A 55,914-nucleotide genomic window follows, 5' to 3' on the forward strand; every position below is an offset into this window, starting at 1 on the left:
GCGGACTGCCGCGACATTGGGCGCATAATCCATCTGGCCGGTGAAGACGATCAGGGGATCACCCGCGTCGACGGGAACGAAATCGGCGTCAGGATCGAATTTGACGGTGTCGATGCCGTTTTCGACCACGCGAATGTCGCCTGTGCCGCCGATCGAGCGGAACAGCGCGGCCTCTGCATCGCTCACGAACAGGCTGGCGTCGACCCGGGCGGCGACGGCGCGGTCGAAGCGGGCGAGCAGGCGTTCCTCGCGCGCGAACAGCCAGCGCTGGGGGAAGCCCGCGCCGCGCGCATATTCGCCGAACTTGACCGAATCGACGTCGCAGAAATCCATGATCGTCCGCGCCGGCAGGTGCGTCGGCAGATATTGCGCCATCGCGCTGGAGAAGACGTAGATCGCATCGATCGGATGCGTGGCGAGAAGCTGATCCACCGCCGCCCGGAACTGCTCGTCGGCGAAGGCGGCTTCGGACACCGATCGGCCGGACAGCAAAGCTTCGATCGCCGCGCGCGGTTTCGATTTGACGCGCGGCACGATGTGCTGGCTCGCGCACAGGTCCGGCGTGTCGAGATCGCGCGGATCGTCGGCGAACGCCACCAGATGCACGTTCGCGCGCGCGTTCAGATACCGCAGCACATTGTAGGCGCGAATCTTGTCGCCGCGATCGGGTGGAAACGGCACGCGATGGGCGAGAAAGAGGATGTCCATCAGCCGAGCCCGCGCGATAGCCAGGGGCCGACCAGGTTCGCGATCGGCAGCGGCAGCGTCTTCCACAGGGCGATCTTGCGCGCGTATTTCGGATCGAGCGGGTTGACGCTGCGCGGCGCGGCATCATCGGCGGTGCGAACGTGATAGGCGAGCGGTTGCCCCTCGAAGCCCCAGTTGCGCTTGAATGCGGCAGCGCCGGTGCCGACTTTCGACCGGCCGAAGTCGAATCGCGTACAGCCGCGCCGGCGGGCATGGTTCATCAGCGCGAAGTACATCGCGTCGTTCGCGCGCAGCCCCCGCGCCGCTTCGGTGCCGCCGCCCCAATAGGGATAGACCGTCCCGCGCCAATAGAGGCTCAGTACGCTGGCGACGGGAACGCCCTGATGACGCACCGTCAGGATGTCGGCCGCGTCGCCGAACGCATCGAGCACCGCGGCAAACAGGGTTTTGGGGAAAACCGGCGTGCCGAGGTTGCGAACCGATTCGGCATAGACGCGGTAATGCGCGGCGCGATCGTCATCGACGGAGATCGTCAGCCCCTTGTCGAACGACTTGCGGACCTCGGCGCGCTGTTTGCGCGGGATCGCAAGCAATTGCGCGTCGTCGTCGGTCGCGAGATCGCGGACGAAGCCGAGATAGCTATCGGTGTTGGTGTGAAATCCGGTCGGCGCCGGCCCGCCCCGCAGTTCGAGCGAGGTCGCGCCCTGGGCCACCGCGATGCGCCAGGCGTCGTCGGCCAGCGCCTGCGCAGTCGCGGCGTCGTCGGCCAGCACCCCGCCATCGACACCGAAGCCGGCGGAGACGAGCGCCGTGCCGAACAGGCGCGACGTCACGAGCGTCAGCGGCAGGACCCCGGCGATGGCGCCGTCCGCCCCCTCGGCGACCAGATAGCGGTCCTGCTGCCCACATCCCCTGGCGACCGCGGCGCTCCACTCGGCGAGATGGAAGGGCGTGCCCTCCGGGTGGGCGGCGACATAGGCGGCGATGCGCGGTGCGTCGTGAGTGTCCGCCGGGCGGATGGCAACGGGCCTGGCAAGCAAGGGCATCGTCACTGCAACCGCTCCGCTTCCCGCGCGACGACATGGTCGACGCGGCCCCAATCATGGCGGCGGATCAGATGACGCAGCTTGCCCGCCATCGCGCCCAGGCGGGTGTAATGCCGCAGCCTGGACTTGAGAGGTGCACCCGCAACCCGGGGCTGATCGGGATCGACCTCCCATGGGTGAAAATAGAAGACGCCGGGGCGGCCGGCGCGCGCGTTCACCTGCCGCACGGCCTGATCGGTCAGTACGCTCGGCAACAGGCGGAAAAAGCCGCCCCCCGTGGTCATGCTGCGTCCGGCGATGCGGATCATCGTGACCGGCAGTTCGATGAAATCGCTGCCCGCGACCGGGCGATGCGCGGCGATCGGCGCATCCGCCCAGCCGTAATGGTCGTGGCGGATGGGGGCGACGCTGGAGGAATAGGCATAGCCCTCCTCGGCGAGGATCGGATGCGCCCACGGCGTGCGCGGATCGATCGAGAAGCTCGGCGCGCGATAGCCGGTGATGGCGACGCCGCCGGCATCCTCCAGCGCGGCGCGAGAGCGGCGAAGGTCGGCACGAAACCGGTCGGGCGTGAAGGTGAAGACCCGCGCGTGGTCGTAACCGTGGCTGGCGAGCTCATGCCCTTCATCCACGATGCGGCGCATCAGCGCGCCGTGACGCTCGGCCACCCAGCCGAGCGTGAAGAAGGTCGCCTTGACGCCGCTTTCCCCGAACAGGTCGAGCACGCGGGTCGTGTTGTCGGCGACGCGGGACTGCAGCCCGTCCCAATCGGCGCGCGCGATCGTATTCTCGAAGGCGCCGACCTGGAACCATTCCTCGACATCGACGGACAGGGCATTCTGCATGGGGTCGGAGCCTATCGGTGATGTCTTACAAAGTCGTCAGTGACCGCACGCGAGTCCGTCATTCCCGCGCAGGCGGGATGACGACGGTTTGGGCGGCGCTCAGCCCAGCTTGCCTCGCAACTCGCCGGCGTCGCCGCGGCCGGTTTCCATCCAGTCGACCATCAGCGTTAGGATGCGACGCATGGCTTCGTCCTGTTCGTCCATGCGCTTGTCGATCACGGCAAGACGCCGGGCGAGGTCGAGATCGGCGACGGGAGCGGGCGCCGCTACCGGCGTCGGTTCCGGGTCCGGCTGGCGCTCGGGCTGGCGAAGCGGCCATTCCATGACGGTCGGTTCGGGTTCAGGCGGAGCTGCAGCGACGACCGGTTCGGGCTCCGGCACGGGGTCGGGCTCGACATGCGGTGCGGGTTCGATCGGTCCCTCCGGTGCGGCATCGACCGGAGCGAGGATCGACCGGCGCCCACGAAGCTTGACCGGATCGAACAGACGCGGGGTCGTGCTGATCTCGACCGGGCGCATGGCGATCGGCTCGGGATCGGCGGCGACGGGGGCCGGCGTTTCGACGGGCATGTCCAACGGGGCTTCGACAGGCGTTTCGACGGCGATCGGTCGCGGTGTATCGACCACCGGTGCTTCGGCCTGGATCGGCAGCGGTGCCGGGGTGGGTTCGTCTGCGACGTCCGGTTCGGTCACGGGAGCAGCCGTTGCTTCATCCGCTACCGGAGCAGACTTGACCGGCGCGGCCCCCCGCATGCCATCGCCCGCCAGATCGTCGGCGACCGCATGGACGTGCGCGGCGGTGAAGGTCTCGACCCCCTCCATCGCGCCGTACAGCAGCACCCGGCTGACCAGGTTGTTGATCCGCCGCGGGATGCCGCCGGACCAGGCGTAGATCGTCGCGAGCGCCTGCGTGTTGAACCGCGGCGTGCCGGTCCAGCCGCAAATGCTCAGGCGATGGACGAGATACGCCTCCAGCTCGTCGGCCTCCATCGGCCCCAGATGGTGCATGGCGATGACGCGCTGGCGCAGTTGCTCCAGCCCGTCGGCGGCGAGCTTGTCGCGGAATTCGGGCTGGCCGAGCAGAAAGATCTGCAGCATCGCATGGCCGCCGGCCTGGAAGTTGGAGAGCATGCGCAGCTCCTCCAGGCTGTCGACCGGCAGCGCCTGCGCCTCGTCGACGATCAGGAGCGTGCGGCGACCGCCGCGTGCGACGGCGTGCAGCCCGCGCTCGATGCTGGCCAGCATCGCGGCCTTCGTCATGCCGTCGGCATCGACGCCGAGACCGGCGCACACCGTGCGCAGCAGGTCGTCGGCGACGATCTGGGTCGACACGATCTTGATGACGTTGAGGCGATCGGCATCGACCGTGTCGGTCAGATGGCCCACGAGCGTCGTCTTGCCGGCGCCGATGTCGCCGGTGATGACGATGAAGCCCTCACCCTGCGAGAGGCCGTAGCCGAGGTACGCCATCGCCTTCTTGTGCGTGGCGGTGTCGAACCAGAACCGCGGGTCCGGCGTCAGCTGGAATGGGCGACCGGTCAGCCCGTAATGCTCTTCGTACATCGTCGTTGCCTTTCTTCAGGCGCAAATCGCAAGTCAACGGAGGGAGTAGCGCAGGCCGAGCAGCGCCTGACCGGACACGTCGGAGGCGACGTTGTTCTGGTCGAACGCGTAGACGCCCAGCGACGCGATCGCGCCCAGCCGGCCGAAGGTGTAGGAATAGCTGGTATTGCCCCCCACCCCGAGGACGTTGGGCGCACCGCCCAGCCCGCTGTCGAAATAGGTGACATACGCATCGGCCGTCAGCGACGAGCGCGCATCGAAGGCGCGACCCAGCGTGACTTGGCCGAAATACATGTCGTCGCGGATGCCGCGCAGCACCGCAGCGGGACCGCTGTTCGGAACCAGGAAGCTGCGGTTGGCATAGCCCGCGCCGACGCCCAGCGACCACGGCCCCGACACCGTCGAAACGACGCCGACGATGCCGCGCGAGCGGAAGCTGGCGGTGGTCAGCGCGCCAAGCAGCGGCGTCAGACAGCCGCCGGAGGCCTGCACGCCGGTAAAGCCGCCCGCGCTCTGGCCGTCGCCGAACACGCAGCCGCTGAACTGGTCGCCGAACGGATCGGGCTGGGTGACGAAGCTGGTCGGCAGCGCCGCGAGCGTGTCGCTCAGGCCCCGGCCGATGCTGTCGATGCTGTCGTAGACGCCGATATTCACCCCGGTGCGGTTCGACACCGCCCAGCTGAACGAGCCCGTATAGCTCGTCGTGTCGTAGCGGCGCCCGACGCGGCCCTGCAGCGTGGTGCGCTCGCTCGGCCGCCAGATGACGCCGGCATCCCAGAACAGTCCGTCGGTCTCATAGGCCAATCGCCGGGGCGAGGCGGCGTCGGTGACGAACCGGCCGTTGTTGTCGAGAACGGGCGCACCCGTGACCGGATCGACCACCGCATCGCGCGCGCTGAGGCGGATGTTCTCATAGCCTGCGCCCGCGGTCAGCGCGACCGTCGGCGACAGCGGCAGGACCGCATCGATCCGGGCGTATTTGCCGTCGTAGCGCTGGTCGAGCTGGCTGATATCCTCCCGCTCCCACGCGCCGCTGAGCGTCAGGCCGATCGGCAGATAGGTGCCCGCCCGCGTCCCGATCGACGCCATCGCCATGTGGTTGGTCGATGCGTCGTAATTGTCGAGTACCGGCTGACCGGGGATACCGAAGTCGAAGCTCGGTGCCTCGACCTTGGTATAGCCGAACCGATAGGCGGCGTTGATCGTCGTCTGATCGAGATGCGTGACGAGCGTCGGCCCGGCGTAGGCCGAATAGAGCTGGCTGATGTTGCGCGAATTCCCGGCGAGCCCCGGTGCGGCACCGCGGATGTCGTCGCGGGCACGGGCGGCGAGCGCCCCGCCTTCGAAACTCAAGGCCGGCGTCAGCTGGATCGACGCCTGCGCCAGGCCCGAATGGACGCTGCCCTGCGCCACCGGGTCCTGCCAGTCGATGCGGTGATCGTAGCGGTAGCTGACCTGCACCGACACGCGCTGGTTCTGGACCGACGCGTCGATGCCGGCCGAGAGCTGGGTATAGGTCAGCACGTCGTTGGGGCCATCGAGGTCGGCGGTCAGAACCTGAGCGGCCTCGATGTAGGGCGTGACCTGCCGCGTCGTGCGCTGGGCGGCGGCAGGTGTGGCGAAGACGGTGGTCGCGGCGGCCACGCTGCCAAGCAATATCGTACGCAGCCGGGTCATTCCGCGCCCTCCTGCCCATAATAGCCGAAGCGCCGTCCCCCAGGCTGGAAAACGACGGAATTGAGCACCAGCCCGATGTGATCGCAGGCACCCAACAGCGTCACCGCCTCGCGCAGGTCGCTTTCGCTGGTCGAATCGGCGCGGACGACCAGCATCGTCTGGCCGACATGCTGTGCGAGCACCGCCGCTGGAGATGCGGCGAGCGCCGGCGGCGAATCGAACACGACGATTCGATTTCGATTGGCCGTCGTCAGACGGCACAGCACCTCTGCCGCCCGCGCGCTGGCGAGCAGTTCCGTGTCGTCGTTCGACCGCTTGCCGGCGCCGAGCACGGACAGATGCGGCACGTCGGTATCGATGATGCCGTCCTCCACGTCGATCGCGGGGTCGGCGATGGCGTCGAGGACGCCGGGCGCCTCACTTGTCACGCCCAGCGTCTCGAACACGTCGGGCTTGGCGAAATCGGCGTCGACCAGCAGCACTTCGACATCGCGCTCGGCGGCCAGCGACAGCGCAAGGTTGATCGCGCAGAAGGTCTTGCCCTCGTCCGGCTGGGCCGAGCAGATCAGGATGGCCCGTGCTTTGGCCGCGTCCGCGATCTCGCGTGCCGTGGTCAGCAGGTTGCGCTTCACCAGACGGAATTCCTCGGCCAGCGCGGTGACCGCAGTGCCAGGGACGATCAGCCCATGCTGGCGAAGGCCGGCACGGTCGATCGTCGCGACCGGGTGCCGGCTCCGCCGCGGCCGCGCGACGGGCGCCGCCGCCGGTGCGGTGACCGGGCCGAATGGCGTCGTCGGGGCCGGGGCCTCGGGCTCGACCGGACGGACGGGCCGCGGCGGCTGATACGCCAGCGGCGGCGGCGCCAGATCCCATTTCAGGGCGGCGCGTTCGACCAGGCTTCCGGTCAGGCGATTGGGGGTGGCGTCGTTCATCGGGACCTGCCTCAGGCGACCATGCCGCGCTGGAAGAATTCTAGACCGAGCAGCAAGGCCCAGGCGGCGGCGAGCGCCCCCGCCCCGCCGGCAAACAGGCGCAGGCGGCGACGGCGCAGCGCGACCTGCGCGGCCGATACGGTTTCCCCGATCGAGCCGAGGACCGGCATGCCGCTCGCCTTTTCCAGCCGGCCGGCGGTGGCGAAGGTCGTCCGCATCTGCGACATCGCCCACGCCGCCCCGATGCCGCCGCACAGGCCGACGATCAGCACGCCGGTCAGGAACAGCGGGCGGTTGGGCGCCGTGGGCGCGCGCGGGGCCGTCGGCGGATCGACGACATTGAACTTCACTGCGTCCGTCTGGGTCTGGACCTGGTTGCGCAGCTGGGTCTGTTCGCGATCGGCAAGCAGCTGATCATACTGACTTTTCAGCACCTGATAGTCGCGATCGATCGCCGCCTGCTGTGCGGCGGCGCCCGGCGACTGCGCAACCTTCGCATCGAAGGCGTTCAGGTCGCGGCTGATCTGGTTGCGGCGTTCCTGCAGCGCGGCAACCTGCGCTGCCTTGTCCGCCTGCATCGACTTCAGCGAGAGGTAGAGCGGGTTGGGGCTGCCGCCCTCGCCCCCGCCTGCCGGTTCGCCGCGCGCCGCAGCGGTCGCGGCCGCAAGCTGGTTGCGCAGCGCGATCATGTCGGGGTGGTTATCGGTCCAGCCACGGCCGCGGCCTTCGGCGATCTGGCCCTGGATGGCCTGAAGCCGCGCGCGCGCGGGCCCCGCACCACCGGCCGCCCCGCCCCCGGCGATGGTCGGCGCCGTGCCGGCCATCTGGCCATTGACCGCGGCCAGGCTCGACTGCGCCGCGGCGAGATCGCTGTCGATCTGCGCGAGCTGTGTGCGCGCCTGCGACATGCGGTCGTCGAGCGTTCCGGTGCCGGGCAGCGAGCCGAGGAACTTTGCCTGGAATTCGGCGCGCTTGGCCTCCGCATCCTGCAACTGACGCTGGCGTGCGGCGAGCTGGTTGTCGAGGAAGGCGAGCGACTGCGACGTTTCGTCGCGGTTGTTCGACAGATTGTCCTCGACGAAGATGTCGATCAGCTTTTGCACGATCTGGCGGGCGAGCTTCGCATTGGCTGCATCCGATGCGCCGGCATTGGCGATCGTCGCGGAGATTTCGAACAGATTGTCCTGCGTGGAGGTGATCTTGATCGCCTTCTGCAGACCGGCGATGCGATCGGCGACGTCGCGATCGCTCGACACCGTCTGCGCGATGTCGGTGCCGCGGACGACCTTCTCGAGATTGACCGCCGAGGTCAGCGTCTGGCGGATGCGATCCACCGCCTTGGTCTGGTCGGCCTGGGTCGCCCCGTTCTGGGTCGGCAGGATGTTGCGCAGCTGGACGAAGACGCGGGCGTGCGATTCATACTGGTTGGGGATCTGCGAGACCACCAGCCAGCCGATCAGGCAGATCGCCCAAGCGACGCCCAAAGCGATCCAGCGGCGCGTCCACACCGCATGCAGCGCGAGGCGCAGTTCGTCGAACAGGCCGCTGCCCATCAGAACATGCTCTGCGGGATGATGATGACATCGCCCGGCTCCAGCCGGACGTTGGCGCGCGAATCGCCGTTCTTCAGCAGGCTGCCGAGCTTCACGGCATATTCGCGCTGCTTGCCGGTGGTCTTGTCGAACCGGACCAGTCGCGCGCGGTTACCGGCGGCGAACTGGTTGAGGCCGCCGACGGCGATCATCGCGTCGAGCAACGTCATGTTGGCACGGTAGGGGATCGACGCAGGCTTTTCGGTCGCGCCGACGATGCGAACCTGCTGGCTGAAGGTCCCCGCGAAATTCTTGACGATGACGCTGACGATCGGATCCTTGATATATTCGCCGAGCGCCAGCTTCAGGTCGTCGGCCAGCATCGTCGGCGTCTTGCCGACCGCGGGCATGTCGGTGACCAAGGGCACGGTGATGCGGCCATCGGGGCGCACCTGGACGTCGGCGGTCAGTTCCGGATTGCGCCAGACGAAGATCTGCAACTGGTCGAGCGGGCCGATGACATATTCCTCGCCCGGCCCCTCCTTCGATGCGACGAAGGCAGCGGGTGGCAGTTCGGGACGACCACCCGATCCGCCGCATGCGGTGAGCAACAGCGACGCCGCGCCTGCTCCCAGAACCACCTTCATCGAACCACGCGAACGCATCTGACCCATCTCCGTCTGCGCGCGGATTCGATTGTGCGAATCCACGCAGGACAGGGCAGCTATGGGCACGAGAGGTAAAATTTGGGTTAGGGACACCGCGTGGCGGCCTTCAGACCCAAATCTAAAATTATGATCTTGCTAGTGATTTGTAAGGAAAACTCGGCCGGAGACCGGCCTGCGGTGGGTTAGGACACCGGCATGTCGCGTGAATCGATCGCTTATGTCCTGATGGCCGTCCTGATCCTGGGTATCGGCGCCGCTATCCTATGGGGTCGCCGCAAGGCCAACGCGCGACGCTATCACCGTTCGTCGCGTCGACGGATCATCGTGCGTGAAGATAAGCGGAAGCCATAATATTGGCTAGGCCCCGGCCTTTTCGCCGGGGGTGACGCGTTAGTCGACACCGCCCACCAGGAGTTCGGTGGCTGCGGGATGCCCCAAAAAGCGCGCGGGGCTGGCAGTCGGACCATAGGCACCGGCCAGGAAGATCGCGACGACGTCGCCGACATGGGCCGGCGGAAAGGCGATACGGTCGGCCAGCCGGTCGAGCGGCGTGCACAGCGGGCCGACGATGGATACCGTTTCGGTCGGCTCGCCGCTCCGTGCGTGGCGGACCGGGTAGTTGCGGCGGACGACGGTTCCGAAATTGCCCGTAGCCGCCAGCTGGTGATGAAGCCCGCCATCGACGACGAGGAAGACCTCCCCGCCGCTCTCCTTACGATCGACGATGCGGGTCAGATAGACGCCGCTTTCCGCAACGAGCCAGCGGCCGAGCTCGATCGCATAGGCCCAACCCGGCTCCAGCACGTCCGTCAGTGCGGCGCCCACCGCGGCGACATCGACGGGCGTGTCCCCGTGGAAATAGGGCACGCCCAGGCCACCGCCCAGATTGACCAGCGGCGGCACGGCGTGCGCGCGGTCGGCCAGATCGCGGGCCAGGCGCACCGTCGCCGCCTGCGTCTCAATGATCGCCGCCGTATCCAGCGCCTGCGACCCGGCGAAGATATGGAACCCGCGCCAGTCCGCGCCCGCCGCGACCAACCGGCGGACGAGCGCGGGCACGCGCTCGGCATCGACTCCGAAGGGGGACGGACGCCCGCCCATCTTCATGCCCGAACCCTTGAGCTCGAAACTGGGGTTCACGCGGACGGCGAGCCTGGGCGTGATGCCGATCCGGTCGGCGATGGCGAGCGCACGCGTCGCTTCGCCATCGCTTTCGAGATTGATCGTCGCCCCGGCGCGGATTGCGGCCTCGACCTCCGCATCACGCTTTCCAGGCCCGGCGAAGCTGATATGTTCGGCAGCCTTCACCGCCAGCGCCGTGTCCAGTTCCCCTGCCGACGCGACGTCGAGCCCGCCGACCAGCGGTGCGATGGCGGCGAGCAGCGGCGGAAAGGGATTGGCCTTGATCGCGTAATGGATTTCGACCGCCGCCGGCATCGCCGCGCGCAACGTGGCTACGCGGTCGGCGACGATCGCGAAGTCATAAAGGAACAGCGGCGTGCCGTGTTCCGCGGCCCAGGCATCGGCGGTACGACCGGCAATGACCAGCGCGCCGTCGCCGGCGAACCACGGCGGTATCGGACCCGTCGGCTTCACTAGGCCTCCCCTTCCCGGACATCCCGCGCGAGAGCCGCACGGTCGAGCTTGCCGTTGGCGTTGCGCGGCAGCTCCGCGCGCCAGTCATAGCGTGCGGGCTGCATGAAGCTCGGCAGGTCCCGGCGCAAGCGGGCACGCAGATCGTCCTCGCGCGCCGGATCGCCGCGCAGGACGACGACGATCGCCTGCCCCAAGCGCGCATCGGGAACGCCGACCGCCACCGCCTCCGCCGCTTCGCCGCCGGAGACGACGGCTTCCTCGATCTCGGTCGGGCTGATGCGATTGCCCGACGACTTGATCATCTCGTCGTCGCGGCCGACGAAGCGCAGGAGCCCGTCGGCATCGGCAACCGCGGTGTCGCCGGACCAGACGGCGGTACCACCATATTGTGACCAGGCGGGTGCGGGGCGGAACCGCGCGGCCGTGCGCTCGGCATCCTGCCAATAGCCTTGCGCGACAAGCGGGCCGGCGTGGACCAGTTCACCGGGTTCGTCGGGCGCGGCCCGGGTCGCGTCGGGACGGACGATCATGATCTCGGCGAACGGGATCGCACGGCCGATCGAGTCCGGGTGCGCATCGACCAAAGCCGGGTCGAGATAGGTCGAGCGAAACGCCTCGGTCAGGCCGTACATCGGGTAGAGGTCGGCGTGGGCGAAACGCTCCCGCAGCGCCCGCACGAGCCGCGGGGTCAGCGCACCGCCCGAATTGGTCAGGCGACGAAGCGTCGCGCCCGCCTCGTCCCATTCGGTCTCCAGCAGCTGGACCCACAGCGGCGGCACGCCGGCGAGCGTCGTCGCGCCATGTCGCGCAACCGCCTTCACCACGTCGCGCGCGGTCAGATAGTCGAGCGGAATGACCCTGGCGCCGGCATACCAGGTCGAAAGCAGCTGGTTCTGGCCATAGTCGAAACTGAGCGGCAGCACGCCGAGCACACGGTCGTCAGAGGACAGGTGCAGATAGTGCGCGACGCTGACCGCGCCCAGCCACAGATTGGCATGGCTGAGCATCACCCCCTTCGGCCGGCCGGTCGAGCCGGAGGTGTAGAGGATCGCGGCGAGCCTGTCCGGATCGGCATTGCTCAGCGGCAGCGGGTCGCCCTGCCCGATCGCGTCCGGAACGATGACGCCCGCCGGCACGTCGCCAGCTTCCAGCGTCGCGATGCGGCTCGGCTGACTGATCAACAGCCCCGCCCCGCTGTCGGCCAGGATATGCGCGACCTGCGCGCGCTTCAGGACGGGATTGATCGGCACATGCACCAGCCCCGCCCGCGGCGCGGCGAGCGGCAACAGGCACGCGTCGCGCGTCTTCGGCAGCCAGCTCGCCACCCGCGCTCCGGGCGACAGGCCGAACCCGGCCAGCCAGCCGGCCAAACGCGCGACGGCGCTCTCCGCCTCGGCGTAGGTCAGTGCGCCGGCGCGGTCCTCCAGCGCGATTGCGTGCCCTGCCCCACGCAGGACATGGTCGATGGGCCGGGGCGTGGGGTCTGGCGCAACCATGACGGCACATGGCGACCCGCGAGCGGACTTGGCAAGGCGTGTCGCCCAAAGTAGGGCGCGCAAAAGATTTTTTCGGGGGAAGTCTGGCCGTGCAACCCGATGGGGCAGCCGAAATCGTCGAAACCGTCCGCGCGGTGCTGCGCGACGTTCTTGGCGTGAGCGAAGAGCGGGCCGCTGCGTTCCGCGAAGACACCCCCTTGTTCGGCGCACTGCCCGAACTCGATTCGATGGCGGTCGCGGGGGTGCTGACCGAGATCGAGGATCGACTGGGCGTCCTGATCGACGACGACGACATCGATGGCGAGACGTTGGAGACCTTCGGCGCGCTGACTGAATTCGCCAAGCGCAAGGCGCTCGGTTGATCGATTGGTACGACTGGCCGGGCGGACGCGAGGCGATGATCCGCCTCGGCCCCGATCATGGCCCGGTCGTCATCGTGGCGCTGCCGCTGTTCGAAGAGGCGAACCGCACCCGTACCTTCGCGGTGACGATGATGCGCGCGCTTGCCGAGTGCGGCGTGGCGAGCGTGCTGCCGGACCTGCCGGGCACGGGCGAAAGCCTGGTGGCGCTGCAAGACGTAACGCTGACCACGATGCGGGAAGCGCACGAGGCGCTGACGCTGTCGTTCGACGCGGCGGGTCGTCGGACCTATGCGGTCGGCATCCGCAGCGGCGCGCTGCTCGATCCGTTCTCGCTCAATTTCGGACGCTGGCATCTGGCGCCTCAGTCGGGCGAGGATGTGCTGCGCGAACTCGTTCGGATCAAGAATGCGGAAGCGGGTGGCACGGCGCGCTATGATCGTCACACCATCATCGGCGCGGACGAAGACCCGATCCGGATCGGGGGCCAGTCGCTCTCATCCGACCTGCTCGCCGACCTGCCCGGCGCGCTGATCTTTGCTGGTGCGGGCGTAGCGCAACGCACGGTGCGCCTGGACAGCGACCCCGCACCTGCCGATCGCAAGGTTGCGGGCGCACCGCTGTGGCGTCGGGCCGAGCCCGGCAACGATATCGCGCTTGCCGAGGCACTGGCCGAGGACATCGCGCAATGGGTGCGGACATGCGCCGGCTGATCGAAATCCCCTGCGCCGGCCAGACGCTGGTCGCGACGCTCGATGAAGCGGCGGGGAAGACGGGATTGCTGATCGTCTCCGGCGGTAACGAGCTTCGCTGCGGGGCGCATCGTGGGATGGCGCTATTGGCGCAGGCGCTGGCCGGGTGCGGCGTGCCGGTGCTGCGCTATGATCGTCGCGGGATCGGCGATTCGAGCGGGATCAACGGCGGGTTCGAGAGCGGCGCGGAGGACATGGCCGCAGCGGCGGAGGCGTTGCGGGCGTGCGGAGTCACGCGGATTGTCGGTTTCGGGAATTGCGATGCGGCTAGCGCGCTGGCGCTGTTCCATGCCCGGGCCGGGATTGACGCGGTGGTGCTGTCGAACCCATGGATCGGCGGCAGCGACGACGCGCTGCCCCAGGCCGCGGCGATCCGCGCGCGCTATGCCGAGCGGCTGCGCGATCCGCGGGAATGGCTGCGGTTGCTGCGCGGTGGCGTCGACCTGCGAAAGCTCGCCGGGGGACTGATGAAGGTCGCTCGGGCGCCGGAAGACAGCGGGCTCCTACCGCGGATGGCGACCGCGCTTCGGGCGTCGGGCGTGCCGGTGACACTATTGCTTGCCGCGCAGGACAATACGGCGGTGGCGTTCGCGGACGCCTGGGCGAAGCTGCCGGACCGGCCGCGCGCGCCGCTCGAGATGCGGGCGTCGGCGAGTCACAGCTATGCGGGGGATGGCGATTTCGCGTGGCTGGTCGAACGCGTCATGTCCGCGGTTCGCGGCTGAAGCCGAAGCAAACGACCTTGCCGGACTTCGCCCCTCCCCTTCAGGGGAAGGGTTGGGGTGGGGCGGTGCCACATGCGACGAGCTCGCGGACAGGTCCCACCCCCGGGCCCTCCCCCGAAGGGTGGGGTGATCAGAGTGAACGCGCGGAGCTAGTTCACTCCATTCGTCGCGAAACGAGCCTGTGGGCGTGAATCGCCTACTCCGCCGCTTCCTTCACCGCCTCGAACTCCGCCTCCGCCAGGAACCGCTCGGCGTCCAGCGCCGCCATGCAGCCGGTGCCGGCCGCGGTAACCGCCTGGCGGTAGACCTTGTCCATCACGTCGCCGCACGCGAACACGCCCGGCACGCTGGTGCGGGTCGACCCCGTCTCGACCGCGATATAGCCGTCGTCGTCGAGCGCAAGGTGGCCGCGGAACAGTTCGGTCGCCGGATGGTGGCCGATCGCAACGAAGCCGCCTTCGACGTCCAGCCGCGAGTGTTCGCCGGTCACCGTGTCCTTCAGCTCGATCGCGACCAGGCCCTCAGGGCTCCCCTCGCCGATGAAGCGGACGACTTCCTTGTTCCACAGGACCGAGATCTTCTCGTTCGCGTGAAGCCGTGCCTGCAGGATCTTTTCCGCACGCAGGCTGTCGCGGCGGTGGATCAGCGTCACGTCGTCGCTGTGGTTGGTCAGGTACAAAGCTTCCTCGACCGCGGTATTGCCGCCGCCGATCACCGCGACCTTCTTGCCGCGGTAGAAGAAACCGTCGCACGTCGCGCAGGCGCTGACGCCCTTGCCCTTCAGCAGCTCTTCGCTGTCGAGGCCGAGCCACTTCGCCTGCGCGCCGGTGGCGATTACCAGCACGTCGCCTTCATACACGTCGCCGCCGTCACCGATCAGGCGGAACGGGCGCTGCGTGAGGTCGACCTTCACGATCGTGTCCCACATCATCCGCGTGCCGACATGTTCGGCCTGCGCCTGCATTTCCTGCATCAGCCACGGACCCTGAATCACCTCGCGGAAGCCAGGGTAATTCTCGACATCGGTGGTCGTGGTCAGCTGGCCGCCGGGCTGGATGCCCTGGACGACGATCGGCTCCATGCCGGCGCGCGCGCCGTAGATCGCGGCCGACAGGCCCGCCGGGCCAGAGCCGAGAATCAGCATCTTGGTGGTGTGTGTGGTCATGGGGGGCATTTAGCGCGGGAGGGTGCAAACTCAATCAGCGCGATCACGATCCCCGTCCCGATTGCGTTTGCACCCTCAGCGTCCGCGAAAGTCCGGTTTACGCTTCGATAGAAAAGCCATGCCGCCTTCCATCGAGTCCGCCGTGCCGCGCGCCTGGCGCTGATCCTGCGCCTCGCGTTCCAGTGCCGCGTCCAGCGTCGATTCGAGCGCGTCGGCGACCCCTCGGCGGATCAGACGCAGCGCCACGGTCGGGCCCGCGGCCAAACGCGTCGCCAGCGCCAGCGCCTCCGCCTCGAGCACATCGTCCGCAACGACGCGGTGAACGAGACCCCAGTCCAGCGCCTGCGCGGCCGGCACCCGCTCGCCGAGCATCATCATCTCGATCGCCCGTGCACGGCCGATCAGGCGCGGCAGCATCCAGCTGGCGCCGCCATCGGGCACCAGGCCGATGTTGACGAACGCCTGGAGGAAATAGGCGCTTTCGCTCGCGACGCAAAAATCGGCCGCGAGCGCCAGGCTGCATCCGATACCGGCGGCGGGGCCGCGGACGGCGCTGACCACCGGCACGCCCAGATCGACGATCGCGCGGATGGTCGGGTTATAGGATCGGGTCAGCGCATCATAGGTGGCGAGGCCGGGGTCGGCGGCGTTCAGCGTCCCGCCACCAACGTCGGCGCCCGAACAGAAGCCCCGCCCCGCCCCGGTCAGCAACACCGCGCGTGCGCCGTCCAGATCGGCAAGCGCGGCCGCGATCCGTTCGAACATCGCCGGCGTCGCCGCGTTCAGCCGATCGGGTCGGTCGATCGTCACGACCAGCACGTCGCCCTGTCGCTCGGCGCGGATCGTTTCGTCTTCGGCCATGCTATCTCTCCAAAAATCTTTGGACGCTTTTGGCGCGAAGGGGCGCCTGCCGACAAGGGCGCACATGAAAAAGGGGCGCCCCGGCGGGACGCCCCTTCATCACGTCAGACCGTGATCGCGCGCTGCGATTACTGCGCGGCGACGGCGGTCGTGCCGGCGACTCCGGTGTCGAGGTACTGGATCCAGAACCCTGCCAGGTCCTTGCGCGGGCCCGGTGCGGTGATTGACTGGAAGGCCGTGCGCGCCTGATCCTTCTGCCCCGCCTGCGCATAGGCAGCGCCCGTGTGCAGCGCGAGTTCCGACGCGTCCACGCCACCCTTCTGGCTGGCGACGGCGTACATTTCGAGCGCCTTGGCAGCGTTGCCCTGGCCGAGATAGGCGTCGCCGGTGGTCAGCGCGAGCTTGCCGTTGGCCGCCGCCTTCGCCTTGGTTTCCAGCGCGGTCATCGATCCTTCGGCCTTCAGCGCCGTACCGATATCGGTCAACAGGCGTGTGGCGCTGGCGTCGGCCGCCGGAATCTTGCCGATCGCCTTACCTTCGTCGATCACCGCCTTCGCCTCGGCCGGATAGCCGCCGATATAGGTCAGGTCGGCATATTCGAGATAGTCGCCGCGGTCGGCGAGCGACTTGGTCGCACGCATCAGGCGGAACAGGTCGATCTGCTGGCCACGGTCGAGCTTCGCACCGCCGTCACGATAGATCAGGATCGCCTCGCGCCAGTTCTTGGCGGTCGGATAGGCCTTCAGCTTGCGCATCGACCACTGGGCGGTCGCGGCCGCATCCTTGCGGTACACGCGACCGAGGGCGTAGTTGTAGAGATCTTCCGACGGCTTCTTGCCGGCTGCGATCTCGTCGTTGATCGTCTTTTCGATCGCAGCCAGACCGCCCGAGGTGTTGCCGGTCTCGATATTGGCGGCGGCGATGCGCAGTTGCAGCGCTTCGTTCTGATAGCCGAGTTCCTGCGCCTTGGTCAGGTACGGCAGGGCTTCGGCATATTTCTTGGTCTGAAACGCCGCTTCGCCGCGCAGGAAGTTGTACTGGCCAAGCTGCGCCGCCGGCGTCTTCGGATTCGCGATCAGCTTGTCGAGCACCGGCGCGAGCTTCTGCAGATCGTTCGACGGCGCGATCGCCTGAAGCTGCATCGCGGCGACGAAATACTTCTCTTCATCGGTGGTCGCCAGCGGTTCCGCGATCGCGGTCTGCGCCAGCGCGGTCGTGTAATCCTTGGCGGTCAGCGCGGTCTGCGCCGCGGCCAGCGGCTTGCGGATGGCGTCCGACAGCTTGGGGCCTTGTGCCGCCTTGTCGTTCTTCTTCTGCGCCGCGGCCGGAAGCGCGATGGCGGTCGATACCACGCCGGTCGACAGCATGGCAGCCAGCGCAAGCTTCGAGATAGACTTCATGATCCGGAATCTCCTGACACGGCCCTTCTGATGGGGGTCGGGCCGCTAGTATCTGCCCCCGCGCGGCGGGGCAAGCCGCGGCGTCGGCTGCCCTATGCGGCACGCCGACTGAACGGGTTTTGAACGGCCTGCGGCGTCCAAGGAACCAACCGTGCCCTGCCACGTACATCCGGGACGCGGGATAGCAGGGATCGGCGCGATGCGGGGACGAGGACTGGACGACATGCTGCGCACCGCGGCCATCGTGGGGATGGGCGTGGCACTCAGTGCCATGGTCGGGGTCGGCACCGCAAAGTGGACGATGGCCGAAACCAGTGCCTTCTATACCTATCCGGTCGATCGCGGCCCGCCGCTCTATGCGCGCCAGCGGGCGGTTGCCGACGATTTCTGGCAGGATCAGGCCGGGAACGTCACGCCGACCTACGCCGCCTATTCGGCCGACGCCGGCTCGACCGCGACCAATGTCGCGCCGACATACCGTTCGGCGTCCGGTTCGTAGAGGCGGCTGACCGTGAAGGCGCGGCCGGTCAGCTTCGGTTCGCCGAGCCCGGTCACCTTGAAGCTGCCCAGTTTTTCCTCGCGCGGCAGCATGCCGTTGCGCGCGACGGTGACGGCATCGACGTAAAGCTCACCGTGTTTGGTATAGGCGACATGCGGCGCCAGCACGACCTTGTCGCGGTTGTAGGTCGCATTCACGCAGAGCTGCTTCACGATGGCGGCGAACAGAGTCGGGACGGGACCGGAGGGTTCTTCGGACATGGTCAATTCGCAGCGGCTGAAAGCATCGTCGGCAGCATATAGGCCGCTTGCTGCAACGCAGCAAGATCGCGGTGGGAGCGCTAACCATCTTTACCGCGCGTCCGGCGTCGCACCGGAACGGGGATGACGGCTGTCCGTTGGACAACACAAATCAACGGAGACTCCCATGCCCTACGTAAAGACGCGCGACGGAACCGATATCTACGTCAAGGACTGGGGTGAAGGCCGGCCGGTGGTGCTGATCCACGGGTGGCCGCTGTCGTCGGACATGTGGGATGCGCAGGCCATGGCGATGGCGGACGCGGGCTTTCGCGTGATCGCCTATGACCGGCGCGGATTCGGCCGGTCGGGGCAGCCCTTGTCGGGATATGATTACGACACGCTGAGCGACGACCTGGCCGACGTGCTGGAAGCGACCGGCGCGACCGAGAATGTCACGCTCGTCGGCTTCTCGATGGGCGGGGGCGAGGTCGCACGCTACATGTCGCGCCATGGTGGCAAGGGCGTGATCGCCACCGCGCTGCTCGGCTCGGTCGTACCCTATATGCTCAAGACCGACGACAACCCGAACGGCGTGCCGGAAGAAACGCTTCAGCAGATCGGTGACGGCATCAAGAAGGATCGTGCCGACTTCTTCCGCAACACCTTCTTCCCGCAGTTCTTCGGCACCGGCACCTTTTCGCACCCGGTCAGCGACGAAGTGCTGCACACCGCAACCCGAATCGCGATGGACGCCAGCCTGAAGGCGACGCTGGCCTGCGCCGAATCCTTCGGCCACACCGATTTCCGCAGAGACCTGGCGTCGTTCGCCGTGCCGACGCTGATCGTCCACGGCACTGCGGACAAGACGGTGCCGATCGACGCCACGGCGCGCGAGGCGGCGAAAGGCATCGCCGGTGCGCAGCTCGTCGAATATGACGGGGAACCGCATGGGTTCACCGAAACCGCGCGCGACCGCATCACCAAAGACCTGCTGACGTTTCTGGGCGACCCGCGACAGACGAGCTTTGTCGCGACCAACAAAAGCTCGGAGCCCCTGACCGCCTGACGTCATTGCGCGGCGTCGGCCAAGCCCCCATAGCGGGGCATGGCCGACGCCGCACCCCACCCCTTCACCATCCATAACTTCCGCGCCTATTGGCTGGCGCGATTCGCGACTACGCTCGCGCAGACGGCGATGGTGATCGTCATCGGTTGGCAGGTGTACGATATCGCCCGCCGGACGATGTCGGTGAAGGAGGCAGCATTTCAGCTGGGCCTGATCGGCGTCGCGCAATTCCTGCCCCTGCTGTTCCTCTCGCTCTTCGCCGGCTGGGTCGCCGACCGAATCGACCGGCGCTGGATCGCGCGCGGCGCGGTGTCGCTGGAGGCATTCTGCGCGCTGTCGCTCTGCTGGCTGACGTGGCACGGGCAGATTTCCCTGCCGTACCTGTTCGGCATCGCATCGCTGCTGGGCGTCGCTCGCGCCTTTGCCGGCCCGGCCCTGTCCGCGCTGTCGCCGAATCTGGTGCCCAAGGCCGTGCTGCCGACCGCGATCGCGCTCAGTTCGATCGCGTGGCAAAGTGCCTCGATCCTGGGGCCGGCGATGGGGGGCTATCTCTACGCCGCCAAGCCCTGGCTGACCTATGCCGTGTCGGGCGGGCTGTTCTCCTTCGCGCTGCTGATGCTGCTCCTGATCGGCGTCGTGCCGCGGTCCAGCGTCAAGTTCGCCGGCAATCCCTGGGTGCAGATGATCGACGGGCTGCATTATGTTCGCCGCAACCGGCTCGTCCTCGGCGCGATCAGCCTCGACCTGTTCGCGGTGCTGCTTGGCGGGGCGACCGCAATGCTGCCGGTCTATGCGCGCGATATCCTGCAGGTCGGGGCCGAAGGGCTCGGCCATCTGCGCGCCGCGCCGTCGATCGGGGCAGTGACGGTCGCGCTTTGGTTCGGCGTCCGACCGCTCAAGACCGGGGTCGGCGTGAAGATGCTGTCGGCGGTCGCGCTGTTCGGACTGGCGACGGTGTTCTTCGGCCTGTCCGCGCCGATGTTCGTGCCGATCTTTGGCCCGGCCGCGATCGGCAGCGATTTCGCACCCGCAGTTCTGTTCGCGCTCGTTTGCCTGTTCATCGTCGGGGCAGCCGACATGGTCTCGGTATATGTCCGCCAGTCGCTGATCCAGCTCTACACCCCCGACGAGATGCGCGGGCGCGTCGGTGCCGTCTCGACCTTGTTCATTTCGGGTTCGAACGAACTCGGTGAGGCCGAATCGGGCTTCCTCGCCGCGCTCGTCGGGCCGATCGTCGCGGTCGTCGGCGGCGGGATCGGGGCGATCATCGTGACCGGCCTGTGGGCGCGCTGGTTCCCCGAATTGCGCAACGCCCGCACATTCGATCCCCCGCCCGAGCCCTTGATCATCGAGCCCGACGTGCCAAATCCCCAGCCACTTCCTGCGAAAGGACAGATGTCATGAAGGCCAATTCCGTTCTCGAGACGATCGGCAACACGCCGCACATCCGCCTCTCTCGTCTGTTTCCCGACAGCGACGTCTGGGTGAAATCCGAACGGTCGAACCCCGGCGGGTCGGTGAAGGACCGCATCGCGCTGGCGATGGTCGAAGCCGCCGAGGCATCGGGCCAGCTTCAGCCCGGCGGGACGATCGTCGAGCCGACCAGCGGCAACACCGGCGTCGGCCTGGCGATGGTCGCCGCGGTCAAGGGGTACAAGCTGATCCTGGTGATGCCGGAGAGCATGTCGCTCGAACGCCGCCGGCTGATGCTCGCGTACGGTGCGACCTTCGACCTGACCCCGCGCGAAAAGGGCATGAAGGGCGCGATCGAGCGCGCGCTCGAAATCGTCGATGCGACCCCCGGCGCCTGGATGCCGCAACAGTTCGAGAACCCGGCGAACATCGACGTTCACGTCCGCACGACCTCCCAGGAAATCCTGAACGACTTCCGGGATTCGCCGATCGACGTCATCATCACGGGCGTCGGCACCGGGGGCCACATCACCGGCGTCGCCGAGACGCTGAAGAAGGAATGGCCGAACCTGAAGGTTTTTGCGGTCGAACCGGCGCTGTCGCCGGTCATTTCGGGCGGGCAACCGGGCCCGCACCCGATCCAGGGCATCGGCGCTGGCTTCGTGCCGGCGAACCTGCACGCCCAGGCGATCGACGGCGTGATCCAGGTCGATGCCAATGTCGCCAAGGACATGGCGCGACGGTCCGCCAAGGAGGAAGGATTGCTGGTCGGCATCTCGTCCGGTGCGACGCTCGCTGCGATCCTGCAGAAGCTGCCCGACCTGCCCGACGGGGTGCGCGTACTGGGCTTCAACTACGACACCGGCGAACGCTATCTGTCGGTCCCGGACTTCCTGCCCGAGGCTTGATTGGAACCGACGATCGCGGCATCACCGCCGCGATCGTTCAGGGTCTGGACGCACTCAGGGCAGGATCGTGACGGAGCCGTCCTGAGTGCGTTCAGACCCTATCCGGGGGGACGAATGCGCAATGCCCTGATCTGTGCCGGCACGATGCTGGCGCTGCTGCTGCTGTGGCCCGTCGTCTTCGGCGGCGGCGCAGCGTCGAGTGCGTCGGCGAGCACGGTCACGATCCCTATTCCACCGCGGGCCTATCCGTCGTCGCTGGCGGCTCTGCCGAAGATCGCACAGGCGACGGAAAGCTGTGCGGCAACGCGCGCGCGGGCGACGAAGGCCTGCACGCCGGGCGATGTCGCATGCGGTCATGCCGTCGCCGATGCATTCGACGTGTGCGAGGCCAAGGGCATGTGGCCGTCGTAAAATCTTTTAACCGTCATCCCCGCGAAGGCGGGGATCAATAGTCGCTGAAGGACGTGAGACTCACGACGTTCAGCGACTATGTATTCCCGCCTGCGCGAGATTGAAGGTGGAAAGGGTGCAACTCGCCCCCCCCCCAAATTTCGCATCCCGGCCGAACCGCGCTATAGGCGCCGGCCAAACAGCCGGACGCCCCACGCCCCCGCATGACCCCCGACATTGCCCATCCCCCCGTTCCGCGCTGGATCGCGGCCGTCCTCGCGCTGCTGGCGATCGTCGCCATCGCCGCGCCGCTGGCGATCGTCCGCACGGCGCCCAGGCTGCCGCCTGCGGTGAAGGCCATCGCCAAGCGCCCGCACCGCGTCGTGCCGCAGACCGAGTTGCCGACCGTCGAGCCTGCCGCCTTCATCAACCTCGCGCCGCAGGATGCGCGGGCGTTCAACGCGACTGTTCCGTTCTCGACCGATCCCAACCCGGCCGCGCGGCCGTTCCGCCTGACCGGCACTCCGGAAAGCCAGGCGCGCGCGATCGACTGCCTTGCCGCCGGCGTGATCTACGAGGCGGGCGACGATGCGAGCGGGGAAAAGGCTGTGGCACAGGTCGTGCTGAACCGCGTCCGCCACCCCGCCTTCCCCAAGACCGTCTGCGGTGTCGTCTTCCAGGGCTCGGAACGGCGCACCGGGTGCCAGTTCACCTTCACCTGCGATGGCGCGATGCTGCGCGCGGTCTATCCGGCCGCCTGGGAGCGCGCGCGCGCCGTCGCGCGAATGGCGCTGAACGGAACGGTCGATGCCCGCGTCGGGCATGCGACGCATTACCATACCGACTGGGTGGTGCCGTACTGGAGCAGCAGCCTCGACAAGATCGTCGCGGTCGACACGCATCTCTTCTTTCGCTGGAGCGGCTGGTGGGGCACGCCGCCGGCCTTCCGCGGCACCTACACCGGCGTCGAACCCGTCATTCCCCAACTCGCCCGCCTGTCGGAAGCGCATCGCACCGCTGCCGAAGCCGCCGGACTGGCGACCGCGCAGCTGGACGCAACGGTGCTCGGCGAGACCGCGACGCCCACCGGCCTCGAGCAGGACACCAACACCTTCCTCGTGACGCTCGATCCCAAGCTGGCGCCCGAGCAGTTTCCGATGCTCGCGCAGCGCGCATGCGGCGATCGGCCATACTGCAAGTTCATGGCCTGGAGCGCCAAGGCGAACACGCCGGCCGCGCTGCCGATCTCGCCGGTCCAGCAACGCGCGATGTCGTTCAGCTATCTTCGCGATCGGGCGTTCGGCTTCGAAAAGTCGCTGTGGAATTGCGGCGAGTACAAGCGCGCGACGCCGAACGAATGCATGAAGGCCCAGGTGTCGATCACCATGGCCCCGCCACCGCCGACCAACTTCACCTATGACGCGACACCGGGCAGCGCACTGCGGGCGATTGCAGGGGCGCCCCCGGGCGCGACGGTGGTGAAGCCGAGCGGGCCGGACCCGCTGACCGGCGTCCGCCGCAAGAGTGAGACCGCCCCGGTGCCGATGTCGGGATCGGCACCGGCTACGCCAACCGCGCCGCCCCCGGTGCGGGCGACGGTGCCGAAGGCGGAAGGGGCGAAGGAGCCCTGAGCACCATTCCCTTCATCGTCATCCCCGCGAAGGCCAGGATGACGATCATGAGGGGGCAGCTTTTCGCCGCCCCCCCTTCCCATCACGCTGCGAACATCTCCGCATCCAGCGCCATCACTGCGTCCGCGCCGCCTTCGATCTTGCGACGCAATGCGCCGGCGTCCGGCAGGATGCGTTCGCCGTAGAAGCGGGCGGTTACCAGCTTGGCTTCCAGGAACTTCGCATCGCCCTCGCCCGCGGCCAGCATACGCGACGCGGCGTCGGCCATGCGCAGCCACATCAGGCCGACCGACACCAAGCCCATCAGCGTCATATAGCTGTAGGCGCCCGCGCCGACCGCGTTCGGGTTCTGCATGCCGTTTGCCATGAACCACATCGTCGCGGCCTGCAGCTCGCCCAACGCCTTTTCCAGACGACCGGCGAAGTCCGCAGTCTTCTCGTTCGACTTGGCGGCGGCGCATTCCTCGGCCACCAGCTTGAAGAACGCCTGCACCGCACGGCCGCCATTCTGCGCCAGCTTGCGGCCGACTAGGTCCATCGCCTGCACGCCATTGGTGCCTTCGTAGATCTGGGCGATGCGGGCGTCGCGGACATACTGCTCCATGCCCCATTCGACGATGTAGCCGTGGCCGCCATAGACCTGCTGCGCGTTGGTCGCGATTTCGTAGCCCCAGTCGGTGCCGACACCCTTGATGACCGGGGTCAGCAGACCGATCAGGTCGGCGGCCATCTGACGCTCGGCGTCGTCCTCGGCTTTGTGCTCCAGGTCGACCTGAAGGCCGCCCCACAGGCATAGCGCGCGCAGCCCCTCGATCTTGGCCTTTGCATCCATCAGGTTGCGGCGGACGTCGGGGTGGACGAACAGCGTGTCGGCCTTCTCGCCCGGCTCTGCGGGCCCGGTCAGCGCGCGGCCCTGGCGGCGATCCTTGGCGTATTGCACCGCGTTCTGGAACGCGACTTCGGCAAGGCCCAGTCCCTGCAGGCCGACGCCTAGACGCGCCGCGTTCATCATGATGAACATGGCGGCGAGACCCTTCATCTCCTCGCCGACCAGCCAGCCCTTCGCGCCGTCATAGTTCATGACGCAGGTCGCGTTGCCGTGGATGCCCATCTTGTGCTCGATCGACCCGCACGAGACGGCGTTGCGCTCGCCGAGTGACCCGTCGTCGTTGACCAGCACCTTGGGCACGACGAAGAGCGAAATGCCCTTCGAGCTGTCCGGCGCGCCCGGCGTCTTGGCCAGCACCAGATGGATGATGTTGTCGGTCAGGTCATGCTCGCCGGCCGAGATGAAGATCTTGGTGCCGGTAATGCTGTAGCTGCCGTCAGCCTGCGGCTCGGCCTTGGTCTTGATGAGGCCGAGGTCGGTCCCGCACTGCGGCTCGGTAAGGTTCATCGTCCCGCCCCATTCGCCCGAGACCATCTTGGGGAGATACTTTTCCTGCTGCTCGGGCGAGCCCTTGGCCACCAGCGCGGCGATCGCGCCATGGGCCAGGCCAGGATACATGGCGAAGGCCATGTTGGCGGAGATCATATATTCCTGGAAGGCGGTCGATACCACGTGCGGCATCCCCTGCCCGCCGAAGGCCTCCGGCGCCGCGAGCGTGCCCCAACCGCTCTCGACGAACTGCGCATAGGCCTGCTTGAAGCCCTCCGGCGTTGTCACCGACCCATCGGAATGCCGCGTGCAGCCCTGCTGGTCGCCCGACAGGTTCAGCGGGAACAGCACTTCGGCCACGAAGCGCCCGCCCTCTTCCAGAACCGCCTCGACCGTATCCGGCGTGGCGGCCGAAAAGCCGGCGGAATTGGTGTAGCGGTCGAGGCCGATGACGGCGTCGAGCACGAATCGGGTGTCGCGGACGGGGGGCGTATACTGGGGCATGAGCGTCCTCTCTACTCTGTGAGCTTGTCAGTCTTTTGGCTTGGAGACGGTTGTTTCGACCTGGTCGATGAAGTCCTGCAACTCGGCGATCGCGGCATCGATGTCGTGCTTCTGCCGCTCCAACACCGCGATACGGTCGCGACAGCGCTCCAGCGTCACCTGGCGCTGCACCTGGCGGCCGTCACCGATGTCGTAGAGGTCGATCATCTCGCGGATTTCGGCGAGCGAAAAACCGACGCGCTTGCCGCGCAGGATCCAGGCGAGCCGTGCGCGGTCGCGCTGCGAATAGATGCGCTGGAGGCCGCGGCGCTCGGGCGCGATCAGCCCTTCGTCCTCATAGAAACGCAGCGCGCGCGCAGTCACATCGAATTCGTCCGACAGGTCGGAAATGGTGAAATGCTGCCGGTCCCGCCTCTCCGGGACGGCCGCAACCGCGATGGCAGGGGCGTCACTCGACATGCCTGCCAAAATAGCTTCCCTTTACGTGAACGTCAACCACCCTCGCAGGGCGTGCTGCCGTTCGCGCCGCGCATTGTTGCAGCCTCTGCAACCGACTCGCTCAGACGTTCGGCGTCGAGCGCTTCCATCGTGGCCCTATTCACGCAGGCACGCGCACAGCCGGCCGGCAGCCGTGCAGGAAAGCTTATGCGATCGCCATCGAACCGCGCATCGAACCGGCAGTCGTCACCCAGTCGGATGCGCAGCATCGCGCCGGAGCGCGTCACGTCCCCGGCCGCACTACAGCCCTGCCCGTCACCATAATCGACCGTCGCGCCAATGCGGTAGCGGCCATCGCGGCGAACGATGCACACGCGGTCGGTGTCGCGCGCATACAGCCCGACGATATCGCGGTCCGCCGGATCGCGGACGAGGCCCCGCAGGATCGCCGCGGTCTCCAGATCGGGCGCCGCCGTAGCGCGGACGCGGGGTTCGCTTCGCGGGCAACTCGCCAAGGCCGCGAGCATCGCGACTCCGACGCCCAGTCGGAGGATCATTCGTCGGCGACCAATCGTCCGCCTTCGATCCGGCGGTAGAAACAGCTGCGCGCGCCGGTGTGGCAGGCAGGGCCCGCAGGGTCGACGCGCAGCCAGACGGCATCCTGGTCGCAATCGATACGCAGCTCGACGACGCGAAGGACGTGACCGGAGGTTTCGCCCTTTCTCCACAGTTTTCCGCGCGAACGCGACCAGAAGGTCGCCTCCCCACTCTCCAGCGTTGCGACCAGCGCTTCGGCGTTCATGTGCGCCAGCATCAGCACCTCGCCCGTCGCGGCGTCGGTTGCGACCGCGGTGATCAGACCGGCGGCGTCATATTTGGGGTTGAGGTCGGGGCCGGCTTCACGCGGATCGGTCATGCGCCCTTCTACGGCGGGCAACCACCCGCACGCAATCAGGCCGCGCGTTTCCCCAGCATCGGAGCGATCAGTGCGAGATTGTGGCGGGCGAGATGGCTCCCGCGCCCGGCCACGCTGCCCTCCAGCAGCGGCTGGTCGCCGATGGCCAGGCACCGTTCCCACGCGCCTTGCGCCAGCGGCAGCCACTCGGCCACCGCCTGTGCCGGGTCGGCGATCGCCCGGTCGAGCATCAGATTGCCAAGGACGAAGAAGAAATCGGGAGAATGGTGCCAATGGGTGAATTCACCGTCGGCGAGCGCCATGGCGTCGTCGAGACGCCCCGCGGCCGCCAGGCTGGAGATCGCCCCCAGCACCAACGCGTGCCGCCAGTTGGCCGTGGGGGGAGTCGTTACGAGGGCGCGCGCATACCAGTCGTTTGCGCCCGCATACTCGCCTGCCACCTCCGCATCGCGGCCGAGCTGAAACAGAAGATAGCCGTCATCGGGCCGCTCGGCGAGCGACGTGAGCAGCAACGGGCGGTTACGTTCGCTCTTTTCCGCCAATCGCTCCGCCAGATACCCGTCATGATCGACGACGATCGGACTGCGCACGCGGGGCAGGCCCGACTCGATCTGCTCATGCACTCGGCCGGCAAATCGCGCGCCGCGCGGGACCAGACGGCTGATCCAGTTGCGGTGAACCGCCCCGTCGCGCCCGTGATTGTCCTGCGCAATGGCGCCGATCCGCGGGACGCCCTGACACCAGGTGCGCAGCTGCTCCCCGCCCGCCACGATCGCCTCATCGGCATCGATGACGAGCGTCCAGTCAGCGTCGGCAAGGTCGAGCGACCGGTTCCGGGCTGCGGCGAAGTCGTCGACCCATATAAAATGCGAAACCGCGGCACCGCACGCGCGTGCGATCGTGACCGTCTCATCGTTCGATCCGGTGTCGACGACGACGATCCGATCGACCCACGGGCTCACACTGTCGAGGCAGCGTTTCAGGCAGCGCGCCTCGTTTCGGACGATCAGGGCGGCGGCAAGGCTGGGAAGCGTCATCCCACCAGACTGCCACGCCAGGTGTCACCGCCGCGTTAACCACGCGGTCGAGCGGTCACTTATGTCCGCGAATCGCCTTCACCAATTCGTCCTTCGACATGTCCGACCGCCCTTCGATCCCGATCTCCTTCGCCTCGTCGTACAGCTCGTCCTTGGTGCGATCTTCCAGGCGGGTGCTGTTGTGATCGAGCGTCCCGCCCGCTTTCGCATTGGCGATCCGCGCGGCCTTCTCCTTCGACATGCCGTCGTCGCGCAGGTCTTCGTAGAGCTTGTCGTCCTTGATCTGCGATCCGTGATCCTTGGCCATCAGTCGTCTCCTTCAGGCCCGCGAAACGCACGGGTGTCGGGCAAGGATGCGTGACAATGGGGCGACAAAGCGAAGACTCGGTCCTATATGCGCCCGCGGACGCTCAGCCGCTTTTGCGAAGGCCCCCATGTTCACGACCCATCCGTTCGATGACGACAAGCTGCGCGAGGAGTGCGGCATCTTCGGCGTATCCGGTGCGGAGGGGGCAGCCGCCCTCGTTGCACTGGGCCTTCACGCGCTGCAGCACCGGGGCCAGGAAGCCGCCGGAATCACCAGCTTCGATGGCCGCGCGTTCCATACGCATCGCGCGATGGGCCATGTCGCGGGCAATTTCGATCGCGACGACGTGATCCGCGCGCTGGCGGGGAACACCGCCTGCGGGCACGTGCGCTATTCGACGACCGGCGAGACCTCGCTGCGCAACGTCCAGCCGCTCTATGCCGAACTGGCGAGCGGCGGCTTCGCGGTCGCGCATAACGGCAATATTTCCAACGCGATGCGTATCCGCCGCGACCTGATACGGTCGGGATCGATCTTCCAGTCGACGTCGGATACCGAAACGATCATCCACCTGGTCGCAACCTCGAGCTACCGCACGCTGATCGACAAGTTCATCGATGCACTGAAGCAGCTCGAAGGCGCCTATTCGCTGATCTGCATGACGCCCGAGGGCATGATCGCCTGCCGCGACCCGCTGGGCATCCGCCCGCTCGTCATGGGCAAGCTCGGCGACAGCGTGATCTTCGCCTCCGAAACGGTCGCCCTCGACGTCGTGGGCGCCGAGTTCATCCGCTCGGTCGAGCCGGGCGAGCTGGTGATCGTCAAGGGCACCGACGTCAGCTCACACCGACCCTTCGCGCCCCAGGCGGCGCGGCCGTGCATCTTCGAATGGGTCTATTTCTCCCGCCCCGATTCGATCGCCGACGACCATTCGGTCTATTCGGTGCGCAAGGCGATCGGCGCGCAGCTGGCGATCGAAGCACCGACCGATGCCGATCTGGTCATTCCCGTCCCCGATTCGGGCGTGCCGGCCGCGATCGGCTATGCCCAGCAGTCGGGCGTGCCGTTCGAGCTCGGCATCATCCGCTCGCACTATGTCGGGCGCACCTTCATCCAGCCGGGCGACAAGGTCCGGCATCTTGGCGTCAAGCTGAAGCACAACGCCAACGGAGCGCTAATCAAGGGCAAGAAGGTGGTGCTGATCGACGATTCGATCGTGCGCGGCACGACGTCGCTAAAGATCGTGCAGATGATGCGCGAGGCTGGCGCGGCCGAGGTGCATATGCGTATCGCCTCGCCGCCGACGCGGCATTCGTGCTTTTACGGCGTCGATACGCCCGAGCGGTCGAAGCTGCTGGCGGCGACCCATGATCTGGAAGCGATGCGGACGTATATCCAGGCCGACAGCCTGGCGTTCGTCACCATCGATGGCCTGTACAAGGCGCTGGGCAGCCCGGACCGCCCGAAGGTCAAGCCCGGCTATTGCGACGCCTGCTTCACCGGCGACTATCCGACGACCCTGACCGACCAGGACGAAAGCGGCACGCCCGTCGACCAGTTCGCCCTGCTCGAAGAGCGGGTCGGCTGAGCAACTTCACACGGATTCTCAATCTTATGACCGACACCAACCTCGCCGGCCGACTGGCGCTCGTCACCGGGGCCAGCCGCGGGATCGGCGCCGCGACCGCGCTCGCACTGGGCAAGGCCGGCGCGCATGTCGTGCTGACCGCGCGAACGCCCGGCGGGCTGGAAGAGGTCGAGGATGCGATCCATGCATCTGGCGGCAGCGCGACGATCGCGCCGCTCGATCTGAGCGAGGGCGATGGGATCCCGCGGCTCGCGGCGGCGATCGGCGAACGCTGGGACGCGCTCGACATCCTGATGCTGAACGCAGCACAGCTGGGCTCGCTGTCGCCGGTGTCGGCGTTCGATCCGAAGGAACTGGCCAAGACGCTGACGCTGAACGTCAGCGCACAGGCGGCGCTGATCGGGTCGTTCGACGCCATGCTCCGCCGCTCGCAGCACGGCCGCGTCATCGGCCTGACGTCGAGCGTCGCGCGGTCCGCACGCGCCTATTGGGGGATGTACGGGGCGTCGAAGGCGGCGTTCGAGAACCTGCTGCTGAGTTATGCCGAAGAAGTGAAGGCGTTGAGCAAGACGCGCGTCGCGATCGTCGATCCGGGCGCCACGCGCACCAAGATGCGCGCGCGGGCCTATCCGGGGGAGGATCCGACCAGCGTGAAGGCGCCGGAAGTGGTGGCAGAACGCATCCTGGCGCTGCTGGGCGAGGAGTATGAGACGGGGACGTTCGTTCGGGTGGACTAAAGCCAACCGCTTGTCATCCTCGCGACGGCGGGGATCAATCGTCGCTGAAGGTCGTGAGACTCACTGCCGTCAGCCAGAATTGATCCCCGCCGTCGCGGGGATGACGATCGTTAGTTGGTCGCAGTCGCCGCCGCGATCAGCTTCGCCTGGAATGCCGCGCGTGGCGCCGACAGGTCCGCCCCCGTCGCCTTTGGCCATGCGCTGACCATCGCGATCACGATGCGCCGCGCCGGATCGACGAAGATCGACTGGCCGAAAATTCCCTGCGCGCCGAACCGCCCCTCCGGGTAGGTCCACCATTGATAGCCGTAACCATAGCCCGGCCGTCCGGTCTGCGCCTTGGCGGCGGTGGCTTCAGCAAACCAGTTCGCCGGCACGATCCCGCGACCGCCCTCCAATGCCAACTGCCCCATCCGGGCATAGTCGCGCAAGGATACCGACAGGCAGCAGCCGCTGACTTCCTTGGCCGTCTGATCGATCATCCAGACCGCGTCGGTTTCCATGCCATAGGGCTTCCAGATCTTCTCGCTCAGATAGTCGGCGAGCGGCTTCTTCGTCGCGTTGCGGACAAGAACGCCGATCAGGTTCGTCTCGCCGGTCTTGTACACCCATTTGGTCCCCGGCGCAGATTCGCGCGGCAGGGTGCGCATATAGGCAACCGTGGGGTCCTGCCCCGCCGGGACGGTCATGGTGAACATCCGCGCGACGTCCGACGTCGGGTCGGTATAATCCTCGTTCCAGCGCACGCCCGAGGTCATGGTCAGCAGCTGCGCGATGGTAACGCCGTCATAGCCGCTCCCGGCGAGCTCGGGGATGTAGCGGGTCACCGGCTCGTCGACCGACTTGATGAACCCGTCGCGGATCGCCGCGCCGACCAGCGTCGAGGTGAAGGATTTGGCGACCGAGAAGCTCGTCCAGCGCCCCTCGCGCGTCAGACCGCGGGCATAGCGTTCCAGCCGGACCTTGCCGTCCTGCACAACGATCAGCCCGGCGACGTTCTGCGCGGCGATGAAGGCGTCGACCTCGGCCGCCGCGATCGGCAGCGGCGTGCCGTCTTGCAGCGGGCGGACGCGACGGCCGGTCTTTACGGTGTGCACCGGGAACACGCGTTCCATGTACGGAAAATTCGCGTCCCGCTGCGCCTGCGACCAGAACAGCACCGCGGCACCGATCTGTTGCAGCTTGGCGACCTCTGTCGCGGGCGGCGCGGCGGACACCGGCCTAGGCGTCGGTTCCTGCGCGCACCCCGCCAACGCCAGCGCACCCGCGATCCACCAAGCCTTCATGCCCCCTCCTTCACCAATGTCACCTGCAGCACATCGATCCCGCCGCCGCGGAAGCCGCCTTCGCAATACATCAGATAATAGCGCCACAAGTCGACGAAATCCTGTCCGAATTCGCGTGGCAAGCGGCCATCGGCATAGGCCGCGTCGAACCGCTCGCGCCACATCTTCAGTGTCTCGGCATAATCGAGTCCGAACGCTCGGGCGTCGCGCCAGACCAAGCCTTCGCGCTCGGCGATCGCGCGGAATTCGCTTTCGCAGATCAGCAGGCCGCCGGGGAAGACATATTGCTGAATGAAATCGACGTTGCCGGCATATGCCTCGAAGATCGCGTCATCGATCGTGATGAGCTGGATCGCTGCGCGCCCGCCGGGCTTCAGCGCGTGGGCGATGACGCGAAGATAGTCGGGCCAATATTCGCGGCCGACCGCCTCAACCATCTCGATGCTGACGATGGCATCGTAGGTGCCGGTCACCGCGCGATAGTCGGTCAGCGTGAAGCGCGCGCCGTGCCCGACCCGGGTAGCGGCATAGTCGCGCTGTTCGGTCGACAGCGTGATACCATGGAGCTGCCGCCCGCCCGCCACCGCGACCTCGGCGAACGACCCCCAGCCGCACCCGATTTCGAGAATCGTATCGCCCGGCTTCGTCCCCGTGCGATCGAGCATCGCGGCGAGTTTGGCCGCCTGCCCCTCCTCCAACGTCATGGCGTCACGCGGAAACAGCGCGCTGGAATAGGTCATGCTGGCATCGAGCCAGGGCGCGTAGAAGTCGTTCCCCAGGTCGTAATGATAGGCGATGTTGCGCCGCGCCTGGGCCGGACCATTGCGTCGGAGCCAGTGGCGCAGGCGTCGCAGCCCCCGCGACCATGCCGCCGCACGCGCCGTCGTGCCGAGCGATGCCCGGTTGCGCATGAACAGGTCGAACAGCGGCACCGGATCCGGGCTTGACCAGTCGCCCGCTGCCCACGCCTCGTACCATCCGGCCGAGCCGCCCGTTGCCAGTCTCCACAGCGCCCGCCAACTGCGGACATGGACGACCGGCTCGGGCCCCGGCGCTCGCCCACCGAGCCGGCGGCGCGTGCCATCGGGCAGCGTCGCATCGATCCCACCCGAGACCAGTCCACGATCGACGCGGTCGAGCACACGGGCGCCCATCGCGGCAAAGATGCGGCCCGTGGTCGTCGTTTCGCCCCTGGCCGCCTTGCGCCCGCGATTGCCGTACCGTGTCCCGTGCATCAGCGCGGCCATAGCGGCCCCCGCGGCGGGGGCAAGCGAGCCGATCAGCGTGCCGCCCGTCCCGCCTCCAGCGCCCGTTCACGCGCCTCGCGATGACCGATGATCGGCTTGGGGTAGGCGGCCGGACGACAGCCGGCGGTTTCCGGGTCGTGGATCGCCGCGTCGGATATCTTGGCGAGTTCGGGTACCCATTCGCGGATATAGTCCGCCGCGTCGAATTTCTCGGATTGCACGAGCGGCGCCATGATGCGGCCCCACATATTCGAATCGATGCCCGTGCCCGCGACCCACTGCCAATTGACCGCATTGTTGCCGAAATCGGCGTCGACCAGACAGTCCCAGAACCAGCGTTCGCCCTCGCGCCAGTCGATTAGCAGGTGCTTAATCAGGAAGCTGGCAGTGATCATCCGGACGCGATTGTGCATCCACCCCGTCGCCCACAGCTGGCGCATGCCGGCATCGACGATGGGATAACCGGTGCGTCCCTGCTGCCAAGCCTTCAGGTCCTTAGGCGCGTGTCGCCACGGCAGCTTGTCGAACTTGGGTCGACCGTTGGCGTCGGCATAGTCGGGCCGGTCGAGGATCACGCCGCTGGTGAAATCGCGCCAAGCAAGCTCCTTGTGGAACGTCAGCGCCGCCTTGCCGCCGCCGACCAGATGCCAGGCATCGCGCGGCGAGATTTCGCCCATGTGCAGGTGCGGCGACAGACGCGAGCTGCCGTCGATCGAGGGCATATTGCGGTCGACGTCATAGGCTGCGACACGGTCGGCAAAATCCCTTGCCGCCTCCCGTGCCGCCGCTTCGCCCGGCGTCCAGACCTCGAAGCCGCCCGACCAGTCGGGCTTGGTCGGGAGCAGATTCCAGTCGGCGAGCGCATCCGACGTCGGCCATGTGGAGGGGGCGGAAATCGCGCGCGGCGCGGGCAAAGGCTCCTCGGGCGGCATGCGTGTCGCGAGCGCCTTCCAGAACGACGAATAGACCTTGAACAGCCCGCCCGATCCCGTCGTGACGTCCTCTATCGGTGCCAGGTGATTGCCGTCATGCAGGCAGAGCCGATCGCCCAGCGCGTCCTCCGCCTTGCGCCACCACGGCTCGTAATGACGAATGGCATGGATGTGACTTGCACCCGTTTCCTCAGAGAGTTTGTGAAGTTCCGTCAGCGCATCGCCCCGGCGCAGGATCAGGCGCGAGCCCTTGTCCTTCAGCGCTTTCCCGAAAGCCTCCAGCGCATGGTGCAGCCACCACCGCTGCGCCGCACCGATCGCCCAGTCGCCCGGCGCCTTGTCGTCGAGAATATAGACCGGGATCACCGCCCCGGCATGCGCGGCCGCGACGAGGGCGGGTTGATCGTGCAGGCGAAGGTCTTGGCGCAGCCAGAGGATCACGGGATCGGACATCGCCGAATTACGCGCATGGCCGCCTACCGTTCCGCCTGCGTTTTGATTTAGCGGTTGGCGTCCGACACCAGCTGCGCCCCGCTCAGCAGGTCGCGGCGAACTTCGTCGAACATTCGACCGCGATCCTTTATCCGCAGTCCGGTTGCCGACGTCGTGGTCCGAATGCCATCGCTTTCGACCAGCCAGACTTGGGTCAGCCCGCGTTCGGTCAAATATTCACCGAAGAACGTTTTCGCCTCAGGTTCGGTCGCCGCACAGCGGATGACAAAGTGTGGGTCAGCGGCTAGGCGGCCGCGATGCGGGCCCTGACCGATCCGAAACTGCGTCTGATAGTCCTGCTATCGGTGGCCATCGCCGCGCGAGCACTGGCGTTGGGAAATCCACTCGTCCATGTCGACGAGGATTTCTACTTCGTCGCGGCCGGCAAGATGCTCGATGGCGCCCTGCCGTTCGTCGACCTGTGGGATCGCAAGCCGCTCGGCCTGTTCCTCGTCTATGCGCCGGCCGCGGCCCTGCCGTTCCCGCTCGGTATCTGGGCCTATCAGGCGATGGCGCTGGCCAGCGTGGTCGCGACGGCGATGATCATCGCCCGCTTCGCGACCCGCGCCGGCTGGGCGACAGGCGGGACCGCGGCGGGCATCGCCTATATCCTATGGCTCGACATGATGGGCGGTGTCGGTGGACAGTCACCGGTCTTCTACAACCTGCTCATGGCGACAGGCGCATGGCTGACGGCGACTGCCGACGGGCCGACGCGTCGCCGCAGGGGTCTTGCCGCGATGGCGGTCGTCGGGCTGGCGATCCAGGTCAAATACAGCGTCGTCTTCGAAGGCATGATGTTCGGTCTGTGGCTGCTCGTCGGCGAATGGCGTGCGCGACGGTCGGCGGCGACGCTTATCGGCTACGGTACGGGGCTGGTCGCACTGGCAGTAGGGCCGACGGCGGCGGTCTTCATCGCCTATGCCGCGGCAGGTCATGCCGACGCGTTCGTCTACGCCAATTTCACCTCGATCACGCTGCGCAAGCCCGATCCCTGGCCCTATCCGCTGACCGCTGCGTTGGAGCTACTTCTCATCCTGTCGCCGCTGATCGCGATGACCGGTGGGTCGAGCCGGCTGCGACCGGCCGACGGCGATCCCCGGATGCGCCGGTTCGTCTATATATGGCTAGCGGCGGCGCTGGCCGCCATCGCCATCTTCGGCGGCTTCTACGAACATTATGGTCTGCCCGCCGCTCTGCCAGGTGCGATCGGCGCGTCCGGATTCCTAGGCGCCGGCCATTGGCGCGGACGCGCGACCGTCGCCATCCTTGGTTTCGCCGCACTGGTCGCGCTGGGCACCGTGACGGTCAATCGCTACCGCCGGGGGGACGGCGCCGACCTCGCCAAGCTGACCGACGCGATCGGTCGGGGGCCCGGGTGCCTGTACATCTATTCCGGCCCCGCAATGCCGTACCGCGTGACCCAGCGCTGCACGCTGACGGCCTATCTTTTCCCCAGCCATATGCAGCATGGACGCGAAACCGGGGCGATCGGCGTGGATCAGGCGACCGAGCTGCGGCGCATCTTCGCCCGCCGGCCGGACGTCGTCGTCAACCAACCGCTGTATCCCGGCGAGCGCGAGGATATCCGATCGCTCTACCATGCTCTGCTCGCGCGGGACTATCGGTTGTCGGCCGTAACCCCGATCGGCGACCATGATATCCAGGTCTGGGTGCGACGGTAGCGCGTCCGGCAAACGCGCCGGGCCGATGTCACATGGCTGTAACAGGATTTGCGCGCTTACGCCGCTTGCGGCATTAGGCGCTATGGCAAGCCTTCCATCCGACGCCCCAAAGCTCACTCGCATCCAGGAAAACTGGCTGGCCGCGCGGGAACGGCGCATTCTCAACTGGTTGTGCGCGCGGATGCCCGCATCGGTGACGCCGGACCGGCTGACGGCGCTCGGGATGTTCGGCGCGGCGATGATCTTCGTCGGGTATTTGGGCAGCAATTTCGGCTCGGCATGGCTGCTGCTGTCGCTGGCCGGCTATGCCATCCAATGGTTCGGGGATTCGATGGACGGCAGCCTGGCGCGGTTCCGGCGGATCGAACGGCCGTCCTACGGCTATTTCCTCGACCACAGCTGCGACGGTCTCGCCAATCTGCTGATCGTCGGCGGGATCGGCCTGTCACCGTTCGTTACGATGGACGTCGCGATGGTCGCGCTGGCAGGCTATTTCCTGATGTCGATCCACGCCTTCCTGTCGGCGCGAGTCATGGGCGAGTTGCGCCTGTCCTATCTCGCTGCCGGCCCGACCGAGCTGCGGCTGTTCCTGATGGCCCTGACCATCGCGATGATGGTTGTCGGTCCCGACCGCGACGTCATCGGCAGCATTTCCGGCTTCGACCTGATTGTCGGCGCGATCGGCGCGATCCTGATCCTGTTGTTCGTTGTCCAGACGCTGTCGGTGTCGCGCCTGCTCCTGGCCCGCGGCGAACAGAAGGACTGAGCGCTCAGTCCGTCCACTGCGCGAGATCGACCGTCTCACCGATCAGCGCGAGGCCGTGGGAAATCGAGGTCAGCTCGTTTCCTGTTTCGATCCGCCCTTCCCCGAATCGCCGCTCGAACAGCGTGCGGATCGCGGGGATCAGCGATGATCCACCGGTCAAAAAGACGCGGTCGATCGCGTCGGCGTCCACGCCCGCTTTGGCCAGCGCCGCATCCATCGCCGCTTCGATCCGGACGAGGTCGGGCGCGATCCAGCGTTCGAAGTCGGCGCGGCTGACGTCTGCCGCTATCTCCACCCCGCCCCCTTCGAAGCGGAATTCGGCATGGGGTTCGCTCGACAGCGCGCGCTTGGCGCGGCCGACGGCGTCGTACAGCGGAAACCCCTGTTCGTGCTCGATCAGCGAAATCAGCCGCCCGATCGGCGCAGGGTCGAGCGCGTCGCGATGCAGCTTGCGCAATTCCTCCAGCGTGCGGCGGTTGCGCATCAGCGCCAGGCGCGACCAGTCTGCGAAGTCGTTGAAATAGCCGCCGGGGATTTCCAGCACTTTACCGAACGATCGATAGGCACCGCCCTTCCCCAGCAGCGGCAGCAACAGATGGCTGACGATCCGCTGGTCGAATCGGTCGCCGGCGATGCCGACGCCGGCAGCGGCAAGCGGTGTGCAGCGCCGGGTGGCGCCCGCCTCCGCCACGGTGACCACCGAAAAGTCGGTCGTACCGCCGCCGAAATCGGCGATCAGGATCGTGGCCGGATCGGTCAGCCGCTGGGCATAGCTGTAGGCGGCGCCAAGCGGTTCGTAGACATAATGAAGCTCGACGCCGAAGTCCTTCAGCATCAGGTCGTAACGTTGGCGGGCGAGCGTGGGGTCGGGCCGCGCACCGGCATATTCGACCGGGCGCCCGACGACGACCCGACGCGGACGGTCATCGAGCCGTCCGCCGGCGTGGCGGACCAGCGACTGCAGGAACAGCCGGCCCATATCCTCGAAGCGGAACGGTGTGTTGAAGATCAGCGCCCGTTCGAACAGCGGGCTCGCGGCCACGGTCTTGAACGACTGGATGAATCGGCTGTCGAGCGGTGCCGAAAGAAATTCGGCGATCGCCCAGGGGCCCGCTTCGTGCGCGATCCCGTTCCAGCCTCGCTCCTCTTCCCAGAAGCACAGCGCCGAGCGGAAGACCTCGCCCGTCGCCTCGGCACCGGCGAAGGCGATCAGGTCCGACCGTCCCTGCCCGTCGCTCAGCGAGACGACGGTGTTGGTCGTCCCGAAATCCAGCCCCAGGGCCGGCTCGCCCGTCGTCCCGCTCACCCGCACCTCCGTCGCCCCGCCCGCCGGGGCGGCGCCTATCGCACGGCTGATACGGCGGGCCAATCCTTGGCGAAAAGGCGGCGGACCTCGGCGATCGTCGGCACCTGTTTCCAGCCAATTCCGATGTCACGCCGCCGGGCCCCGGGCCCGCGCGATCCGACTTCGGCAAAGCGTGAGTCCTGCGGGTGGAACACCGCGGTCTTGCTGCCGTCGCGCGCGGTGCCCCCCATGCTGGTCCAGCCGTCGGGGTGAATGTGCGCGTCCATCGTGCAGTCGATGAACACCGCCTGCCCGATCGCGTTGGGATCGGCATAACGGCCGTCGGCGAAGCGCGTCGTCGGATGCCACGGCCGGCCGAGCGCGATGCTCGAGTCGGCAACGCCTGGCTCGCGGGTCAGGCGCGAGCGGTAGATGACGATACCGACCGGCTGCGTGATCGGCGTCGAAGGCGCGGTGATGAAGGAGGCGAAGCCGCCCTCCGTCATCGGTGTGCCGCGGCGTCGCGTGCGGATCTCGCTGTCCTCGATCAGCATCATTCCGTTGCCGAAGATGAAATCGACGTTCCCCGCGACCAGGCCGTTGCGGATCACCGCACGCCGCCCACGGGTCAGCAATGTGTCCTGATAGCCGAGCATCGCGACCCGATCGAACAGCACGCGGTCGCTGGCGGTATCGAGCGCGACGGCAACCGCCTGCGACGCCGACACCTTACGCGGATCGCCTGTCGGCAGCGCATCGTTGGCGGGGTGGTCGAAATCGTTTTCGATCGTCAGGTCGGTGACCGTGACGTCCGCCGCGGCGATGGTCAGGGTCGCGGAACCGGCGGTTCCCCAGGCGTTACGATCATAAGTCGCCGCGCTTTCGGCGACGGCACCATAATGCAGCCGGGTCCTGCCGACGCCCGCGCCGACCAGCCGGACGTGCGCGCGGCGGATCGTCGGCTTCTCGGGGTAATCGCCTGCGCCGACGCGGATCGTCAGCCAGCGATCCGATGTGTCGCGATCGGCGGCAGCCAGCGCGTCGGTGATGGTGGCGAAGCAGGCAGGCGTCTTACCGCAATCCCGCCGAACGGTCAGATCCGTCTTCGCATGCGCGGCGGTGGCGGTGGCGGTCAGCAGACCGAGAGCGAGAAGATAAAATCGGTGCACGCGTCACGGTCTACCGCGCCGGCGGCAAATGTCATCCGCCTCAGTTCAGCCGCAGCCATGTCGTCGATTTGCAGAACAGACCTCCGAGCACGCAGCCCTTGCCGACCAGCTTGTCGTCGGGCGTCACGCGCAGCTTGCCTGCAAAGGTGCGGCCGACGGTCGGCACAAACACCTTGCCGGTATACCCACCGTCGCCGGTCGGGCGGAATTCGCGGAAGATCTGCGTCCCCTCCAGCCGCTCGGTCCCCTTTTCACGCGCCGAGGCCTGGGCCTTGGGACTGGCCCAAATGATCGTACCGCACACCGCATCGCCGCAGGGATAGGCGCGGATATGGACGGTGTTCTTCACATTACGCCATTCACCGCTCAGCGTCTGGCCGCCTGCGGCTGGCGCTGCGGTCGCGGGGGCAGTGCCGAGCGCCAGCACGGCGGCCGTTATCGCGCACAAACTTCCGCGCATGCACCAATCTCCAATCATAGCTTGGAAATGATGTGGGGGCCGAAGCCGACGAAAAAAGGGGCGAGCCGGGGCAGGAATGTGACGGGGTGGTCGGGGGGTAGGGACCGGGCGCGCGGGCCGCGGCCCTTAACGCGAGCGCGCTTCCGCCAGGCTCTTTTCCCGAATGGCGCGAAATTCGGACCCCGGCTTCCACTGCGGCCATGCCCTGCCGCGGGCGAGTTCGCCCCCGATCCGCCCGACCAGCGCAATGTCCTGCATCGCCCCGGCCAGGTTCCAATCGGGGCTCCAGGCGTCGCAGGCCTGGTGATAGCATTGGCCGGTATAGGCATCGATCCAGGCCTGCCCGGCCTTCACGCCGCCCTGTTTGAGATCGGAGGCGCCGGCGATCCCCATCAGCAGCATCACGGGCACGCCGCGCTTGGCAAAGCTGAAATGGTCGGCGCGGTAGAACAGACCGCGTTCGGGCAGGCTCTCGGGCGTTACCCGCCGCCCCTGCGTCGCGGCGACGCGGGCCATGTCGTCCTCCAGCGTATTCTGGCCCTTGCCGACCAGAACCACATCGTTGGCCGCGCCTGCGGTCTGGAGGATGTCGAGCGTCAGATTGGCGACCGTCTTCGCCATCGGATAGACCGGATTGGCGGCGTAATATTCCGAACCCAGCAGCCCTCGTTCTTCTGCGGTCCAGGCGGCAAAGACGACACTGCGCTCGGGCTTCGGGCCTGCCATCAGCCCGCGCGCGATCTCGAACATGCCGGCGATGCCCAACGCATCGTCATTGGCCCCGGCACGGTAGATGCGACCCTGGGCATCGGGTTTGCCCTTGCCATAGGCATCCCAGTGCGCACCGAACATCACGACCTCGTCCGGCCTCGTCGTGCCGGGGATGCGGGCGAGAACGTTGCGGCTGATCAGCCCCTCGTGCGCCACCGGCACATCGGCGGCGAAGCGGATGCCGGTCAGTTCGATCGGGCGGAAGTCGGGCCGGCGCGCGGCGGCCTTCAGGGTATCGAGGTCCTGCCCCGCCGACGCGAACAGGCGGCGCGCGGCGGCGTCGGCGATCCAGCCCTGCAGGCGAACGCTGGTCAACGCGTCGGGCTTGCGCTCGATATCGTAATTCTCGCCGCCGGGGCTGACGACCACGTTCCAGCCATAGCCGGCGCCGGCGGTATCGTGGACGATCAACGCCCCGACCGCACCCTGTCGGGCCGCTTCCTCGAACTTGTAGGTCCAGCGGCCGTAATAGGTCATCGTCCGGTCGCCGAACTTGCCAGCGGCGGGTTCGCCGGCTTTCGCTTCGAAATCGGGGTCATTCACCAGGAAGACGACGACCTTGCCCTTCAGGTCGGCGCCCTTGAAATCGTCCCACTGGCGCTCGGGCGCCTTCACGCCGTAGCCGACAAAGACCACCGGCGCGTCGATCACCGAACGATCGTCGGGGCGGATCGTCGACAGGTAGACATCGGTGCCGAGTTGGAGCGGCATGTCGGCCGCGCCCTTGAAGGCGAGCGTCGTCGGCGTGCCGAGTTTGGTGTGGACCAAGGGTACACGCTGGACCCACTGGCCGTCCGGGCCGGCGGGTTGCAGGCCGAGTTGCTCGAAGCGGGCGATGAGATAACCGATCGTCCGCTCTTCGCCTGCGGTGCCGGGCGCGCGGCCTTCGAACGTATCGGAGGCGAGCGTGCGGACCGTCTGGGTGATGCGGGCGGCGGCATCGTCCTGCGCATGGGCGGCAGTGGACGCGAGCAGCGCGGCGGCGAGCGGGAGGACGCGGGTCATGGCCGCTACCTATCGTGCAACGTCGGCGTGATGAAGCCGTAACCGCGCTCCGGCCTTCGCTGGGGCACAAGGAACGGTGTCAGACCAGCGGCGGAAACATCACCCGTCCGCCATGCAATCGCTCAAGCGCGATGCCGGCGAGGTTCTGCGCGCGGCGAACGTAGCGAAGGCGGATGCGATCCGGCTTCGGCATCGCTCGAAACGCTTCCGCCAGCGACCGATAGGCCATCGGCACCCGCACCGCCCCGCTTGCCTGCGCGATCACCGCAGCGGCGTCACCCAGCAACACCGCATCCTCGACGCCCAGTTCGACCGCCAGCCTCACGGCCACGATCAGCGCGCGCCATTCGGCTTCCATGCTGGTCCCCAGCCCCAGACCCCGCGCAACGTGCATCCGCCCGCCGACGACCACCGCCAGCTCCATCCCGGCCGGACGCAGGCCACCATCGAAGAACAGCTTGGTCACGCGCGCACGATGCTGCGCGCCACCGCCTCGGCCGTCTTGATGCCATCGACCGCAGCCGACAGGATGCCGCCGGCATAGCCCGCGCCTTCCCCCGCCGGGAACAGCCCGCGGGTGTTGAGGCTGTGCCCATCCTCCCCACGGGTAAAGCGCACGGGGGAGGAGGTCCGCGTCTCGACCCCGGTCATCACGACGTCGGGATGGTCGTAGCCAGCGATCTGCCGACCAAACACCGGGATTGCTTCCCGCATTGCCTCGACCACAAAATCGGGCAGCACGTGCGCGAGGTCGGTCGGCGTTACGCCGGGTCGGTAGGACGGCACGACCGACCCCAGCGATGTGGACGGCCGGCCGGCGAGAAAATCCCCCACCCGCTGCGCCGGCGCGAAATAATTGGAGCCGCCGGCGACGAACGCCTTTTCCTCCAGGGCCCCTTGCAGGTCGATCCCCGCGAGCGGATCGCCGGGATAGTCGCGCTCCGGGTCGATCGCGACGACGAAGCCGGAGTTCGCATTGCGCTCGTTGCGCGAATATTGGCTCATGCCGTTGGTCGCAACGCGACCTTCCTCCGACGTTGCGGCGACGACGGTGCCGCCGGGACACATGCAGAAGCTGTAGACCGTCCGACCGTTCTTGCAGTGGTGCGAGATGTGATATTCGGCCGCGCCCAGGATCGGGTTGCCCGCGTCCTGCCCGAAGCGTGCGCGGTCGATCCAGCTTTGCGGGTGTTCGATGCGGACTCCGATCGAAAAGGGCTTCGCCTCGACGTATACGCCCGCTGCCTGCAGCATCGCGAAGGTGTCGCGCGCGCTGTGGCCGACCGCCAGGACGACGTGGTCGGCCTCGATATACGACCCGTCGTGCAGGTGCAGCCCGCGGATTTGACGGTCGCCCGCCCCCGCAGTCTCGATATCCAGCCCCTCGACCCGCATGCCGAAACGGTACTCGCCGCCCAGCGCCTCGATCTGCGCGCGGATGCTCTCGACCATCGTCACCAGGCGGAAGGTGCCGATGTGCGGGTGCGCCTCGGTCAGAATTTCGGGTGGCGCGCCGGCTTTGACGAATTCGGTCAGCACCTTGCGATTGAGGTGCCGCGGGTCCTTGATCCGGCTGTAAAGCTTGCCGTCGGAGAAGGTCCCCGCCCCGCCCTCGCCGAACTGGACGTTGGATTCGGGGTTCAGCACGCTCTTGCGCCACAGCCCCCAGGTATCCTTGGTTCGCTCACGCACCACCTTGCCGCGCTCAAGGATGATCGGGCGGAAGCCCGCCTGCGCCAGGATCAGCGCGGCTAGCAGACCGCAGGGTCCGGCACCGATCACGACCGGGCGGCGGACGCCCGACGGGGCCATGATCGCGGGCTTGTAATGCGTGTTGGGAGTCAGGGCGATGTCGCGGTCGCGCTTGAACCGCGCCAGCACGGCGCCCTCGTTCTTCACCGCGACGTCGACGGCATAGACCAGCGCGATGTTCGTCTTGTCGCGCGCGTCGTTGCCACGACGGGCGATCGAGAAGCGGATCAGCTCGCGCGGGGTGATTCGCAGACGCTTGCAGATCGCGGCCGGCAGGGCTTCGTCGGGGTGATGGAGCGGTAGTTTCAGGTCGGTAACGCGGATCATGTCGCGCGGCCTGTACCGCACGGTGACACGCTCTGCCACCGCTTGCCGCAGCGAGCCGACCCGACGTGTCGCCGGACGGACCGACCATCGGTCCGCGACGTGGGGCGAGGTGGCCGTGCAGGCCCGACCGGGCGCATCGCGCGAGGATCGGCGACAACAGTCTGAGCGCGCATCGCGCCACCGCCCCCCCTTGCCTGCCGCCCCTCCGCCCCGGTAACGCTGGCACCATGATCCTGCTGGTCGAAGACGATCCCGCGCTGCGTGTCCTGACCGCGCGAGCGCTGAAAGAAAACGGGTTCGACGTCCGCCCCTGCTCCGCCGCGCCCGAAATGCTGCTGGCGATGGAGGAAGGCGACGTCGAGCTGGTCATTCTCGACATCATGCTGCCCGGCACCAGCGGGCTCGACCTGTGCCGTCGCATCCGCCGCGACAGCGATGTGCCGATCATCTTCATCAGCGCCAAGGGCAGCGAGATGGACCGGGTTGTCGGGCTTGAGCTGGGCGCCGACGACTATATCTCGAAGCCGTTCGGCACCCGCGAGCTCGTCGCGCGCGTGCGTGCGGTGCTGCGGCGGTTCGAATCGGACAGCGGCGGCAACGCTTCGCGCGGCTTGTATCGCTTCGACGGCTGGGTCGCTGACACGCCACGCCACGAGCTGCGAGCCCCGAGCGGGGCCGTGGTCGAGCTGACCGGCGCCGAATTCGACCTGCTGACGACCCTGCTCGACCACGCCGGTCGCGTCATCGCGCGCGAGAGGTTGCTCGAGCTCAGCCGCACGCGCCAGGCCGATGCGACCGACCGCAGTATCGACGTGCTGATCAGCCGCCTGCGTCGCAAGCTGTCGACGGCCGACAAGCCCGCGCCGATCGTCACCGTCCGCGGCGTCGGCTATATGCTAAGCGTGCCGGTCGAACGCGAGTGAGCCGGCGCCTGCGCCTGGTACCGCAGGGCATCATTGCCCGGCTGGTTGCGATCCTGCTCGTCACGCTGATCGTCGAATTCGCGATCAGCACCGCAATCTACGAGCAGGCGAGCGAGTTTTCCGTCCGTGAGGACGAGGCGCGGCGTCTGGCCGAACATCTCGTCATCGCAAGACGCCTGATCGCCGAACAGCCGCGCGACCGCCGCCACCAGATGGCGGGCGAATTGACCACCGACCGCTATTTCGTGCGCTGGAGCGCGATGCGCCCGACCCTGCCCGATGCGGGCGACAATCAGGAGCGGATGCGCGAACAGATCGTCACGTGGGAGCCGACGCTCGCGCGTACCGGGCTCCAGGCGCAGACATTGCCGCGTGCGGGCTCGACGATCGCGGTGGGGTTACTCCGCCTGCCGGAAGGCGACTGGCTGTTCTTCCGTACGATCGAGCCGCTTCAGACGACCGGTGCGACCTATGGTCGCATTTTCTCCAGCGTCATCATCATGCTGGCGCTGATGCTGCTGGGCGGGCTGTTTATCCGCCAGACGCTCAAGCCGATCCGCCTGCTGACCAACGCGGTCGAGCGTTTCGGCCCTGGTCTGGATCAATCGGGCGCCCAGCCCGAGCTTCCCCAGGGCGGTACGGGCGACGTGCAGCGGCTGGTCGACGCGTTCGATGCGATGCAGGCCCGCATCCGTCGCCTGATCGACGAGCGTACCCGCGCTCTCGCCGCAGTCAGCCACGACCTGCGCACCCCGCTCGCCCGCCTGCGCCTGCGCGTCGAGGCGGTCGATGACCCGAGCCTGCGGCGCGAAGTCGAATCGGACCTGGAGGGGATGGAGGCGATGGTGACCTCGCTCCTCGCCTTTCTGGGCGGCGACGGAGAGCCGGAGACGCGCCGGCTGATCGACTTGGCGGTGCTATGCGCGAGCATCGTCGACGACGCGAACGACCATGGCCATGACATCACCTATGATGGCCCTGCCCATCTCGAGCTATGGGTTCGTCCGCTCGGCATCCGGCGGGCGGTCGTCAATCTCGTCGAGAATGCCGTGCGCTACGGCAGTGAAGCGGCGCTCGAACTGACGATCGACGGCGACGGCGTCGTCATCTGCGTCACCGACAACGGCCCCGGCATTCCGGAGGAATCGATGATGCTGGTTCGAGAGCCATTCGTCCGGCTCGACCATGCGCGGCAACGCGACACCAACGGCTTCGGCCTGGGTCTGTCGATCGTCGAGCGCGCCGTGGCCGACGAGAGCGGGGAGTTCACGTTGGCCAATCGCGACAGCGGCGGGCTGGCGGCGATGATCCGACTGCCCTTTCGTGCCGGAGCGGCCGACTGACAGCGTCGTGCCGCCACCTGCGCGGGCGCACCGCGAAGCCGTCCCGGACAAATTTGCATCAGCAACACTTCGTTACAGTGGGCGGTGGGTACGGAAAGGTCGCACCCGCTACATCCTCGTTCGAACCGGCGCATGGGCGCTGCAATTTCGAGGGTGTCTCCAATGCCGCATACCAACGACGTCATCGGCCGCGTTTTCGGTTTCGAGAACGAAGTGTTCGCCAATGAAGCCGGCCTGTACGGCAAGCTCGCGCACGAGGGCCAGGCGCCGAAGGTGCTGATCATTTCCTGTTCCGACTCGCGCGTGGTGCCGGAGCAGATCATGCAGGCCAAGCCGGGCGAGCTGTTCGTGATCCGCAACGCCGGCAACATCGTACCCCCCTTCGCGCAGCAGAACGGCGGCGTCACCGCCACGATCGAATATGCGGTCGCGGCGCTGGGCGTCACCGACGTCGTGATCTGCGGCCATTCGGGCTGCGGGGCGATGGGCGCGCTGACCAATCCGGAAGGGCTGGACGCGTTGCCGAGCGTGAAGGCCTGGCTGAAGCACAGCCATGCGGCCAAATCGGTCGTCGACCACAGCTATCCCGAACTCGACGGGCAGGCCGCGATCCGCGCCGCCAGCCTTGAGAACGTCGTCGTGCAGCTCCAGCATCTGCGCACCCACCCTGCCGTCGCCAGCCGCATCGCCAAGGGCGAGCTGACGCTGCACGGCTGGTTCGTCGACATCCACAGTGGCGGGATCCTCGCGCTGGACGGCGAACAGGGTCGGTTCAAGCCGGTGCGCGATGGCGAGGACCTGCCTGTCGCGCTGTCGCCTGCGCGCCGCCTGGCCGCCGACTTCGTCGAAACCGAAGACGCCGTCGCCGCCTAACCGTTCCCTCACCTGAAGCGGCCGTCCCAAACCTCCCCCAAATCCCCTCGCGGGCGGCCGCTTCATTTTTTTCCAGGGAAGTTTCATGAGCAAAATCCTGCCGTTCGCCGGCTGGAAACAGGATGTGCCAGCGTCGATCGTCGTCGCACTGGTCGCCCTCCCCCTGTGTCTCGGTGTCGCGCTCGCTTCGGGCGCGCCTTTGTTTTCAGGGCTGATCGCGGGCATCGTCGGCGGCATCGTCGTCGGTTTCCTGTCCAAGTCGCCACTGTCGGTCAGCGGTCCCGCCGCCGGTCTGACGACCATCGTCTTCGCCGCGATCGAACGGCTGCCCACCTTCGAGGCGTTCCTCCTCGCAGTCGTCCTCGCGGGCGCACTGCAGATGATCTTTTCCCTGTCGCGCAGCGGCGTGCTTGCCGAATTCGTGCCTTCGTCGGTCATCACCGGCATGCTGGCGGCGATCGGCCTGATCCTCATCCTCAAGCAGATCCCGCACGCCGTCGGCTATGACGGCGACCCGGAAGGAAGCTTTTCCTTCTCGCAGGGCGACGGTCTGAACACGATCACCGCAGTCTTCTACAGCTTCGCCAACCAGCTGACGTTGGGGGCCGTCGTCATCTCCGCGGTTTCGATCGCCTTCCTGTTCTGGTGGGATGCAAACCGGCCAAAGGATGGCCCGTTGAAGCTGTTGCCCGGCCCGTTGGTCGTCGTCGTGGCGGCAGTGGCGTTGAACGCGCTGTTCGGGATGGTCGCGCCGGGCGTCCAGCTGCAGGAAAAGCATCTGGTGCAGGTGCCGATCGCCAATGGCCTGGGCGGGTTCGTCGACCTGTTCACCTTCCCGGATTTCACCCAGATCGGCAATTCGACCGTGTGGACGGTCGCGATCACCCTCGCCATCGTCGCCAGCCTGGAATCGCTGCTGAGCGTGAAGGCGGTCGACGAGCTCGACAGCCAGCGCCGTACGACCGACAAGAACCGCGAGCTGTTCGCGCAGGGCGGCGGCAACATGATCTCCGGGCTGATCGGCGGTCTGCCGGTGACATCGGTCATCGTGCGGTCGTCGGCGAACGTCGATTCGGGCGCAACCAGCAAGCTGTCGACGATCCTGCACGGCACCTGGCTGTTGTTGTCGGTGCTGCTGATCCCGTTCCTGCTGAACCTGATCCCTCTCGCCGCACTCGCGGCGGTGTTGATCCAGACCGGTTACAAGCTGACCAAGCCGTCGCTCTATACCAAGCGCTGGAAGCAGGGTGTGACGCAGTTCGTGCCGTTCGTCGCGACGGTAGCAGCGATCCTGTTCACCGACCTGCTGATCGGCATCGGCATCGGCCTGGCCATCGGCTTCATATTCGTCATCGCTCGCAACTTCCGCACCGCGCTGGTGTCGGTCGACGACGGGCATGGCAATGTGATGATCGCTGCCCGCCGCAACCTGTATTTCATCCACAAATATGAACTGCAGAAGTGCCTGAACGCGGTGCCCGAGGGGTCGAAGCTGCTGATCGATCTGTCGGCGACGTCCTATGTCGATCTCGACAATATCGACGTCATCAACGCCTTCATCCGCGGCGCCGAATTCAAGAATATTCGGGTCATGGTGCGCGGCGACATCGCCGAACGCAGCGCGCCGCTCATCAATGCGCCGCGCCGGGAGCTGGTACATATATGAACGACGAATCCCTGCTGCTGCTCGCCAACAAGGCCTGGGCCGCCCAGCTGAAGGACGAGCGGCCCGACTATTTCGAACGGCACGCTGCCGAGCAGAACCCCAATTTTCTGTGGATCGGCTGTTCCGACAGCCGCGTCGCACCGGATCAGATCACCAACTCGCCGCCGGGCGTGATGTCGATCCACCGGAACGTCGCCAATCTGATCCATGAGGATGACGACAATCTGATGGCGGTGCTCCAGGTCGCGCTGGAAAAGACCAAGGTCAGCCACATCATCATCTGCGGCCATGACGGCTGTGGTGGCGTCGCGCACGGCATGCATCAGGATGCGACCGGCGCGGTGGCGCACTGGGTCCGCGACGTGGGCGAGCTGTACGAACGGCATCGCACCGAACTGCGCGGGCTCGATGATCGCGAGCGGATCAACCGCATGGTCGAGCTGAACGTTCGTGAGCAGGTCGACCGCCTGGCGCGCCTTCCCCTGGTTCGCGCGGCGTTCGAACGCGGCCAGCCCCTGACCATCCACGGCTGGATCTACGGGCTGGCCGATGGCCTGATCCGCCCGATCCTGAGCGTGACCGAAGCGGACGTGCGGCAGATGCAGGCGGCCTGACCGCGCCGTGCCCGGGCGCGTTTCGGCACGCCCGGGCCGCGCGGTGTCAGCCGACCGCGCGGTCGTGCAGCCACAGGATCGACGGATAGGCGCACAGCCAGATCCAGAAGAAGCGATTGAGCCCGAAGAGGCAGGCGTTCGCCAGGTGGAACGTCGCCGAGATGACCAGCGCCGCGATCAGCGCCGGGCGCGAGAGTAGGGCGATCGGAAAGGCCAATTCGAACAACATCACCGCCCAGCCGGCTACCAGAAGCGTGCGCGGACGGTTCGCCCACCGGCGCAAATTCTCGCCTGCGGGATAGGTGGAGAACAGGAACACGTCACGGAGCGCCCGGCCGCTCCGCCAGTCCGGATTCACGATCTTCACCCAGCCGGCCATAAAATAGCTGAGCAGCAGCTGCATCGCGAGATAGCCGAATGCGAGCATGCGCCACTGCGGGTCGGGCAGTGTCGCGGCGCCCGCCAGACATAGCAGGACGAGCAGGCTCATCCGGTCCGCGCCGCCATTATACGGCCCATTGAAGAACGGCAGGATGAGCAGGTGATTCGCAATCAGCGCGAGCGTCACGCCCGGCAGCCACGCGGGCGCAACGATGCCTGCCGCGACCATCGCCAGCGACAGGATCAGACGCGCCGCGAACAAGCGCCGCTCTGCCGGGCGCGCGGCAGGGCGCAGATGCTCGAGACTCTGCTGAAGGAAAACGAGCCCCGTCGCCACCGCCGTCAGCTGGACTGCGAACGCGAACGTCATCGCCCCACCAACTCCGCGATCGGGCATGGGGCGGACAGATAGCCGATATCGTCGACGACCCCGTCGCCGACGCGCCGTACGAAGCGCAGCCGGATCTGAAGCCAGGCTCCCCGGTCGCAGAGCCCATGGCGGTCGAGGTGCCGCGCGACCCGCAGCATCAATTCGCGCGCGCTATGCGCCTCGGTCGCCGGCACATCGGTCGTCACCAGCCGTTCGGCGAGGCTGACGAGATACAGGTCCTCGTTCCACTCCGGATTCCAGAGCAATCGCCGCGCCATGCCGGCCGGGGTCAGCACCGCCGGGCGGGGACGGAAGCCGCGCCAGGCCGTCGCCCGATCCTCCGGCCCGTCGACCAGGGCATAATCGAGCCGCGGACTGGCGCGCACGGCGTCGAAGAACCGCCACGACGGGACGATCGCGGGCACCAGCAGGCGCAACCCATCGAACGGGACGCGGCACAGGGTCAGCAGCGACGTCATGTTCGGCTCGGTCCGGTCCGCGTGGCAGGGCGGCGCGACCGTACACGCTATCGCCGCCGCGTACAGTGCGCCCCGCCACTTCCCGCGCCATCAGCCGATCGGCGCGCCCGCCCCCTGGTCGAAGTCGAACGCCGGCTCCGGCCGCTTGCGCGCGTTCGGTCCGCCCAACGTCCAGCTGATCCCGGCCAGCACGATCGCGCCGGGCCCCTTCTGGCGAATGCGGTCGCGGATGAGCGGCGTGTCGATGACAGTGATCGTTCGCTGGGTGTCGAGGATGTTCTGACCGGTCAGCGTCAGGCTGATCTTTTCGTTGAGCTTGCGGCGATAGCCCGCATTCAGCAGCCCGCCCGGGGCACGATAGCCCTGCGGGATCAGCTGCTCGCCGGTGAAATTGCCGCTGAGCTGGAAGAAGTCCTTCGGTGTGGGTTGCCAGCTCAGGCTGCCACGCACCGATCCGGTCGTGCCCGACCGCGGCGCGGATACCCCGGCCTGGCGCGGATCGATACGGTTCCAGAGGTAGGATCCGGACGCGTTGTACGTCAGCGTCTTCGTCACCCGCCCGCTGGCGACCAGCTCGACGCCGACCCGTTCCGCCGTCGCCAGATTGGCGCGCGTATTAAGGAATACGCCGTTGCCCAGGTCCTGAACGACATCGGTCACGCCTCCACGCGACGTACGGTAGAATCCGGTGACCGAATAAAAGGTCCCGCCCTTGCGCTTCTGCCACCCCGCCTCGAACGAATCGGTGACTTCGGGCATCAGATACGGGTTGCCGCGACGCAGGTTCAGCGGGTCGATATAGATGGTGTAGGGGTTCAGGTCCTGCCCGTTGGGCCGCTGGATGCGGCGGCTGTAGCTGGCACGCAGCTGTTGGGTCGCGCTGAGTTCATAGCCGAGATGCGCGGTGGGATAGAGCCGGAAATAGTCCCGCTCGATCTGGATGCGATCGGTACGCTGATCGAGGTCGATCTCCGCCTGCTCCCCGCGCAGGCCCAGCTGCGCCTCGAACTTGCCGGTATCGACGCGATACGTCGCGTAAAGGGCGTGGACCGCCTGGTCCCAATCGAACTGGTTCGTCAGCGACGGCACCGGCGCCAGGGCGTCGAGGCTCGCGCCGCGTACGCCGCGGAAGTCGAACTGGGCGGCGTTGAATTCGCCATGGTAGCCGAGGTTGAGCGACCCGTCCTTGCCGAGCGGGCGCTTGTAATCGACCTGTGTTTCGATGGCACTGCGGTCGAGATCGGTCGAGATCTGTTCCCGACTGGGGGCCGCCGTCGCGAACACCGTCTGCGCATCGATGCGACGGCGCTGCCGGATCGCCTCGACATTGACGTCGGCGGTCAACTCGTGCCCGCGGCCCGGCAGGGTGCGGCGCCACGACGTGCGACCACCCAAGCTGCGCATCCGCATCGCCTGAAAGGCGTCGCGATCGAAGCTGTTCGATGCCAATGCGCTGTTCGAGTCGGTGAAGGACGAAATGTCCTGCCGTCCCTCGCGATACGACACCTCACCCGACAGCTTGCTCTTCGGGCTGATGCTGTAATCCGCGCCGATCCGGGCCGACTGCATCTGCGCGCGCGCCTCCGTATCCGAAACCTGGGTCGTGGTCGTCGTGCCACCGGCAGCGTTTGCCCGAACACGATCGAGCGTGCTGTCGGCCGACCCGCGGAATCGACGATAGGCAGCGTCGCCGGTCAGGGTCAGCTTCTTGCCCGACAGCGCGCCGCTGGCGGTCAGCTGGGCGCGACCGAGCGGACCGGCGGCGGCCTTGATGGTCGCGGTGCGCGTGTTGGGCCGGACGCGCTTGGTCACCAGATTGATGACGCCGCCCGACCCTTCGGGGCTCATCGCTGCGGAAGGGTTGGTGATGATCTCGACGCGGTCGATCTGGCCCGCCGGCATCGACTGAAGCGCATCGCCACGCGACTCGCCGCGCAGCATCGCGGACGGACGGCCATCGATCAGGATCGTGACGCCCGGATCGCCGCGCAGGCTGACGTTGCCCTGCAGATCGACGTCCACGCCCGGCACCGCGCGCAGTGCATCGGCCAGCGTGCCGTTCTGGACCGCAAGATCGTTGGCGACGCTGAAGCTGGTGCGGTCGGTCGATCCGATCACCTCCGACCGCGCGCCCGTGACGACGACGTCGCCCGGCCGCTGCGGCGCGGGCTTGGCCTGCGGCGGGGCCTGGGTGGTAGCGGGCGCAGCCTGGGCGGCGAGAGCCATGCCGGAGACGCAGGTGAGCAGATGTGCGGCAATCATGTTGAAATCCCCTTTATCGGTCGATGTCGGAATGGCGCGCATCGGGGTGAGCGGCATGAGTATCCGCTGAGCAATCGCTGAATTCGCGGCTCATATCAGGCGCTTGCCTGCCCCGGCGCGACGCTGCCCCGCGTCGACCTACGTCGTTAGTGTATTAGTACAGCAATACTCAATAGTCAATCGGGCGGCGACGCTCGATCAGCGCGAAGGCGATGACCATCGGCAGGCTGAAGATCAGGCTGGCGAGCGACCACAGCGTTGCCGCCGTCGTGCCCAGCCGGCGCCGCGTCGCCAGGACGAAGGTCCCGATGGCGGAGAGGACGGCAAGCGTGATGGCGATCGCCCAGACAATGTGCGGAATAACCGGCTCGGCCTGTCGCTCGTACGACGCCTCGACCGCACCGATCCGCTCGGCTCCTTCGGCCAGCATGTAAAGGACTGGCGAGATCCAGGTGGCGCGGAACCGCATGACGTCGCTGAATTCGGGCGCGAAGTGTCGCCGCGTCAGTTCGGCCACGGCGCCATCGGGCGCGACGGACACGACGCGCTGCCATGCCGACGACGGCCCCTCGATGCTGTTCTGGCCAAAGAAGATCGACACGATCGTTCGATCGGCCAGCGGTGCGGCGTCGATGCGGCGGACGTCGGCGACTGCGCCGCCGAGCGGGATGGTGACGGCACGACCGGCTTCCCCGCCGCGCATGACTGCAGCGTCGAACAGGTGCAGCGCGCGATCGCCCAGGATCGCCACGTGTTGCCCGATCGGCTTCGGCTTGGCGACGATGACCTCGCCCGCGGGCAGCTGAAGCAATCGGATCAGCGTTCCGGTCGCCGGATCGAACCGAAACAGTGTCCCGCCCGATGCGAGGATCCCGTCACCGACGCTGACCGGCGGCGCCACGAAACCACCGGCGGGACGCAATCGACCGACCGGGCGGCGATCCTTCATCCGAAATCCGACATAGGCATCCGCGTCATGGCTGAACCGCCAGGAGGTCCCCCGCCGGTTGTCGGTCAGGTCCGATGCGACCGTGCGTGTCATTTCGCCCCGGCGCGGCAGCCATTCCATCGGCAGCGGCAGACGGACGACCTCGACACCGCGCAAATTCGGCGATTTCGGCCCCAGCGCCGCCGCGATCAGCTCGTCGCCGTTCGATCGCGACGACTGAACCAGCCCGCCGGGCGCCGACGCACCGGTGCTGACCAACGGGTTCCGCCCCAGAACGACCAGGCTCATGTGATAGGCGATCCCGCCCAGCATCAGCACCACGAAGAAGAAGGTAAAGGCCGCGGTCAGCGTGCTGAGACCAAGCAGGACGGGCTGCGTCGTCGCACGTGTACGGTCGGGGCGGTACGCGCCTGCCACCAGCACCGCCAGCAGCGCCACGATCAGCGCCGGCAACAGCAGCGCGCCAGCGCCGAAGGCCAGCGTGCCGATCATCAGCACAGCCGCCGTCGCCAGGCCGGTCCAGCCATAGCGGCGCGGCGCCACCGCGGCATAGCTGCCGCCCAGATACCCGATGAGCGCGAAGAGCGTCGCGGCAAAGGGCGCGAGCCAGTGGCGCGCATCGATCACCCGTTCCGGGTTCATCGCCTGCGTGCCGAGCAGAACCAGCAGCGGCGGCAGCATGACCGCCACGACGACGGTCGCCCCCGCCCCGGTGACGCCGGCCATGATCCGCCACGGCGCGACCGGGCGGTGAAGCAGCGCGACCCAGTGATTGAGCCGTGCGTAGCTTGCGGCCTGATAAACGCCGAAGATGGTGCCGCCCGCGGCGTAGACGACGGCCACCATCCGACAGATCTCGTCATCGTCGCTGATGCCGGGAAACAGATAGTCGAGCATCAGCAGCCCGAGCAGATGGAGCACAGCCAGCCCCGCGGCCCAGCGCGCGAAGCGGCGCAGCTCGGCGACATATAATTCGCTCATGATCGGTGCTTTCAGTGGGCCGGGCCGGCGTGGTTTCGCGTGAGAAAGGCATCGACCGCGCGGTCGAGGGACACCGGCATCGCCTGGATGCTTTTGGCGCCGAAGCCTCGCAGGTCCGTGCCGAAATCGTCGTCACGGTCGATGACGGTGAAGTGATGGACGCCGTCGATCCGGCTGTGACGCAGCAGCCCCGGGATGCCGTCCGCCGGCGGCGCGGCAAAGGGCACGTCGGCGACCCAGTGGCGGATCCGCTCGCAGAAATCGTCGGGCGTCGAGAAACTGGCGACCCGTCCGCGCTCCAGGATCAGCAGCGTATCGGCCAGCCGCTCGACCTCGTCGATCTGGTGCGAGCAGTAGAGGATCGTGCGCGCGTCGTCGTTGGTCGCGGCGATCAGCGCGTCGAGCAGTCGCCGGCGCGCGACGACGTCGAGCCCCAGCGTCGGCTCGTCGAGGATCAGCAGCTCCGGCGACTGTCCCAGCGCCAGCGCGAGGTTCAGCCCGGCGCGTTCGCCGCGCGACAATTGGCCGACCCGTTGGCGTCCCGACAGGTCGAAGCTGGCGATGACCGCATCGAACGCCGCGGCGTCCCAACGATCGGCATAATGGCTGCGCTGGACCTTCAACACGGTCTCGACCCGCGCCCAGCCGGGCAACGTATGTTCCTCGTTCACGAAGCCGATCCGTCCGCGGTCCGCCGGGGTCAGGGCGTCGGTGCGGCGCCCCAGGACGTAGCATTCCCCCGACGTCGGCAACTGAAAACCGAGCAGCTGACGAAACAGCGTCGATTTACCCGCACCATTCGCGCCGACGATCGCATGGATGCCGCCGCGCGGCAGCGCCAGATCGAGTGCGTCGAGGGCCCGCTTGCGGCCGTGGTAGCGCGTCAGCCGGCGCGTTTCGATGGCATAGTCGCTCATCACGCCGACTGCCGCACGCCGATCGCGCCCAGCGCCTCGCCGACCCGCTCGACCGCCTCGTCCGGGTTCGCGCGGATCGCGACGACCTCGTTGACGAAGCGATCGACCGCCGCGTCAAGGCGACGGTCGCGCTCCTCCGGGCTCAGCTGATCGCGCTGCGCGGCGACGTAGAGGCCAAGGCCCGCGCGGGACACCAGCCAGCCGCCCGATGTCAGTTCGGCATAGGCCTTCGCCACCGTGTTCGGATTGACCGCGAGCTGTTGGGCGAGCCCCCGCACGCTTGGCAACTGGTCACCGACCGCGAGGTCGGACGCGGTGATCTTACGCCGGATCGCGTCGACGATCTGCCCGGCGATAGACCGGCTGTCACCGGGGGCGACGGCGATGGCTAAGGGGACGGTGCGGCTCATGGCCATGATCCTTACTGTTCTATGTCACATAGAACACCTAAAACAGTCAGAGTCAAGCCGGTGGCGGCTTGCAATCGCTCGATGGCGCCGCCAGACCCAGGGGCAAGGCTCGATCCCTTGGCGATCGAGGGGGCTTGGAAACCGGGGGATGCACGATGCGCCGATCACGTTTGTTATTCGCCACCTTGCT

56 protein-coding genes (2 of these 56 only partly in view) are annotated in these 55,914 nt (G+C 67.3%); 20 read left to right on the top strand and 36 right to left on the bottom strand.

Annotation, left to right across the window (positions count from 1 at the left end; translation table 11 throughout):
- The 8 genes from JW805_09690 to JW805_09725 all read right to left on the bottom strand — a co-directional run.
- On the bottom strand, positions 1–708 hold the 5' portion of the coding sequence (locus JW805_09690; protein MBN2972285.1) for a TIGR03087 family PEP-CTERM/XrtA system glycosyltransferase. Its footprint begins 570 nt before the window's first position; 708 of the gene's 1,278 nt are visible here — the first part of the coding sequence; the start codon lies at positions 706–708; its stop codon lies beyond the left edge, outside the window.
- Positions 708–1,760, bottom strand: coding sequence for a FemAB family PEP-CTERM system-associated protein (locus JW805_09695; protein MBN2972286.1), 1,053 nt, complete (start codon positions 1,758–1,760; stop codon positions 708–710). The genes JW805_09690 and JW805_09695 overlap by 1 nt, the downstream gene beginning before the upstream one ends.
- Positions 1,757–2,599, bottom strand: a complete 843-nt coding sequence (locus JW805_09700) for a DUF3473 domain-containing protein (protein ID MBN2972287.1) — start codon at positions 2,597–2,599, stop codon at positions 1,757–1,759. The genes JW805_09695 and JW805_09700 overlap by 4 nt, the downstream gene beginning before the upstream one ends.
- A 99-nt stretch (positions 2,600–2,698) precedes the next feature.
- Positions 2,699–4,162, bottom strand: a complete 1,464-nt coding sequence (locus JW805_09705) for an AAA family ATPase (GenBank protein MBN2972288.1) — start codon at positions 4,160–4,162, stop codon at positions 2,699–2,701.
- A 33-nt stretch (positions 4,163–4,195) separates the two neighbouring features.
- Positions 4,196–5,839: a hypothetical protein gene (locus JW805_09710; GenBank protein ID MBN2972289.1), complete on the bottom strand. Its 1,644-nt coding sequence runs from the start codon at positions 5,837–5,839 to the stop codon at positions 4,196–4,198.
- The gene (locus JW805_09715; protein ID MBN2972290.1) at positions 5,836–6,771 is read right to left on the bottom strand and encodes a hypothetical protein; all 936 of its coding nucleotides are present in this window, start codon (positions 6,769–6,771) and stop codon (positions 5,836–5,838) included. The genes JW805_09710 and JW805_09715 overlap by 4 nt, the downstream gene beginning before the upstream one ends.
- An 11-nt stretch (positions 6,772–6,782) precedes the next feature.
- Positions 6,783–8,324: a hypothetical protein gene (locus JW805_09720; GenBank protein ID MBN2972291.1), complete on the bottom strand. Its 1,542-nt coding sequence runs from the start codon at positions 8,322–8,324 to the stop codon at positions 6,783–6,785.
- On the bottom strand, positions 8,324–8,968 hold the full coding sequence (locus JW805_09725; protein ID MBN2972292.1) for a polysaccharide export protein: 645 nt from the start codon (positions 8,966–8,968) through the stop codon (positions 8,324–8,326). The genes JW805_09720 and JW805_09725 overlap by 1 nt, the downstream gene beginning before the upstream one ends.
- 198 nt (positions 8,969–9,166) lie before the next feature.
- Here JW805_09725 and JW805_09730 point away from each other — a divergent pair, with 198 nt between their 5' ends.
- A complete protein-coding gene (locus JW805_09730) occupies positions 9,167–9,322 on the top strand; it encodes a hypothetical protein (protein MBN2972293.1) in 156 nt (51 codons plus the stop codon).
- Positions 9,323–9,361: 39 nt separating this feature from the next.
- Here the strand turns inward: JW805_09730 and JW805_09735 are convergent, their stop codons facing one another.
- Positions 9,362–10,567: a pyridoxal-dependent decarboxylase, exosortase A system-associated gene (locus JW805_09735; protein MBN2972294.1), complete on the bottom strand. Its 1,206-nt coding sequence runs from the start codon at positions 10,565–10,567 to the stop codon at positions 9,362–9,364.
- On the bottom strand, positions 10,567–12,063 hold the full coding sequence (locus JW805_09740; GenBank protein ID MBN2972295.1) for an AMP-binding protein: 1,497 nt from the start codon (positions 12,061–12,063) through the stop codon (positions 10,567–10,569). Before JW805_09740 ends, JW805_09735 begins: the two co-directional genes overlap by 1 nt.
- 89 nt (positions 12,064–12,152) lie before the next feature.
- Between JW805_09740 and JW805_09745 the strand changes: the two genes are divergently transcribed.
- Genes JW805_09745 through JW805_09755 form a run of 3 tightly spaced genes read left to right on the top strand, consistent with a single transcriptional unit; the run spans position 12,153 to position 13,899 of the window.
- On the top strand, positions 12,153–12,425 hold the full coding sequence (locus tag JW805_09745; GenBank protein ID MBN2972296.1) for an acyl carrier protein: 273 nt from the start codon (positions 12,153–12,155) through the stop codon (positions 12,423–12,425).
- Positions 12,422–13,135 carry a hypothetical protein gene (locus JW805_09750; GenBank protein ID MBN2972297.1) on the top strand — a complete coding sequence of 238 codons (714 nt, stop codon included), beginning with the start codon at positions 12,422–12,424 and terminating at the stop codon, positions 13,133–13,135. The genes JW805_09745 and JW805_09750 overlap by 4 nt, the downstream gene beginning before the upstream one ends.
- Positions 13,123–13,899 carry a hydrolase 1, exosortase A system-associated gene (locus tag JW805_09755; GenBank protein MBN2972298.1) on the top strand — a complete coding sequence of 259 codons (777 nt, stop codon included), beginning with the start codon at positions 13,123–13,125 and terminating at the stop codon, positions 13,897–13,899. Before JW805_09750 ends, JW805_09755 begins: the two co-directional genes overlap by 13 nt.
- Before the next feature lie 196 nt (positions 13,900–14,095).
- Here the strand turns inward: JW805_09755 and trxB are convergent, their stop codons facing one another.
- The 3 genes from trxB to JW805_09770 form a co-directional block, all read right to left on the bottom strand.
- Positions 14,096–15,064 carry a thioredoxin-disulfide reductase gene (trxB, locus tag JW805_09760; GenBank protein MBN2972299.1) on the bottom strand — a complete coding sequence of 323 codons (969 nt, stop codon included), beginning with the start codon at positions 15,062–15,064 and terminating at the stop codon, positions 14,096–14,098.
- A 75-nt stretch (positions 15,065–15,139) separates the two neighbouring features.
- A complete protein-coding gene (locus JW805_09765; protein ID MBN2972300.1) occupies positions 15,140–15,925 on the bottom strand; it encodes an enoyl-CoA hydratase/isomerase family protein in 786 nt (261 codons plus the stop codon).
- A gap of 128 nt (positions 15,926–16,053) precedes the next feature.
- The gene (locus JW805_09770) at positions 16,054–17,325 is read right to left on the bottom strand and encodes a hypothetical protein (GenBank protein MBN2972301.1); all 1,272 of its coding nucleotides are present in this window, start codon (positions 17,323–17,325) and stop codon (positions 16,054–16,056) included.
- A 199-nt stretch (positions 17,326–17,524) separates the two neighbouring features.
- Between JW805_09770 and JW805_09775 the strand changes: the two genes are divergently transcribed.
- Positions 17,525–17,824: a hypothetical protein gene (locus tag JW805_09775; GenBank protein ID MBN2972302.1), complete on the top strand. Its 300-nt coding sequence runs from the start codon at positions 17,525–17,527 to the stop codon at positions 17,822–17,824.
- Here JW805_09775 and JW805_09780 read toward each other — a convergent pair.
- Positions 17,755–18,084 carry a hypothetical protein gene (locus tag JW805_09780; GenBank protein ID MBN2972303.1) on the bottom strand — a complete coding sequence of 110 codons (330 nt, stop codon included), beginning with the start codon at positions 18,082–18,084 and terminating at the stop codon, positions 17,755–17,757. The genes JW805_09775 and JW805_09780 overlap by 70 nt on opposite strands.
- 166 nt (positions 18,085–18,250) lie before the next feature.
- Between JW805_09780 and JW805_09785 the strand changes: the two genes are divergently transcribed.
- From JW805_09785 to JW805_09805, 5 genes are all read left to right on the top strand, one after another.
- Positions 18,251–19,132, top strand: a complete 882-nt coding sequence (locus tag JW805_09785) for an alpha/beta hydrolase (protein MBN2972304.1) — start codon at positions 18,251–18,253, stop codon at positions 19,130–19,132.
- Between the two features lie 39 nt (positions 19,133–19,171).
- Entirely contained in the window at positions 19,172–20,536 is a 1,365-nt protein-coding gene (locus JW805_09790) for an MFS transporter (protein ID MBN2972305.1), read from the top strand.
- Complete coding sequence (gene cysK / locus JW805_09795) at positions 20,533–21,453, top strand: cysteine synthase A (GenBank protein ID MBN2972306.1); 921 nt, start codon at positions 20,533–20,535, stop codon at positions 21,451–21,453. The genes JW805_09790 and cysK overlap by 4 nt, the downstream gene beginning before the upstream one ends.
- A gap of 114 nt (positions 21,454–21,567) precedes the next feature.
- A complete protein-coding gene (locus JW805_09800; protein MBN2972307.1) occupies positions 21,568–21,864 on the top strand; it encodes a hypothetical protein in 297 nt (98 codons plus the stop codon).
- A 203-nt stretch (positions 21,865–22,067) separates the two neighbouring features.
- Positions 22,068–23,474, top strand: coding sequence for a cell wall hydrolase (locus JW805_09805; GenBank protein MBN2972308.1), 1,407 nt, complete (start codon positions 22,068–22,070; stop codon positions 23,472–23,474).
- Between the two features lie 82 nt (positions 23,475–23,556).
- Here the strand turns inward: JW805_09805 and JW805_09810 are convergent, their stop codons facing one another.
- From JW805_09810 to JW805_09835, 6 genes are read right to left on the bottom strand one after another with little or no spacing between them, the layout of a single operon-like run.
- Positions 23,557–25,356, bottom strand: coding sequence for an acyl-CoA dehydrogenase C-terminal domain-containing protein (locus JW805_09810; protein ID MBN2972309.1), 1,800 nt, complete (start codon positions 25,354–25,356; stop codon positions 23,557–23,559).
- 27 nt (positions 25,357–25,383) lie between these two features.
- On the bottom strand, positions 25,384–25,815 hold the full coding sequence (locus JW805_09815) for a MerR family DNA-binding transcriptional regulator (protein MBN2972310.1): 432 nt from the start codon (positions 25,813–25,815) through the stop codon (positions 25,384–25,386).
- A gap of 32 nt (positions 25,816–25,847) precedes the next feature.
- A complete protein-coding gene (locus JW805_09820) occupies positions 25,848–26,351 on the bottom strand; it encodes a hypothetical protein (GenBank protein MBN2972311.1) in 504 nt (167 codons plus the stop codon).
- The gene (hisI, locus tag JW805_09825; protein ID MBN2972312.1) at positions 26,348–26,710 is read right to left on the bottom strand and encodes a phosphoribosyl-AMP cyclohydrolase; all 363 of its coding nucleotides are present in this window, start codon (positions 26,708–26,710) and stop codon (positions 26,348–26,350) included. The genes JW805_09820 and hisI overlap by 4 nt, the downstream gene beginning before the upstream one ends.
- A gap of 35 nt (positions 26,711–26,745) precedes the next feature.
- The gene (locus JW805_09830) at positions 26,746–27,747 is read right to left on the bottom strand and encodes a glycosyltransferase family 2 protein (GenBank protein ID MBN2972313.1); all 1,002 of its coding nucleotides are present in this window, start codon (positions 27,745–27,747) and stop codon (positions 26,746–26,748) included.
- Positions 27,748–27,802: 55 nt separating this feature from the next.
- Positions 27,803–28,054, bottom strand: coding sequence for a Rho termination factor N-terminal domain-containing protein (locus tag JW805_09835; protein MBN2972314.1), 252 nt, complete (start codon positions 28,052–28,054; stop codon positions 27,803–27,805).
- 127 nt (positions 28,055–28,181) lie between these two features.
- Between JW805_09835 and JW805_09840 the strand changes: the two genes are divergently transcribed.
- Positions 28,182–29,642 carry an amidophosphoribosyltransferase gene (locus JW805_09840; GenBank protein ID MBN2972315.1) on the top strand — a complete coding sequence of 487 codons (1,461 nt, stop codon included), beginning with the start codon at positions 28,182–28,184 and terminating at the stop codon, positions 29,640–29,642.
- A gap of 26 nt (positions 29,643–29,668) precedes the next feature.
- Positions 29,669–30,379: an SDR family NAD(P)-dependent oxidoreductase gene (locus JW805_09845; protein ID MBN2972316.1), complete on the top strand. Its 711-nt coding sequence runs from the start codon at positions 29,669–29,671 to the stop codon at positions 30,377–30,379.
- A 110-nt stretch (positions 30,380–30,489) separates the two neighbouring features.
- On the opposite strand, the gene JW805_09850 is transcribed toward JW805_09845, so the two are convergent.
- The 4 genes from JW805_09850 to JW805_09865 are packed head-to-tail and all read right to left on the bottom strand — an operon-like array spanning position 30,490 to position 34,509.
- A complete protein-coding gene (locus JW805_09850; protein ID MBN2972317.1) occupies positions 30,490–31,665 on the bottom strand; it encodes a beta-lactamase family protein in 1,176 nt (391 codons plus the stop codon).
- Positions 31,662–32,912, bottom strand: coding sequence for a class I SAM-dependent methyltransferase (locus JW805_09855; GenBank protein MBN2972318.1), 1,251 nt, complete (start codon positions 32,910–32,912; stop codon positions 31,662–31,664). Before JW805_09855 ends, JW805_09850 begins: the two co-directional genes overlap by 4 nt.
- A gap of 32 nt (positions 32,913–32,944) precedes the next feature.
- Positions 32,945–34,297, bottom strand: coding sequence for a deoxyribodipyrimidine photo-lyase (locus JW805_09860; GenBank protein MBN2972319.1), 1,353 nt, complete (start codon positions 34,295–34,297; stop codon positions 32,945–32,947).
- Positions 34,298–34,344: 47 nt separating this feature from the next.
- Positions 34,345–34,509: a hypothetical protein gene (locus JW805_09865; protein ID MBN2972320.1), complete on the bottom strand. Its 165-nt coding sequence runs from the start codon at positions 34,507–34,509 to the stop codon at positions 34,345–34,347.
- Between the two features lie 84 nt (positions 34,510–34,593).
- Between JW805_09865 and JW805_09870 the strand changes: the two genes are divergently transcribed.
- Positions 34,594–36,021, top strand: a complete 1,428-nt coding sequence (locus tag JW805_09870; GenBank protein ID MBN2972321.1) for a DUF2029 domain-containing protein — start codon at positions 34,594–34,596, stop codon at positions 36,019–36,021.
- 82 nt (positions 36,022–36,103) lie between these two features.
- Positions 36,104–36,787 (top strand): CDP-alcohol phosphatidyltransferase family protein, encoded by a 684-nt coding sequence (locus JW805_09875; protein MBN2972322.1) that lies wholly within the window; start codon positions 36,104–36,106, stop codon positions 36,785–36,787.
- A 4-nt stretch (positions 36,788–36,791) separates the two neighbouring features.
- Here JW805_09875 and JW805_09880 read toward each other — a convergent pair whose 3' ends face one another.
- The 6 genes from JW805_09880 to JW805_09905 form a co-directional block, all read right to left on the bottom strand.
- Positions 36,792–38,066, bottom strand: a complete 1,275-nt coding sequence (locus JW805_09880) for an Hsp70 family protein (GenBank protein MBN2972323.1) — start codon at positions 38,064–38,066, stop codon at positions 36,792–36,794.
- Between the two features lie 62 nt (positions 38,067–38,128).
- Entirely contained in the window at positions 38,129–39,241 is a 1,113-nt protein-coding gene (locus JW805_09885) for a hypothetical protein (GenBank protein MBN2972324.1), read from the bottom strand.
- Between the two features lie 40 nt (positions 39,242–39,281).
- Entirely contained in the window at positions 39,282–39,701 is a 420-nt protein-coding gene (locus tag JW805_09890) for a DUF2147 domain-containing protein (protein MBN2972325.1), read from the bottom strand.
- A gap of 126 nt (positions 39,702–39,827) precedes the next feature.
- Positions 39,828–41,477 carry a M20/M25/M40 family metallo-hydrolase gene (locus tag JW805_09895; GenBank protein ID MBN2972326.1) on the bottom strand — a complete coding sequence of 550 codons (1,650 nt, stop codon included), beginning with the start codon at positions 41,475–41,477 and terminating at the stop codon, positions 39,828–39,830.
- A 79-nt stretch (positions 41,478–41,556) separates the two neighbouring features.
- Positions 41,557–41,943 carry a reverse transcriptase-like protein gene (locus JW805_09900; protein MBN2972327.1) on the bottom strand — a complete coding sequence of 129 codons (387 nt, stop codon included), beginning with the start codon at positions 41,941–41,943 and terminating at the stop codon, positions 41,557–41,559.
- Positions 41,940–43,556, bottom strand: coding sequence for an FAD-dependent oxidoreductase (locus JW805_09905; GenBank protein ID MBN2972328.1), 1,617 nt, complete (start codon positions 43,554–43,556; stop codon positions 41,940–41,942). Before JW805_09905 ends, JW805_09900 begins: the two co-directional genes overlap by 4 nt.
- Positions 43,557–43,783: 227 nt before the next feature.
- Here JW805_09905 and JW805_09910 point away from each other — a divergent pair, with 227 nt between their 5' ends.
- From JW805_09910 to JW805_09930, 5 genes are all read left to right on the top strand, one after another.
- Positions 43,784–44,479 (top strand): response regulator transcription factor, encoded by a 696-nt coding sequence (locus JW805_09910; protein ID MBN2972329.1) that lies wholly within the window; start codon positions 43,784–43,786, stop codon positions 44,477–44,479.
- On the top strand, positions 44,476–45,822 hold the full coding sequence (locus JW805_09915; protein ID MBN2972330.1) for a hypothetical protein: 1,347 nt from the start codon (positions 44,476–44,478) through the stop codon (positions 45,820–45,822). Before JW805_09910 ends, JW805_09915 begins: the two co-directional genes overlap by 4 nt.
- 162 nt (positions 45,823–45,984) lie before the next feature.
- Complete coding sequence (locus JW805_09920; protein ID MBN2972331.1) at positions 45,985–46,695, top strand: carbonic anhydrase; 711 nt, start codon at positions 45,985–45,987, stop codon at positions 46,693–46,695.
- A gap of 85 nt (positions 46,696–46,780) precedes the next feature.
- Entirely contained in the window at positions 46,781–48,361 is a 1,581-nt protein-coding gene (locus JW805_09925; protein MBN2972332.1) for a SulP family inorganic anion transporter, read from the top strand.
- On the top strand, positions 48,358–48,975 hold the full coding sequence (locus JW805_09930) for a carbonic anhydrase (GenBank protein ID MBN2972333.1): 618 nt from the start codon (positions 48,358–48,360) through the stop codon (positions 48,973–48,975). Before JW805_09925 ends, JW805_09930 begins: the two co-directional genes overlap by 4 nt.
- Positions 48,976–49,021: 46 nt before the next feature.
- On the opposite strand, the gene JW805_09935 is transcribed toward JW805_09930, so the two are convergent.
- The 6 genes from JW805_09935 to JW805_09960 all read right to left on the bottom strand — a co-directional run bounded on the left by JW805_09935 (position 49,022) and on the right by JW805_09960 (position 55,724).
- Positions 49,022–49,726, bottom strand: a complete 705-nt coding sequence (locus tag JW805_09935) for an HTTM domain-containing protein (protein MBN2972334.1) — start codon at positions 49,724–49,726, stop codon at positions 49,022–49,024.
- Positions 49,723–50,205 carry a hypothetical protein gene (locus JW805_09940; protein MBN2972335.1) on the bottom strand — a complete coding sequence of 161 codons (483 nt, stop codon included), beginning with the start codon at positions 50,203–50,205 and terminating at the stop codon, positions 49,723–49,725. Before JW805_09940 ends, JW805_09935 begins: the two co-directional genes overlap by 4 nt.
- A gap of 90 nt (positions 50,206–50,295) precedes the next feature.
- The gene (locus tag JW805_09945) at positions 50,296–52,524 is read right to left on the bottom strand and encodes a TonB-dependent receptor (GenBank protein ID MBN2972336.1); all 2,229 of its coding nucleotides are present in this window, start codon (positions 52,522–52,524) and stop codon (positions 50,296–50,298) included.
- 112 nt (positions 52,525–52,636) lie between these two features.
- On the bottom strand, positions 52,637–54,397 hold the full coding sequence (locus JW805_09950) for a hypothetical protein (GenBank protein MBN2972337.1): 1,761 nt from the start codon (positions 54,395–54,397) through the stop codon (positions 52,637–52,639).
- A gap of 11 nt (positions 54,398–54,408) precedes the next feature.
- Positions 54,409–55,314, bottom strand: coding sequence for an ABC transporter ATP-binding protein (locus JW805_09955; protein ID MBN2972338.1), 906 nt, complete (start codon positions 55,312–55,314; stop codon positions 54,409–54,411).
- The gene (locus tag JW805_09960; protein ID MBN2972339.1) at positions 55,314–55,724 is read right to left on the bottom strand and encodes a GntR family transcriptional regulator; all 411 of its coding nucleotides are present in this window, start codon (positions 55,722–55,724) and stop codon (positions 55,314–55,316) included. The genes JW805_09955 and JW805_09960 overlap by 1 nt, the downstream gene beginning before the upstream one ends.
- 155 nt (positions 55,725–55,879) lie before the next feature.
- Here JW805_09960 and JW805_09965 point away from each other — a divergent pair, with 155 nt between their 5' ends.
- Positions 55,880–55,914 carry the 5' portion of a S9 family peptidase gene (locus JW805_09965; GenBank protein MBN2972340.1) on the top strand. It continues 2,221 nt past the right edge of the window, so 35 of the gene's 2,256 nt are visible here — the first part of the coding sequence; its start codon is at positions 55,880–55,882; the stop codon falls past the right edge of the window.

The organism is Roseomonas aeriglobus, assembly GCA_016937575.1.
Lineage (GTDB): Bacteria > Pseudomonadota > Alphaproteobacteria > Sphingomonadales > Sphingomonadaceae > Sphingomonas > Sphingomonas aerigloba.

Excerpts from the sequence above, each read along its gene's own strand:
- JW805_09700 (MBN2972287.1), bottom strand. The coding sequence starts at position 2,599 with ATGCAGAATGCCCTGTCCGTCGATGTCGAGGAATGGTTCCAGGTCGGC.
- JW805_09705 (MBN2972288.1), bottom strand. The coding sequence starts at position 4,162 with ATGTACGAAGAGCATTACGGGCTGACCGGTCGCCCATTCCAGCTGACG.
- JW805_09710 (MBN2972289.1), bottom strand. The coding sequence starts at position 5,839 with ATGACCCGGCTGCGTACGATATTGCTTGGCAGCGTGGCCGCCGCGACC.
- JW805_09715 (MBN2972290.1), bottom strand. The coding sequence starts at position 6,771 with ATGAACGACGCCACCCCCAATCGCCTGACCGGAAGCCTGGTCGAACGC.
- JW805_09720 (MBN2972291.1), bottom strand. The coding sequence starts at position 8,324 with ATGGGCAGCGGCCTGTTCGACGAACTGCGCCTCGCGCTGCATGCGGTG.
- JW805_09725 (MBN2972292.1), bottom strand. The coding sequence starts at position 8,968 with ATGCGTTCGCGTGGTTCGATGAAGGTGGTTCTGGGAGCAGGCGCGGCG.
- JW805_09730 (MBN2972293.1), top strand. The coding sequence starts at position 9,167 with ATGTCGCGTGAATCGATCGCTTATGTCCTGATGGCCGTCCTGATCCTG.
- JW805_09740 (MBN2972295.1), bottom strand. The coding sequence starts at position 12,063 with ATGGTTGCGCCAGACCCCACGCCCCGGCCCATCGACCATGTCCTGCGT.
- JW805_09755 (MBN2972298.1), top strand. The coding sequence starts at position 13,123 with ATGCGCCGGCTGATCGAAATCCCCTGCGCCGGCCAGACGCTGGTCGCG.
- trxB (MBN2972299.1), bottom strand. The coding sequence starts at position 15,064 with ATGACCACACACACCACCAAGATGCTGATTCTCGGCTCTGGCCCGGCG.
- JW805_09765 (MBN2972300.1), bottom strand. The coding sequence starts at position 15,925 with ATGGCCGAAGACGAAACGATCCGCGCCGAGCGACAGGGCGACGTGCTG.
- JW805_09770 (MBN2972301.1), bottom strand. The coding sequence starts at position 17,325 with ATGAAGTCTATCTCGAAGCTTGCGCTGGCTGCCATGCTGTCGACCGGC.
- JW805_09775 (MBN2972302.1), top strand. The coding sequence starts at position 17,525 with ATGCGGGGACGAGGACTGGACGACATGCTGCGCACCGCGGCCATCGTG.
- JW805_09780 (MBN2972303.1), bottom strand. The coding sequence starts at position 18,084 with ATGTCCGAAGAACCCTCCGGTCCCGTCCCGACTCTGTTCGCCGCCATC.
- JW805_09785 (MBN2972304.1), top strand. The coding sequence starts at position 18,251 with ATGCCCTACGTAAAGACGCGCGACGGAACCGATATCTACGTCAAGGAC.
- JW805_09790 (MBN2972305.1), top strand. The coding sequence starts at position 19,172 with ATGGCCGACGCCGCACCCCACCCCTTCACCATCCATAACTTCCGCGCC.
- cysK (MBN2972306.1), top strand. The coding sequence starts at position 20,533 with ATGAAGGCCAATTCCGTTCTCGAGACGATCGGCAACACGCCGCACATC.
- JW805_09800 (MBN2972307.1), top strand. The coding sequence starts at position 21,568 with ATGCGCAATGCCCTGATCTGTGCCGGCACGATGCTGGCGCTGCTGCTG.
- JW805_09805 (MBN2972308.1), top strand. The coding sequence starts at position 22,068 with ATGACCCCCGACATTGCCCATCCCCCCGTTCCGCGCTGGATCGCGGCC.
- JW805_09810 (MBN2972309.1), bottom strand. The coding sequence starts at position 25,356 with ATGCCCCAGTATACGCCCCCCGTCCGCGACACCCGATTCGTGCTCGAC.
- JW805_09815 (MBN2972310.1), bottom strand. The coding sequence starts at position 25,815 with ATGTCGAGTGACGCCCCTGCCATCGCGGTTGCGGCCGTCCCGGAGAGG.
- JW805_09820 (MBN2972311.1), bottom strand. The coding sequence starts at position 26,351 with ATGATCCTCCGACTGGGCGTCGGAGTCGCGATGCTCGCGGCCTTGGCG.
- hisI (MBN2972312.1), bottom strand. The coding sequence starts at position 26,710 with ATGACCGATCCGCGTGAAGCCGGCCCCGACCTCAACCCCAAATATGAC.
- JW805_09830 (MBN2972313.1), bottom strand. The coding sequence starts at position 27,747 with ATGACGCTTCCCAGCCTTGCCGCCGCCCTGATCGTCCGAAACGAGGCG.
- JW805_09835 (MBN2972314.1), bottom strand. The coding sequence starts at position 28,054 with ATGGCCAAGGATCACGGATCGCAGATCAAGGACGACAAGCTCTACGAA.
- JW805_09840 (MBN2972315.1), top strand. The coding sequence starts at position 28,182 with ATGTTCACGACCCATCCGTTCGATGACGACAAGCTGCGCGAGGAGTGC.
- JW805_09845 (MBN2972316.1), top strand. The coding sequence starts at position 29,669 with ATGACCGACACCAACCTCGCCGGCCGACTGGCGCTCGTCACCGGGGCC.
- JW805_09850 (MBN2972317.1), bottom strand. The coding sequence starts at position 31,665 with ATGAAGGCTTGGTGGATCGCGGGTGCGCTGGCGTTGGCGGGGTGCGCG.
- JW805_09855 (MBN2972318.1), bottom strand. The coding sequence starts at position 32,912 with ATGGCCGCGCTGATGCACGGGACACGGTACGGCAATCGCGGGCGCAAG.
- JW805_09860 (MBN2972319.1), bottom strand. The coding sequence starts at position 34,297 with ATGTCCGATCCCGTGATCCTCTGGCTGCGCCAAGACCTTCGCCTGCAC.
- JW805_09870 (MBN2972321.1), top strand. The coding sequence starts at position 34,594 with ATGCGGGCCCTGACCGATCCGAAACTGCGTCTGATAGTCCTGCTATCG.
- JW805_09875 (MBN2972322.1), top strand. The coding sequence starts at position 36,104 with ATGGCAAGCCTTCCATCCGACGCCCCAAAGCTCACTCGCATCCAGGAA.
- JW805_09890 (MBN2972325.1), bottom strand. The coding sequence starts at position 39,701 with ATGCGCGGAAGTTTGTGCGCGATAACGGCCGCCGTGCTGGCGCTCGGC.
- JW805_09895 (MBN2972326.1), bottom strand. The coding sequence starts at position 41,477 with ATGACCCGCGTCCTCCCGCTCGCCGCCGCGCTGCTCGCGTCCACTGCC.
- JW805_09905 (MBN2972328.1), bottom strand. The coding sequence starts at position 43,556 with ATGATCCGCGTTACCGACCTGAAACTACCGCTCCATCACCCCGACGAA.
- JW805_09910 (MBN2972329.1), top strand. The coding sequence starts at position 43,784 with ATGATCCTGCTGGTCGAAGACGATCCCGCGCTGCGTGTCCTGACCGCG.
- JW805_09920 (MBN2972331.1), top strand. The coding sequence starts at position 45,985 with ATGCCGCATACCAACGACGTCATCGGCCGCGTTTTCGGTTTCGAGAAC.
- JW805_09925 (MBN2972332.1), top strand. The coding sequence starts at position 46,781 with ATGAGCAAAATCCTGCCGTTCGCCGGCTGGAAACAGGATGTGCCAGCG.
- JW805_09930 (MBN2972333.1), top strand. The coding sequence starts at position 48,358 with ATGAACGACGAATCCCTGCTGCTGCTCGCCAACAAGGCCTGGGCCGCC.
- JW805_09935 (MBN2972334.1), bottom strand. The coding sequence starts at position 49,726 with ATGACGTTCGCGTTCGCAGTCCAGCTGACGGCGGTGGCGACGGGGCTC.
- JW805_09940 (MBN2972335.1), bottom strand. The coding sequence starts at position 50,205 with ATGACGTCGCTGCTGACCCTGTGCCGCGTCCCGTTCGATGGGTTGCGC.
- JW805_09945 (MBN2972336.1), bottom strand. The coding sequence starts at position 52,524 with ATGCCGCTCACCCCGATGCGCGCCATTCCGACATCGACCGATAAAGGG.
- JW805_09950 (MBN2972337.1), bottom strand. The coding sequence starts at position 54,397 with ATGAGCGAATTATATGTCGCCGAGCTGCGCCGCTTCGCGCGCTGGGCC.
- JW805_09955 (MBN2972338.1), bottom strand. The coding sequence starts at position 55,314 with ATGAGCGACTATGCCATCGAAACGCGCCGGCTGACGCGCTACCACGGC.
- JW805_09960 (MBN2972339.1), bottom strand. The coding sequence starts at position 55,724 with ATGAGCCGCACCGTCCCCTTAGCCATCGCCGTCGCCCCCGGTGACAGC.